At 68.6% G+C, this 54,712-nt stretch carries 58 protein-coding genes, 1 pseudogene and 2 riboswitches (1 of these 61 cut by a window edge); of the genes and pseudogenes, 25 read left to right on the top strand and 34 right to left on the bottom strand.

Translation table 11 applies throughout. The features are described 5' to 3' along the window. Positions 1-123, top strand: partial view of a GntR family transcriptional regulator gene (locus ELI80_RS06275; RefSeq protein WP_136650264.1) — the 3' end only. 552 nt of this gene lie to the left of the window's left edge; 123 of the gene's 675 nt are visible here — the last part of the coding sequence; the start codon falls outside the window, past its left edge; the stop codon is at positions 121-123. A 148-nt stretch (positions 124-271) separates the two neighbouring features. On the opposite strand, the gene ELI80_RS06270 is transcribed toward ELI80_RS06275, so the two are convergent. From ELI80_RS06270 to putA, 7 genes are all read right to left on the bottom strand, one after another. Continuing rightward, complete coding sequence (locus tag ELI80_RS06270) at positions 272-1,540, bottom strand: NAD(P)/FAD-dependent oxidoreductase (RefSeq protein ID WP_136650263.1); 1,269 nt, start codon at positions 1,538-1,540, stop codon at positions 272-274. Further along, on the bottom strand, positions 1,537-2,292 hold the full coding sequence (locus ELI80_RS06265) for an ABC transporter ATP-binding protein (protein WP_136650262.1): 756 nt from the start codon (positions 2,290-2,292) through the stop codon (positions 1,537-1,539). Before ELI80_RS06265 ends, ELI80_RS06270 begins: the two co-directional genes overlap by 4 nt. Continuing rightward, complete coding sequence (locus ELI80_RS06260) at positions 2,289-3,014, bottom strand: ABC transporter permease (protein WP_136650261.1); 726 nt, start codon at positions 3,012-3,014, stop codon at positions 2,289-2,291. Before ELI80_RS06260 ends, ELI80_RS06265 begins: the two co-directional genes overlap by 4 nt. Next, positions 3,014-3,721: an ABC transporter permease gene (locus tag ELI80_RS06255; protein ID WP_136650260.1), complete on the bottom strand. Its 708-nt coding sequence runs from the start codon at positions 3,719-3,721 to the stop codon at positions 3,014-3,016. Before ELI80_RS06255 ends, ELI80_RS06260 begins: the two co-directional genes overlap by 1 nt. Positions 3,722-3,740: 19 nt before the next feature. Further along, a complete protein-coding gene (locus tag ELI80_RS06250) occupies positions 3,741-4,514 on the bottom strand; it encodes a transporter substrate-binding domain-containing protein (protein ID WP_136650259.1) in 774 nt (257 codons plus the stop codon). A gap of 111 nt (positions 4,515-4,625) precedes the next feature. Further along, positions 4,626-4,934 (bottom strand): hypothetical protein, encoded by a 309-nt coding sequence (locus ELI80_RS06245; RefSeq protein ID WP_136650258.1) that lies wholly within the window; start codon positions 4,932-4,934, stop codon positions 4,626-4,628. A gap of 8 nt (positions 4,935-4,942) precedes the next feature. Continuing rightward, a complete protein-coding gene (gene putA / locus ELI80_RS06240; RefSeq protein WP_136650257.1) occupies positions 4,943-8,341 on the bottom strand; it encodes a bifunctional proline dehydrogenase/L-glutamate gamma-semialdehyde dehydrogenase PutA in 3,399 nt (1,132 codons plus the stop codon). A 110-nt stretch (positions 8,342-8,451) separates the two neighbouring features. Here putA and ELI80_RS06235 point away from each other — a divergent pair, with 110 nt between their 5' ends. Then, positions 8,452-8,916 (top strand): Lrp/AsnC family transcriptional regulator, encoded by a 465-nt coding sequence (locus ELI80_RS06235; RefSeq protein WP_136650256.1) that lies wholly within the window; start codon positions 8,452-8,454, stop codon positions 8,914-8,916. 111 nt (positions 8,917-9,027) lie between these two features. Here ELI80_RS06235 and ELI80_RS06230 read toward each other — a convergent pair whose 3' ends face one another. Further along, entirely contained in the window at positions 9,028-9,576 is a 549-nt protein-coding gene (locus tag ELI80_RS06230) for a cupin domain-containing protein (RefSeq protein WP_136650255.1), read from the bottom strand. A 119-nt stretch (positions 9,577-9,695) separates the two neighbouring features. Between ELI80_RS06230 and hisD the strand changes: the two genes are divergently transcribed. From hisD to ELI80_RS06170, 13 genes and pseudogenes are all read left to right on the top strand, one after another. Then, on the top strand, positions 9,696-10,988 hold the full coding sequence (hisD, locus tag ELI80_RS06225; protein ID WP_136650254.1) for a histidinol dehydrogenase: 1,293 nt from the start codon (positions 9,696-9,698) through the stop codon (positions 10,986-10,988). 52 nt (positions 10,989-11,040) lie between these two features. Beyond that, positions 11,041-11,496 (top strand): type 2 periplasmic-binding domain-containing protein, encoded by a 456-nt coding sequence (locus ELI80_RS16190; protein ID WP_201740565.1) that lies wholly within the window; start codon positions 11,041-11,043, stop codon positions 11,494-11,496. A gap of 12 nt (positions 11,497-11,508) precedes the next feature. Then, positions 11,509-12,084 (top strand): annotated as a pseudogene (locus ELI80_RS16185) (extracellular solute-binding protein); the annotation flags it as partial. Positions 12,085-12,168: 84 nt separating this feature from the next. Next, positions 12,169-13,239, top strand: coding sequence for an ABC transporter ATP-binding protein (locus ELI80_RS06215; RefSeq protein ID WP_136650253.1), 1,071 nt, complete (start codon positions 12,169-12,171; stop codon positions 13,237-13,239). After that, on the top strand, positions 13,236-14,408 hold the full coding sequence (locus tag ELI80_RS06210) for an ABC transporter permease (RefSeq protein WP_136650252.1): 1,173 nt from the start codon (positions 13,236-13,238) through the stop codon (positions 14,406-14,408). The genes ELI80_RS06215 and ELI80_RS06210 overlap by 4 nt, the downstream gene beginning before the upstream one ends. Next, on the top strand, positions 14,405-15,184 hold the full coding sequence (locus tag ELI80_RS06205; RefSeq protein ID WP_136650251.1) for an ABC transporter permease: 780 nt from the start codon (positions 14,405-14,407) through the stop codon (positions 15,182-15,184). The genes ELI80_RS06210 and ELI80_RS06205 overlap by 4 nt, the downstream gene beginning before the upstream one ends. Continuing rightward, a complete protein-coding gene (locus ELI80_RS06200) occupies positions 15,181-16,230 on the top strand; it encodes a phosphotransferase (RefSeq protein ID WP_161596430.1) in 1,050 nt (349 codons plus the stop codon). Before ELI80_RS06205 ends, ELI80_RS06200 begins: the two co-directional genes overlap by 4 nt. 14 nt (positions 16,231-16,244) lie before the next feature. Beyond that, positions 16,245-17,525 (top strand): aspartate aminotransferase family protein, encoded by a 1,281-nt coding sequence (locus ELI80_RS06195; RefSeq protein WP_136650317.1) that lies wholly within the window; start codon positions 16,245-16,247, stop codon positions 17,523-17,525. Positions 17,526-18,134: 609 nt separating this feature from the next. Next, on the top strand, positions 18,135-18,293 hold the full coding sequence (locus tag ELI80_RS06190; protein ID WP_161596429.1) for a hypothetical protein: 159 nt from the start codon (positions 18,135-18,137) through the stop codon (positions 18,291-18,293). Positions 18,294-18,465: 172 nt separating this feature from the next. Further along, complete coding sequence (locus tag ELI80_RS06185; RefSeq protein ID WP_136650250.1) at positions 18,466-19,689, top strand: GTP-binding protein; 1,224 nt, start codon at positions 18,466-18,468, stop codon at positions 19,687-19,689. 8 nt (positions 19,690-19,697) lie between these two features. Continuing rightward, positions 19,698-20,060: a DUF6525 family protein gene (locus ELI80_RS16380; RefSeq protein WP_328592235.1), complete on the top strand. Its 363-nt coding sequence runs from the start codon at positions 19,698-19,700 to the stop codon at positions 20,058-20,060. Between the two features lie 9 nt (positions 20,061-20,069). Then, positions 20,070-20,741, top strand: a complete 672-nt coding sequence (locus ELI80_RS06175; RefSeq protein ID WP_136650249.1) for a DUF1007 family protein — start codon at positions 20,070-20,072, stop codon at positions 20,739-20,741. Next, entirely contained in the window at positions 20,726-21,703 is a 978-nt protein-coding gene (locus ELI80_RS06170) for a nickel/cobalt transporter (RefSeq protein ID WP_136650248.1), read from the top strand. The genes ELI80_RS06175 and ELI80_RS06170 overlap by 16 nt, the downstream gene beginning before the upstream one ends. Before the next feature lie 341 nt (positions 21,704-22,044). On the opposite strand, the gene ELI80_RS06165 is transcribed toward ELI80_RS06170, so the two are convergent. The 10 genes from ELI80_RS06165 to ELI80_RS06120 all read right to left on the bottom strand — a co-directional run bounded on the left by ELI80_RS06165 (position 22,045) and on the right by ELI80_RS06120 (position 30,781). Next, positions 22,045-23,430 carry a PepSY-associated TM helix domain-containing protein gene (locus ELI80_RS06165; RefSeq protein WP_136650247.1) on the bottom strand — a complete coding sequence of 462 codons (1,386 nt, stop codon included), beginning with the start codon at positions 23,428-23,430 and terminating at the stop codon, positions 22,045-22,047. A 38-nt stretch (positions 23,431-23,468) separates the two neighbouring features. Then, positions 23,469-23,849 (bottom strand): DUF2946 family protein, encoded by a 381-nt coding sequence (locus ELI80_RS06160; RefSeq protein ID WP_136650246.1) that lies wholly within the window; start codon positions 23,847-23,849, stop codon positions 23,469-23,471. A 102-nt stretch (positions 23,850-23,951) separates the two neighbouring features. Then, complete coding sequence (locus tag ELI80_RS06155) at positions 23,952-24,383, bottom strand: pseudoazurin (RefSeq protein ID WP_136650245.1); 432 nt, start codon at positions 24,381-24,383, stop codon at positions 23,952-23,954. Between the two features lie 12 nt (positions 24,384-24,395). Beyond that, complete coding sequence (locus ELI80_RS06150; protein ID WP_136650244.1) at positions 24,396-25,172, bottom strand: ABC transporter ATP-binding protein; 777 nt, start codon at positions 25,170-25,172, stop codon at positions 24,396-24,398. Continuing rightward, on the bottom strand, positions 25,169-26,203 hold the full coding sequence (locus ELI80_RS06145; protein ID WP_136650243.1) for a FecCD family ABC transporter permease: 1,035 nt from the start codon (positions 26,201-26,203) through the stop codon (positions 25,169-25,171). Before ELI80_RS06145 ends, ELI80_RS06150 begins: the two co-directional genes overlap by 4 nt. Then, on the bottom strand, positions 26,200-27,210 hold the full coding sequence (locus ELI80_RS06140; protein WP_136650242.1) for an ABC transporter substrate-binding protein: 1,011 nt from the start codon (positions 27,208-27,210) through the stop codon (positions 26,200-26,202). The genes ELI80_RS06145 and ELI80_RS06140 overlap by 4 nt, the downstream gene beginning before the upstream one ends. A gap of 98 nt (positions 27,211-27,308) precedes the next feature. Beyond that, positions 27,309-27,507, bottom strand: a riboswitch (cobalamin riboswitch). A 29-nt stretch (positions 27,508-27,536) separates the two neighbouring features. Next, positions 27,537-28,487 (bottom strand): threonine-phosphate decarboxylase CobD, encoded by a 951-nt coding sequence (gene cobD / locus ELI80_RS06135; RefSeq protein WP_136650241.1) that lies wholly within the window; start codon positions 28,485-28,487, stop codon positions 27,537-27,539. Continuing rightward, positions 28,487-29,446 (bottom strand): adenosylcobinamide-phosphate synthase CbiB, encoded by a 960-nt coding sequence (gene cbiB / locus ELI80_RS06130; protein ID WP_201740563.1) that lies wholly within the window; start codon positions 29,444-29,446, stop codon positions 28,487-28,489. The genes cobD and cbiB overlap by 1 nt, the downstream gene beginning before the upstream one ends. After that, complete coding sequence (locus ELI80_RS06125; RefSeq protein WP_136650240.1) at positions 29,436-30,209, bottom strand: propanediol utilization protein; 774 nt, start codon at positions 30,207-30,209, stop codon at positions 29,436-29,438. Before ELI80_RS06125 ends, cbiB begins: the two co-directional genes overlap by 11 nt. After that, positions 30,206-30,781 carry a histidine phosphatase family protein gene (locus ELI80_RS06120; protein ID WP_136650239.1) on the bottom strand — a complete coding sequence of 192 codons (576 nt, stop codon included), beginning with the start codon at positions 30,779-30,781 and terminating at the stop codon, positions 30,206-30,208. The genes ELI80_RS06125 and ELI80_RS06120 overlap by 4 nt, the downstream gene beginning before the upstream one ends. A gap of 70 nt (positions 30,782-30,851) precedes the next feature. Between ELI80_RS06120 and cobU the strand changes: the two genes are divergently transcribed. The 4 genes from cobU (at position 30,852) to cobF (ending at position 34,067) form a co-directional block, all read left to right on the top strand. Further along, a complete protein-coding gene (gene cobU / locus ELI80_RS06115; RefSeq protein WP_136650238.1) occupies positions 30,852-31,355 on the top strand; it encodes a bifunctional adenosylcobinamide kinase/adenosylcobinamide-phosphate guanylyltransferase in 504 nt (167 codons plus the stop codon). Then, on the top strand, positions 31,352-32,359 hold the full coding sequence (gene cobT, locus ELI80_RS06110) for a nicotinate-nucleotide--dimethylbenzimidazole phosphoribosyltransferase (protein WP_136650237.1): 1,008 nt from the start codon (positions 31,352-31,354) through the stop codon (positions 32,357-32,359). The genes cobU and cobT overlap by 4 nt, the downstream gene beginning before the upstream one ends. Continuing rightward, positions 32,356-33,093 (top strand): adenosylcobinamide-GDP ribazoletransferase, encoded by a 738-nt coding sequence (locus ELI80_RS06105; RefSeq protein ID WP_136650236.1) that lies wholly within the window; start codon positions 32,356-32,358, stop codon positions 33,091-33,093. The genes cobT and ELI80_RS06105 overlap by 4 nt, the downstream gene beginning before the upstream one ends. Before the next feature lie 206 nt (positions 33,094-33,299). Further along, positions 33,300-34,067 (top strand): precorrin-6A synthase (deacetylating), encoded by a 768-nt coding sequence (gene cobF, locus ELI80_RS06100; protein ID WP_136650235.1) that lies wholly within the window; start codon positions 33,300-33,302, stop codon positions 34,065-34,067. Here cobF and cobA read toward each other — a convergent pair. Genes cobA through cbiE form a run of 5 tightly spaced genes read right to left on the bottom strand, consistent with a single transcriptional unit; the run spans position 34,025 to position 38,385 of the window. Then, complete coding sequence (gene cobA / locus ELI80_RS06095; RefSeq protein ID WP_136650234.1) at positions 34,025-34,771, bottom strand: uroporphyrinogen-III C-methyltransferase; 747 nt, start codon at positions 34,769-34,771, stop codon at positions 34,025-34,027. The two genes, cobF and cobA, sit on opposite strands and share 43 nt — an antisense overlap. Beyond that, a complete protein-coding gene (locus tag ELI80_RS06090; RefSeq protein ID WP_268939847.1) occupies positions 34,768-36,075 on the bottom strand; it encodes a cobyrinic acid a,c-diamide synthase CobB in 1,308 nt (435 codons plus the stop codon). The genes cobA and ELI80_RS06090 overlap by 4 nt, the downstream gene beginning before the upstream one ends. Continuing rightward, entirely contained in the window at positions 36,072-36,845 is a 774-nt protein-coding gene (gene cobM, locus ELI80_RS06085) for a precorrin-4 C(11)-methyltransferase (RefSeq protein ID WP_136650233.1), read from the bottom strand. The genes ELI80_RS06090 and cobM overlap by 4 nt, the downstream gene beginning before the upstream one ends. Beyond that, a complete protein-coding gene (locus ELI80_RS06080) occupies positions 36,842-37,213 on the bottom strand; it encodes a cobalamin biosynthesis protein (RefSeq protein WP_136650232.1) in 372 nt (123 codons plus the stop codon). Before ELI80_RS06080 ends, cobM begins: the two co-directional genes overlap by 4 nt. Then, positions 37,210-38,385 (bottom strand): precorrin-6y C5,15-methyltransferase (decarboxylating) subunit CbiE, encoded by a 1,176-nt coding sequence (cbiE, locus tag ELI80_RS06075; protein ID WP_136650231.1) that lies wholly within the window; start codon positions 38,383-38,385, stop codon positions 37,210-37,212. Before cbiE ends, ELI80_RS06080 begins: the two co-directional genes overlap by 4 nt. Between cbiE and ELI80_RS06070 the strand changes: the two genes are divergently transcribed. Next, the gene (locus ELI80_RS06070; RefSeq protein WP_236641359.1) at positions 38,357-39,127 is read left to right on the top strand and encodes a cobalt-precorrin-6A reductase; all 771 of its coding nucleotides are present in this window, start codon (positions 38,357-38,359) and stop codon (positions 39,125-39,127) included. The two genes, cbiE and ELI80_RS06070, sit on opposite strands and share 29 nt — an antisense overlap. On the opposite strand, the gene cobJ is transcribed toward ELI80_RS06070, so the two are convergent. From cobJ to ELI80_RS06035, 7 genes are read right to left on the bottom strand one after another with little or no spacing between them, the layout of a single operon-like run. Then, on the bottom strand, positions 39,106-39,840 hold the full coding sequence (gene cobJ, locus ELI80_RS06065) for a precorrin-3B C(17)-methyltransferase (protein ID WP_136650230.1): 735 nt from the start codon (positions 39,838-39,840) through the stop codon (positions 39,106-39,108). The genes ELI80_RS06070 and cobJ overlap by 22 nt on opposite strands. Then, entirely contained in the window at positions 39,837-40,550 is a 714-nt protein-coding gene (gene cobI, locus ELI80_RS06060; protein ID WP_136650229.1) for a precorrin-2 C(20)-methyltransferase, read from the bottom strand. The genes cobJ and cobI overlap by 4 nt, the downstream gene beginning before the upstream one ends. A gap of 2 nt (positions 40,551-40,552) precedes the next feature. Beyond that, positions 40,553-41,182: a precorrin-8X methylmutase gene (locus ELI80_RS06055; RefSeq protein ID WP_136650228.1), complete on the bottom strand. Its 630-nt coding sequence runs from the start codon at positions 41,180-41,182 to the stop codon at positions 40,553-40,555. After that, positions 41,166-42,275, bottom strand: a complete 1,110-nt coding sequence (locus tag ELI80_RS06050; RefSeq protein ID WP_136650227.1) for a ferredoxin-like domain-containing protein — start codon at positions 42,273-42,275, stop codon at positions 41,166-41,168. The genes ELI80_RS06055 and ELI80_RS06050 overlap by 17 nt, the downstream gene beginning before the upstream one ends. Further along, positions 42,272-45,481 carry a cobaltochelatase subunit CobN gene (gene cobN, locus ELI80_RS06045; RefSeq protein WP_136650226.1) on the bottom strand — a complete coding sequence of 1,070 codons (3,210 nt, stop codon included), beginning with the start codon at positions 45,479-45,481 and terminating at the stop codon, positions 42,272-42,274. Before cobN ends, ELI80_RS06050 begins: the two co-directional genes overlap by 4 nt. After that, positions 45,481-46,497, bottom strand: a complete 1,017-nt coding sequence (gene cobW, locus ELI80_RS06040) for a cobalamin biosynthesis protein CobW (RefSeq protein ID WP_136650225.1) — start codon at positions 46,495-46,497, stop codon at positions 45,481-45,483. The genes cobN and cobW overlap by 1 nt, the downstream gene beginning before the upstream one ends. 1 nt (position 46,498) lies before the next feature. Continuing rightward, on the bottom strand, positions 46,499-46,849 hold the full coding sequence (locus ELI80_RS06035; RefSeq protein WP_136650224.1) for a DUF1636 domain-containing protein: 351 nt from the start codon (positions 46,847-46,849) through the stop codon (positions 46,499-46,501). 126 nt (positions 46,850-46,975) lie between these two features. After that, positions 46,976-47,187, bottom strand: a riboswitch (cobalamin riboswitch). Between the two features lie 37 nt (positions 47,188-47,224). On the opposite strand from ELI80_RS06035, the gene cobO reads away from it, so the two are divergent. Together cobO and ELI80_RS06025 are read left to right on the top strand one after the other, a co-directional pair. After that, positions 47,225-47,848, top strand: coding sequence for a cob(I)yrinic acid a,c-diamide adenosyltransferase (cobO, locus tag ELI80_RS06030; RefSeq protein ID WP_136650313.1), 624 nt, complete (start codon positions 47,225-47,227; stop codon positions 47,846-47,848). Positions 47,849-47,859: 11 nt separating this feature from the next. Beyond that, the gene (locus ELI80_RS06025; protein ID WP_136650223.1) at positions 47,860-49,290 is read left to right on the top strand and encodes a cobyric acid synthase; all 1,431 of its coding nucleotides are present in this window, start codon (positions 47,860-47,862) and stop codon (positions 49,288-49,290) included. 105 nt (positions 49,291-49,395) lie between these two features. Here ELI80_RS06025 and ELI80_RS06020 read toward each other — a convergent pair whose 3' ends face one another. The 4 genes from ELI80_RS06020 to ELI80_RS06005 all read right to left on the bottom strand — a co-directional run bounded on the left by ELI80_RS06020 (position 49,396) and on the right by ELI80_RS06005 (position 52,860). Then, a complete protein-coding gene (locus ELI80_RS06020) occupies positions 49,396-50,508 on the bottom strand; it encodes a hypothetical protein (RefSeq protein WP_136650222.1) in 1,113 nt (370 codons plus the stop codon). 692 nt (positions 50,509-51,200) lie between these two features. Further along, on the bottom strand, positions 51,201-51,638 hold the full coding sequence (locus ELI80_RS06015; protein WP_136650221.1) for a hypothetical protein: 438 nt from the start codon (positions 51,636-51,638) through the stop codon (positions 51,201-51,203). A gap of 11 nt (positions 51,639-51,649) precedes the next feature. Then, positions 51,650-51,994 carry a hypothetical protein gene (locus ELI80_RS06010; protein WP_136650220.1) on the bottom strand — a complete coding sequence of 115 codons (345 nt, stop codon included), beginning with the start codon at positions 51,992-51,994 and terminating at the stop codon, positions 51,650-51,652. Beyond that, on the bottom strand, positions 51,991-52,860 hold the full coding sequence (locus ELI80_RS06005) for a hypothetical protein (protein WP_136650219.1): 870 nt from the start codon (positions 52,858-52,860) through the stop codon (positions 51,991-51,993). Before ELI80_RS06005 ends, ELI80_RS06010 begins: the two co-directional genes overlap by 4 nt. 369 nt (positions 52,861-53,229) lie before the next feature. On the opposite strand from ELI80_RS06005, the gene ELI80_RS06000 reads away from it, so the two are divergent. From ELI80_RS06000 to ELI80_RS05990, 3 genes are all read left to right on the top strand, one after another. Next, on the top strand, positions 53,230-53,760 hold the full coding sequence (locus ELI80_RS06000; protein ID WP_136650218.1) for a hypothetical protein: 531 nt from the start codon (positions 53,230-53,232) through the stop codon (positions 53,758-53,760). Next, positions 53,757-54,146 (top strand): hypothetical protein, encoded by a 390-nt coding sequence (locus tag ELI80_RS05995; protein WP_136650217.1) that lies wholly within the window; start codon positions 53,757-53,759, stop codon positions 54,144-54,146. Before ELI80_RS06000 ends, ELI80_RS05995 begins: the two co-directional genes overlap by 4 nt. 61 nt (positions 54,147-54,207) lie before the next feature. Next, entirely contained in the window at positions 54,208-54,675 is a 468-nt protein-coding gene (locus tag ELI80_RS05990; RefSeq protein ID WP_136650216.1) for a type II toxin-antitoxin system PemK/MazF family toxin, read from the top strand. Positions 54,676-54,712: the final 37 nt, after the last annotated feature.

Below are 54,712 nucleotides of genomic sequence, written 5' to 3'. Positions count from 1 at the left end.
GATTTCTGGACCGCGCTGGCCGCGGGCGACGCCGAGCAGGCGCGCCGCATCGTCGAGGCCGACGCCCGGCACTGGACACGCGACCTAGTCCCCTACTTCGAGGAACGCGCACGGCCGGGCTGATCGCCCGGAAGACGGATTACCGCAGGCAGTCTTGCGCGCGCGGAGTGACGGGGCGTGCCGGCAGACAGCCCGTGGGTGCGGCGGGGTGGCTACTGACGGCACCTCGGCATCGTGGACACGTCCGCAGGACGGGTGAGGGGTCGCGCGGTCACCGACCGGCGAAGCGTTCGGCGCGGAACGGCGCCGGGTCTGCAAAGGGCGTGTCGCCCGTCATCATCTCGGCCACCAGCCGTCCGGTGGCCGGCCCAAGGGTGAAGCCGTGATGGGCGTGGCCGAAGGCGAACCACAGGCCCGGATGGCGCGGGGCCGGGCCGATCACCGGGCGCATGTCCGGCAGGCAGGGGCGAAGCCCGACCCAGGGCGCGCGCTCGACCGGGTCGCCAAGCGGCACAAGCTCCGACGCGCGGGCGCGGGCGCGGGCCATCTGGCCCTGCGCGGGCGGGGCGCCGGGCGGGGACAGGTCGATCCCCGTCGCCAGCCGCAAGCCCTGCGCCATGGGCGACAGGACGAAGCCGTTGACCTCGTCGGCGACAGGCCGGTTCAGCCCGCCCCCCGACGGCTGGGCGAAATGCAGGTGGTGGCCCCGCTTCGCTTCCAGCGGCAGCCGGTAGCCCAAGGGGCGATAGACTTCGGCCGAGGCCGCGCCCAGCGCCAGCACGACCTGCGCCGCCCGCAGATCGCCGCCTGCGGTGGCAAGGCCCCAGCCCTCAGGCGCGGGCGCCAGGGTCCGCGCGTCGCCCCGCAGCAGCGCGCCGTCCCGGCTTTCGAACAGCGCGGCATAGCGGTTCACGAGGCCCGCGGGATCGGTCGTCGTCCTGGGATCGCGCCAGTGGATGCCGCCGATCGCGGCCGGCAACAGGCCGGGTTCCAGCGCCGCAAGCGCCGCGCGGTCGAGAACGGCCGCATCCAGCCCGAAGGCCGCCATCCCGGCGGCGTGGTCGGCCGCCCGTCGCAGGGCGGCGTCGTCGCGGCAGACCTCGATCCAGCCGCGATCCATCAGCAGCGCGGATGCCCCGGCCTCGGCCGCCAGCGCCTCGTGCTCGGCCACCGAACGTTCGATCAGCGGCAGGATGTCGGCCCCTGCCCGCCGCAGGCGCGCGGGCGCCGAATGCCACCAGTAGCGGACGAGCCACGGCGCGATGCGCGGCAGGAACATCGGATCGTAGCTGACGGCCGAGCCGCGTCTCGCCGCGTGCCGCAGCAGCTCGCCCAGGCGGCGCGGGAAGGCGTAGGGGATCACCGACGACCGCTCGACCAGGCCCGCGTGGCCGTAGCTGGCGCCGCGGCCGGGGCGGTCGCGGTCGATGACGGCAACGGCAAGCCCGCGCTTCTGCAGGTGCAGCGCGCAGCTCATGCCCACGATGCCGCCGCCCAGAACGGCCGCGTCGAAGCGGCGCAGGACAGGGGCGCCGGTCATCGGAAATTGGCGATGAAGCGCTGGAACTCGGCGCTGCGGGGGGCACGGAACATCTCGTCCGGGCTTCCCTCCTCGGCCACCCGGCCCTGGTGGAGGAACACCACGCGCGAGGACACGTCGCGGGCAAAGGCCATCTCGTGCGTGACCACGATCATCGTCGTGCCTTCCTCGGCCAGCGCGCGCATGACCTTGAGCACCTCGCCCACCAGTTCCGGGTCGAGCGCCGAGGTGGGCTCGTCGAACAGGATCGCGTCGGGTTCCATCGCCAGGGCGCGGGCGATGGCGACCCGCTGCTGCTGGCCGCCCGACAGCTGGGACGGATACATGTCCATGCGGTTGGCCAGGCCCACCCGCGCCAGCAGCGCCTCGGCGCGTTCGCGCGCCTCGCGCCGGGGGACGCGCTTGACCAGCACCGGGCCTTCCATGACGTTCTCGATCACCGTGCGGTGGGTCCACAGGTTGAACTGCTGGAACACCATGCCCAGGTGGCTGCGCACCCGTTCGATCTGCCGCATGCTCTGCGGCCGGCCGTTGCGCAGCACGATCTCTTCGCCATGCACGGTGACGCTGCCGGAGGTCGGCGTTTCCAGCATGTTGAGGCAGCGCAGGAAGGTGCTCTTGCCGGAGCCCGAGGCGCCGAGGATCGAGATGACATCGTGCTTGCGCGCATCCAGCGAGATGCCCTTCAGCACCTCGACGCTGCCGAAGGACTTGTGGATGTCGCGGGCCGAAAGGATCAGGGGCGCCGTCATGTGGTCCTCGGGTTGGCCGCGGGCAAAGGGGCCTGCCGCGCGGCGAGGTGGCGGGACAGGCGGCGCTCGACCAGACGCCAGAGCACCACGAAGACCGCAGTGATGGCGAGATACAGCAGCGCCGCCCAGAGATAGATCGAGAAGTCGAAGCTGCGCGAGAAGATGCGCCGGGTCTGGCCCATCAGGTCGAACACCGTCACGATGCTGGCCAGGGCGCTGGCCTTCATCAGCAGGATGATCTCGTTCCCGATCGCCGGCCAGGCGATGCGGTAGGCGTGGGGCAGCACCACCCGACGCAGCGCGGTGACCCGGCTCATGCCGATCGCGCGCGCGGCCTCGATCTCGCCGGGAGGAACGCCCTGGATGCCGCCGCGCAGGATCTCGGTCTGGTAGGCGGTCGAGTTGAAGACGAAGGCCAGCAGCGCGCAGTTGGACGGATCGCGGAAGAACGACCACAGGCCCCATTCCGTCAGCAGCGGCCGGAACTGGCCCGAGCCGTAGAAGATCAGGAACAGCTGCGCCAGGATCGGCGTGCCGCGGGCAAACGAGATGTAGAGCCGCAGCGGCGCCTGCGCGGCAGCCGGGGCATGGACGCGGACCAGCGCCAGCGGCACGGCCAGCGCCGCCGCCAGCACCGACGAAAAGACGGTCAGCTGCAGCGTGATCCACAGGCCGTCCATGAGCGCGGGCCATGCGGCCTGCAGGGTGTCGATCGGATGCATCAGACCCTCCGGACGCCGCGGTTGGCCCGCGCTTCGAGCCGCGCCAGCACCAGCTCGGACAGGACGCAGAGCGCCCAGTAGATCAGGCAGGCGGCGAGATAGAAGGTGAAGGGCTGCTTGGTCACCCCGACCGCGACCTTGGTCATCCGCATCAGGTCGTCCAGCGCGATGACCGAGACGAGCGAGGTGTCCTTGAGCAGGTTGATCCACAGGTTGCCCAGGCCCGGCAGCGCGAAGCGCCAGACCTGCGGCACCTGGATGCGGCGGAAGATCATGCCGCGGGTCATCCCGACGCTCTGCCCCGCCTCGACCTGGCCGCGGTCGAGCGCGGCGAAGGCGCCGCGCAGGACTTCGGCCGCAAAGGCGCCGAACACCAGCGACAGGGCGACGACGCCCGCCACGAAGGGGCTGAAGGCCGGCGGGGCCGCGGCCGGGTCGTACCAGAGCGCGATCCTGCCCAGCAGAAGCCCGACACCGTTGTAGACCACGAACAGCGTCAGGATCTCGGGCAGCCCCCGCATCAGGGTCGTGTAGCCGACCCCGAGCATCCGCAGCAGGGGCGACCGCGCCATCGACAACCCGGCGACGACAAAGCCGATCGCAAGGCCGACCGGCAGCGCCGTCAGCGCAAGCCGGATGGTGACGGCCAGCCCGTAGAGAAGCTCGTCGCCCCAGCCGGCATCGCCGAAGGAAAGCGCCTCGAACATGCCTTCCAGCCCCTTGCGTTCACTTCAGGGTATAGACGTCGATCGGGAAGTACTTGTCGTTCAGGGCCTTGTAGGCGCCGTCGGCGCGCATCTCGGCCAGCGCGGCATTGATCCGGCCGCGCAGGTCGTCCTGGCCCTTGCGCATCGCGATGCCGACGCCCTCGCCCACGAAGGCGGGGTCGGTGATCGGCTCGCCGACCAGCTCGCAGCAGGCGCCGTCCTCGCTGTTCATGGTCCAGTCCACCATCGGCAGCATGTCGCCCACCTGCAGGTCGATGCGCCCGCCGGCAAGGTCGAGGTTGACCTCGTCCTGCGCCGGGTAGAGCCGGACGTCGGACTGGGTGTAGGTGGCGGTCGCATAGTCGCCCTGCGTCGCCCCGGCCTGCGCGCCGATCACCTTGTCCGCCAGCCCCTCGGGGCTGAGATCGGTCAGGCCCGCGTCCTTGGGCGCCACCAGCGTCATCGCCGCGCGGTAGTAGGGTTCGCTGAAATCGACCTGCTGCTTGCGCTCGTCGGTGATGAACATCGAGGCGACGATCAGGTCGTACTTGTTCGCCAGCAGGCCGGGGATGATGCCGTCCCAGTCCTGCGCGACGATCTCGCACTCGGCCTTGAGCCGGGTGCAAAGCTCGCGTGCGATGTCCACGTCGAAGCCGGCCAGCTGCCCGTTCGGCTCGGTATAGTTGAACGGAGGATAGGCGCCCTCGGTGGCGATGCGCAGGGTTTCGGCGCTCGCGGCCTGGGCAAACAGCGCAAGCGCGGCGGCGGCGGCCGCAAGGGACAGGTTGGTCATGGCGTTTCCTCCCACTGGATGGTCGTTCATTCTGCACGGCCGCCGGCAAGGCCGGCGGGCCGCTGGTGGCATGGCGAAGCGCGACGGGCGCGCCCCGGTTCGCTCGGCCCGTCAGATCCCGACGGCATGGCCGAGTTCTTCGATGGCGATGACACGGGCGGCCGTGCGCAGGTCAGGATAGCTGCCTTCGGGACGGTTCCACAACGCGCTCTCGCGCCGGCAGGCGCCCGGGCGCGCCCAGGTCCGCAAGCGCCTTCCGCCCTTGTCGATGCGTTCAGGCGTGCGGAGGACGCCCGGGCGCGCGAGCACGGTCGCGACCCGCAGGGCATCTGCCCGCGACGGCAACCTCGCCGCCCGACAGCCGGGATCGGCGGCGCCTGCACGGCGCGGGCCGCCCGTCTTGCACCAGAGGCCCGGCACGGACCTCATCACCCCGCCAGCAGCGCGGCGTTGCCGCCGGCTGCGGTGGTGTCCACGCACAGATGGCGTTCATGCGCGACATGGGCAAGGTCCGGCAGGCCGGTCACGAGCTGCACGATCTCGCCATCGCGCGCGGCCAGCGCCTCGGCATAGGCGCGGCCCTGCGCGTCGTCGCCCCACCACAGGACGGCGGCCATGGCGGGCAGGCGCGACAGCGCCTCGGGCGCCAGGGGGCCGTCGGCACCCACCGCATCCCCGCCAAGGGCCGACACCGCCGCGATCTGGGCGGCCACGGTCTGCGCGCCCGGACCCAGGCACAGGACCGGCGGGCGGGTATGGGCGGTCAGGCGGTTCAGCTCGCCCGTCGGGCCGGGCATCAGGCGCTCGTCGATCTTCCTCGACACATGGGCGGCAAGCTCGCGCCCGATGCGCGCCTCGTCCGCCCTGCCCTGCCAGCCGTCCCCCGTCACCGCCGGGGTTTCCGGTGCGAAGAACCGGGGCACGTAGCGCGGGCCGCCCGCCTTGGGTCCGGTGCCCGACAGCCCCTCGCCGCCGAAGGGTTGCGACCCCACGATCGCGCCGATCTGGTTGCGGTTGACGTAGATGTTGCCGACGTGGATCGCCTCGCTGACCTCCTGCACGCGGCTGTCGATGCGGGTGTGCAGCCCGAAGGTCAGGCCGAAGCCGCGGGCGTTGATGTCGGCCACGACGCGGTCCAGTTCGTCGCCCCGGAAGGTCGCGACATGCAGCACCGGGCCGAATATCTCGCGTTCCAGGTCCGCGATGCCGCCGACGCGCAGCATGGTCGGCGGGATGAAGGTGCCGCGGGCGGGAACGTCAAGCTTGTGGATCACGCGGTTGCCGTTGGCCGCGATATAGTCCGCGATGTCGCCCTGCGCGCCCGCGTCGATCACCGGCCCGACATCGGTCGCGAGATCCCAGGGATCGCCCACCACCAGCTCGTCCATCGCGCCCTGGATCATCGGGATCATGTGCGAGGCGATGTCTTCCTGCACATACAGGCAGCGCAGCGCGGAACAGCGCTGCCCGGCCGACCGGAACGCCCCGTTCACGATGTCGCGCACCGCCTGTTCCGGCAGCGCGGTCGAGTCCACGATCATCGCGTTCAGCCCGCCCGTTTCCGCGATCAGCGGCGTGCCGGGCGTCAGGTTCGCGGCCATGCTGCGGGCGATGGTCTGGGCCGTGTCGGTCGATCCGGTGAAGACCACGCCCTTGACGCGGCTGTCCGAGGTCATGGCCGTCCCCACGACGCTGCCGCGTCCGGGCAGCAGTTGCAGGGCCGTGACCGGCACCCCCGCCTCATGCAGCAGCCTGACCCCTTCGGCCGCGATGATCGGCGTGAATTCGGCCGGCTTCGCGATCACCGCGTTGCCTGCCATCAGCGCCGCCGCGATCTGGCCGGTGAAGATCGCCAGCGGGAAGTTCCAGGGGCTGATCGCGCCGACGATGCCGCGCGGGCCTTGCGGGCTGTGTTCCCCTTCCGCGGCGTAGTAGCGCAGGAAATCGACCGCCTCGCGCAGTTCGGCCACGGCATCGCCAAGCGACTTGCCCGCTTCCCGGCCAAGGATGCCGAAGATCGGGCCGAAGTTCTCCTCGTAAAGGTCGGCGGCGCGGCGCAGCACGGCGGCGCGTTCGGATGCGGGCGCATCCCAGACGCGGGCATCGTCGATCGCGCGCGAGGCGGTCGCGGCATCGGCCATCATCACGGTCGCGATCTTCTCGCCGGTGGCGGGGTTCAGCACGTCCTGCACCTTGCCCGAGGGTTCGGACACCGTCAGCGGCACGACGTCGGGCATCGCCACGTCGCGCGCGGCGTTGATCCGGGCCAGGGTCTGTTCGTCCGACAGGTCGAACCCGGCCGAATTCCGGCGCGAGGCGCCGTAAAGATCCGCAGGGGTCCGCAGGGCCGTGGGCGGCCGGGCCGTGGCGAGCGCGTCGAAGGGATCGCGGGCGACCTCCTCGGGGCTGACGGCTTCGTCGACGATCTGGTTGACGAAACTGCTGTTGGCGCCGTTTTCCAGCAGGCGGCGCACGAGATAAGCCAGCAGGTCGCGATGCGCGCCGACCGGGGCATAGATGCGGCAGCGGCCCTTGGTTTCGCGCAGGACGATGTCATGCAGCCGCTCGCCCATGCCGTGCAGGCGCTGGAACTCGAAGCGGATGTCGCCCGCCATTTCCAGGATCGCGGCGACGGTGTGGGCGTTGTGGGTGGCGAACTGCGGATAGATGCGGTCGGCATACGCGATCAGCTTGCGGGCATTGGCGATATAGCTGACGTCCGTTCCGACCTTGCTGGTGAAAAGCGGGAATCCGGGATGGCCCTCGACCTGGGCGCGCTTCATCTCGGTGTCCCAGTAGGCGCCCTTGACCAGCCGCACCATGATGCGGCGGTCCAGCCGCGTGGCGGTGTCGTAGAGCCAGTCGATGGTCTGGTCCGCGCGCTTGCCATAGGCCTGCACCACCACGCCGAAGCCGTCCCAGCCGGCCAGCGAGGGATCGGACAACACCGCCTCGATCACCTTCAGCGACAGGACCAGCCGGTCCTGTTCCTCGGCGTCGATGTTCATGCCCATGTTCGCGGCCTTCGCGGCCTGCGCCAGCCGCAGCACCACGGGCACCAGTTCGCGCATCACGCGCGCTTCCTGCGCGACCTCGTAGCGCGGGTGCAGGGCCGACAGCTTGATCGAGATGCCGGGATTCTGTTCGACCGAGCCCTTGTTGCAGGCCCGGGCAATCGCCGCGATGGCATCGCCATAGGCGCGGTCGTACCGGGCGGCATCGGCGGATGTCATCGCCGCCTCGCCCAGCATGTCGTAGCTGTAGGTGAAACCCTGCTTTTCGCGGGTCCTTGCCCGGTCCAGGGCGTTGCCGATGGTCTGGCCCAGCACGAACTGGCGGCCCATTTCCTTCATCGCCCGGCCCACGGCGGTGCGGATCACCGGCTCGCCCAGGCGGCGGACCATGCGGCGCAGCGTCCCCGCCTGGTCGTCGTCCAGCACCTTGCCCGTCAGCATCAAAGCCCAGGTCGAGGCGTTGACCAGCGACGAGCTGGCCTCGCCCAGGTGCCTGCCCCAGTCCGAGGGCGCGATCTTGTCCTCGATCAGCGCATCGATGGTGGTGCGGTCGGGGACGCGCAGCATCGCCTCGGCCAGGCACATCAGGGCGACGCCCTCGCGCGTGGACAGACCGTATTCGGACAGAAAATGCTCCATCAGGCTGGGCCGCGCCTCGGCCCGGATGCGGCGGACCAGATCGGCGGCGCGGGTGCCGATGGCGGCCCGCTGCGCGGGCGACAGCGCGGCCTGCGCGGCCAGGCGTTCCAAAAGGCCGGCTTCGTCCGCGAACTTGGCCTGGGTGGAAAAGAGGCGGGGGCTGACCGAGGACATGCCGATCTCCTTGCAGTGACCGAAAAGATTTATCACGGTGCGCGTAGTCGGTGCGCCTGAATGCGGGCCGCCGAATGGGTCAACGGAACATATTCGGGGCAGTTTTCAGGATGGACGTCAAGCTGGACACCCTGGACCGCAAGATCCTGGCCGAACTGACCCAGAACGCTCGGCTCCCCACGGCCGAACTGGCCCGCAAGGTCGGTTTGTCCAAGACCCCCGTGGCCCTGCGGATCCGGCATCTCGAGGAGAGCGGCCTGATCTCGGGCTATCGCGCCATCCTGTCGCCCCTGCAGCTGGGCCTGACCCATGTGACCTACGTCGAAATCAGCATGAGCGATACGCGCGAGGCCGCGCTGCAGCAGTTCAACACCGCCGTCCGCGCGATCCCCGAGGTCGAGGAATGCTACATGATCGCGGGCGGCTTCGACTACCTGGTCAAGGTCCGGTCGCGCGACATGGCCGACTTCCGGCGCATCATGGCCGAGAAGATCTCGGGCCTGCCCCATGTCAGCAACACGTCGAGCAACGTCGCGATGGAGGCGGTGGTGGAACAGAACTTCCGGCTCGGTTGAGGGTGCACGGGAGTGCGGGCGCGATGGACGGGACAGCAATGCGGCGCAGTAGAGCTCAGTTCAAACGGCAGTCATGTCTGTTTCTAAACCATTCGGTCTTGCGCATTAAGCTCAATAAGTCGGCGGTGTAATCGCTGACACGATGCGGCTTTCGCCGTCATGGACGTTCGTGAAAGCATGTGGAAGCCGGCTGTCGAAATAATATCCGTCTCCTTCTTCAAGAACGCGGGACTGGCCATCGACGGTGACCTGGATTGCGCCTTTCACGACCACACCACCTTCCTGGGCAACATGGGTGATAGGCTCGCCGGTTGCTGCCCCGGCAGGATAGGTTTCGCTGAGAATCAGCATCTGCCGATGGGGATGATCGAAACCGACCACCCTATAGGAAACATGGTCGTTCCGGCCGATTTCAACCAGGTTGGCGCAGGGATAGAAAGGGCTGACAGCGCCTTGCCCGGAAACGTCGGTGAAGAAACCGACCACCGTCGATCCCAGCGCGTCGACGATCGCAGCCAGCGTATCCACCGACGGGCTGATCTGGTCCCGCTCGATCAGCGAGATCGTGGAATGGGAAACACCTGACCGGACCGCCAACTCACGGATGCTCAGCCGACGTCGTCGGCGCAGTTCCGTCAGCCTGTGACCGATCCGCGGCATGGCGCTCCTCCTGCGACCCGTGGTGAGGATATCGACCACCCCGAATCTTGTCCATTGCCAGCCGGGAGGCGGGCTCTCCAATCTGGCTGAAAGAATCTGACAGGCAGGAGAGGCAGCGGATGAGCAATCACGAACTGGCGGGCGTCACGCTGCTGAAGGCACCCGCGCGCGACGCGGCGACCGACACGCGCGAGATCGAGGGGATCGTCAAGTCGCTGATCTCCGATGTCGCGGCGCGGGGCGACGCGGCCGTACGCGACTATGCGCTGAAGTTCGACAACTCCGACCGGGCCGTCTTCGAGGTGACGCCGGCCGAGCGCGACGAGGCACTGGCCGCCCTGGACCCGCAGACGCGGAAAGATACCGAATTCGCGATCCGGAACGTGCGCCGCTTTGCCGAAGCGCAATTGGCCACCATGCTGCCGCTCGAGATCGAGGCGCTGCCGGGCGTCCACCTCGGCCATCGCGTGATCCCGCTGGACATCGTCGGCTGCTATGTTCCCGGCGGCCGTTATCCGCTGCTGTCGGCGCCCGTGATGTCGATCGTCCCCGCCAAGGTGGCTGGCGTCGGGGAGGTCATTGCCTGCCTGCCGCCCAACGCGCATCCGGCGATGATCGCCGGCTGCCACCTGTCGGGGGCGGACCGAATCTTCCGCATCGGCGGCGCCCAGGCCATCGCCGCGATGGCCTACGGGACCGCGACCGTGCCGCAGGTGGACAAGATCGTCGGACCCGGCAACGCCTATGTCAACGAAGCCAAGCGGCAGGTGTTCGGCCGCGTCGGGATCGACCAGCTGGCGGGGCCCAGCGAAATCTTCATCCTCGCCGATTCGACCGGCGACGCGGAGATGATCGCGACCGATCTGCTGGCGCAGGCCGAGCATGACGTGCGGACGCGGGTCGGCCTCATCACCACTGATCCGTCGCTGGCCGAGGCCGTTCTGGCCGAGGTCGAGCGGCAGCTTCAGACGCTGGAGACGGCCGATGTCGCGGCGCCCGCCTGGCGGAACTATGGGGAGATCGCCGTGTGCGACAGCGAGGATGCGATGATCGCCTATTCCGACCGCATCGCGGCCGAGCATCTGCAGGTCCACACCGTCGATGCCCACGGCCTCGCGGCGCGACTGCGCAGCTATGGCTCTCTGTTCATCGGCACCAACGCCTCGGTCGTCTATTCGGACAAGTGTGTCGGCACAAACCATACCCTGCCGACGATGGCCGCGGGCCGCTATACTGGTGGACTTTGGGTCGGGTCCTACGTCAAGACCTGCACCCATCAATGGTTGACGGACGAGGGCGTGGTGCAGGTGGCTCCGCCCGCCGTCCGGCAAAGCGCCGCCGAGGGCCTGCAAGGACACCGGCGCGCGGCCGCTCTGCGGCTCGAACGGATGCAGCATCAAGGCTATACTTGATCCGCGATGTCACCTCGGCCGTGACATGAAACAACAACAGGGAGAAACAACCATGACGATCAGGACACTCGCTTTTGTCGCCGCTGCACTGTCGGTGGCCTCGGGGGCGGCAAGCGCACGCGATCTCACCGTCGTCTCGTGGGGTGGCACGTTCCAGGACGCGCAGCGCGAAATCTATTTCAAGCCCTTCGCCGAACAGTCGGGCCAGCCGGTGCTGGATGAAAGCTGGGAAGGCGGTTATGGCGTGCTGCAATCCAAGGTGCAGGCGGGCAACCCCAACTGGGACGTGGTCGAGGTCGAGTCCGAGGAACTCGCGCTCGGTTGCGCCGACGGCATCTATGAAAAGATCGATTGGGACAAGCTGGGAGGCCGCGACAAGTTCATCGACAGCGCCGTGTCGGATTGCGGCGTGGGGGGGATCGTCTGGTCCGTCGCCCTGACCTATGATGGCAACAAGCTGACCGGCGACAATGTCCCCAAATCCTGGGCGGACTTCTGGGACGTCTAGAAGTTCCCGGGCAAGCGCGGGCTGCGAAAGGGTGCGAAATACGCGCTCGAGGTGGCGCTGCTGGCCGATGGCGTGGCACCCGACGAGCTTTACGACGTCCTGGGCACCCCGGAGGGCGTGGATCGCGCCTTTGCCAAGCTGGACGAACTGCGACCCAACCTGATCTGGTGGGAAGCAGGCGCGCAGCCGCTGAGCCTGCTGCAGACCGGCGAGGTGGTGATGACCACCGCATATAACGGCCGGATCACCGGGCTGAACAGGACCGAAGGCACCAACATGCAGATCGTCTGGCCGCAGAGCATCTATGCGGTTGACAGCTGGTCCATCCTCAAGGGTGCCGAGAACAAGGACGCGGGCATGGACTTCATCGCGTTCGCCAGCAAGCCCGAGAACCAGGTCAAGTTGCCGCAATACATCGCCTATGGCTTGCCGAACAAGGAAGCGGCCGCGGCGGTGCCCCCGGAACTGGCCAAGGACCTGCCCACCTCGCCCGAGAACATGGCCAATTCCATTGCGCTGGACGTCGATTTCTGGATCGATAACTCGGAAGAACTGACCGAGCGCTTCAACGCCTGGGTCGCGCAATGACCTGAACCGTTCCGGCCGCGGTCAGGCATCGCGGCCGGGGCACCTGCCCAATCCAATCCGGCCCTACAGAGGGAGACCGACGGGGTGAGCCATTCCGGTATCAGGTTCGACAATGTCAGCAAGGCCTACGGCAACCTGAGGGTCGTCGAGGGCCTGGATCTGGACATTGCCGGAGGCGAATTCGTCAGCCTGCTCGGTCCCTCCGGATCTGGAAAGACGACCCTGCTCATGATGCTGGCCGGGTTCGAGGACGTGACCTCGGGCCGGATCCTCGTCGATGGCGCCTTGGTCAACGACATCCCGACCTATCGCCGGGACATGGGGGTCGTGTTCCAGAACTACGCGCTGTTTCCACATCTCGACATAGCCCGGAACGTGGCTTTTCCACTGGAAATGCGGGGCATGGGGCGGGCCGATATCCGGCAGCGCGTGGACCGTGCGCTGGAGATGGTCCAGCTGCTGCACCTGCGCGACCGCCGCCCCTCGCAGTTGTCGGGGGGGCAGCAGCAACGCGTGGCGCTGGCCCGCGCGCTGGTGTTCGAGCCAAGGGTGGTTCTGATGGACGAGCCGCTGGGAGCCCTGGACAAGCAGCTCCGCGAGCAGATGCAGCTGGATATCCGCGCCATCCACCGCCGGCTGGGGGTGACGATCGTGTTCGTGACCCATGACCAGCAAGAGGCGCTGACCATGTCGGACCGCATCGCGGTATTCGACAAGGGCAGGATCCAGCAGATCGGCACGCCGCGGGAAGTCTATGACCGGCCGGCCAACCGCTTCGTGGCCGAGTTCATCGGCGAAACCAACCTGTTGGCCGGCACGGTCGAGACGGCGGAAAACGGCGGCACGGCGGTGTCGCTGAGCGACGGCACGCGCATCGAGGGCCGCAGTCCAGCCGGTCTGGCAAGAGGAAGCGCAGCCTTGGCTTCGATCCGACCAGAGCGCGCGCGTCTTCATGCCGCGCGCCCTGCCGAGGGCAACGCCCTGCCGGCGCAGGTCACCGATATCCTCTATCAGGGCAGCCATATCCGCGTCGATCTGAAGGGCGCGGATGGGCAGCTGACGGTGCATCTGGACCGCTCTGCGGGCGAACCCGCAGTCGGCGCTCCCGTCTGGCTGGGGTTTGCGCCGGACGACTGCTGGATCATCTCGCCATGACCGGGCGGCGCAACCGCAGGCGCGCCGCGCTGCTGATCGCGCCGCTGGCGCTGTTTCTGGGCGTGTTCTTCTTCTGGCCGCTTGCGACGATGCTGGCGCAGTCGGTGTCGGACCCGGCCGTCGGCCGGGTCCTGCCGCTGACCTCCGCTGCGATCGCGGACTGGGACGGCCAGGGCGTTCCGCCCCCTGAAATCCAGCGGGCCTTCGCAACGGACCTGCACGAGGCGACGGACGATCTTGCCGTGGGCGACATGGTGCGGCGGCTCAACTCAGCCCAGTCCGGCTTCCGGTCTCTGATGAACAAGACCCTTCCCGCAGTGCGCGAGGACGTGGACGTCGATCTGGCGAGCCTCGACAGGAAATGGTCGAACCCCGCCTATTGGCAGGCCATCCGGGGGGCGGTTTCGCCCCTCACCGACCGCAACCTGCTGGCGACCATGGATCTGGAACGAAACGCCGGGGGCGAGATCAACCGGATGCCCGCGGGCAGTTCGGCAAATGGCGCAATCATCCTGCGCACGCTGGTCGTCTCGGCCATCGTGACGCTGTGCTGCCTGCTGATCGGCCTGCCTTACGCGATGATCGCGGCCTCGGTCACCGGCTGGCGCCGGGCTGTCCTGCTGGGCGCGGTCCTGTTGCCGCTGTGGACCTCGCTGCTGGTGCGGACGGCGGCCTGGTTCATCCTGCTTCAGGACAGCGGTCTCATCAACGGGATGCTGACCGGGCTCGGCATCGTCGATCAGCCGGTGCAGTTGATCTTCAACCGCCTGGGCGTCGTGATCGCGATGACCCATGTGCTGCTGCCCTTCATGGTGCTGCCGATCTATTCGGTTCTGGCCACGATCCCTGCCAACCTGATGCCGGCCGCGGCATCTCTGGGGGCGCGGCCCCTGCGGGCCTTCTGGCGGGTGCTGCTGCCCTTGGCCCTGCGTGGCATCCTGTCGGGCGTGCTGCTCGTCTTCATGACCGCCATCGGCTATTACATCACCCCGGCGCTGGTCGGAGGCGCAAACGACCAGATGATTTCGGCGGTCATCACCCAGTATGCGACGGGATCGGCCAACTGGGGAATGGCCGCGGCGCTCGGCGTCGTGCTGCTGGCCCTGACGCTGGTCCTTTATGCCTGCTATGGCTGGCTGTCGCGCGAAGATGCGGTGAGGCTGTCATGAGGTGGCTCAAGGGGGCCTACGCCAGCCTGGCCGTCATCTTCCTGATGGCGCCGCTCCTTGTGATCCTGCCGCTGGCGTTCACCTCCAGCGCGTTCCTTACCTATCCGATACCGTCGTTCTCGACGCGATGGTTCATCGAGCTCGTCGATAACGCGGTATGGCAGCGGTCGATCGTCAACAGCCTGATCATAGCGCCCTCCACCACCGCCCTCGCCACGGTGCTTGGGACGCTGGCCGCGCTGGGGCTGCGCGGCCGAGTGCCCTTCGCCGCCACGCTGCGGACCGTGTTCCTGCTGCCGATGGTCGTCCCGGCGGTCGTGATGGGCGTCGGGATGCAGGTGCTGTTCGTGCGCCTCGGCCTCGTCAACAGCTACCTGGGCGTGATCCTTGCCCATACCGTGCTGGCGATCCCCTTCGTGCTGATCAGCGTCTCTGGATCGCTCGCCGGGATCGACCGCCGGGTCGAGCGGGCCGCGGAAAGCCTGGGCGCCTCGCCGGTCCGCACCTTTACCCGGGTCACGCTGCCCCTGATGATGCCCGGCGTGCTGTCGGGCGCCGCGCTGGCATTCGCACTGTCGCTGGACGAGGTGGTGCTCACGCTGTTCGTTGCCGGACCGAACCAGCGGACGCTGGCGCGGCAGATGTTCTCGACCTTGCGCGAGAACATCAGCCCCGCCATCGCTTCGGCGGCTTTCATCATCATCGTGGGCACCGTTGTAGTCACGGCGCTCTTGTTCCTTGCAGGGCGCGGCTGGCAGAGGCAGCGCCGGTCGTGACCGGCCACGCCACGCCTCCCGAGCCTCTGCTAGAGGCCGATCCGCCGCCCGTGGGACCGGAAGATGCTGCGGCCATCGCGGCGCGGTTCTGGGGAATCGGGGGAGACTGCCACCCCCTTTCCAGCGAGCGAGACCGGAACTATCGCCTGACGACCCCTCGCGGTGAGCGGTTCCTGCTGAAGTTCTCAAATCCGGCCGAGGACCCTGCCGTCACCAACCTGCAGACCGGGGCGCTGCAGCACATCGCAGTCCGCGATCCCGGCCTGCTGGTGCCCAGGATCTGGCCCGACCTCGAGGGACAACCAGAGCGCCTGACGCCGCTGACAGACGGAACGCAGTCTGTCACCCGGATGCTGAGCTGGATCGACGGGGTGCCGCTTGGCAGTATCCCATCGACCAGGGCGCTGCGTGTGGGGGCGGGGCAAGCCCTGGGGCGCATTGCGACGGCCCTGTCGGATTTCGACCACCAGGCCGCCGACCACGACCTGCTGTGGGACATACGCAATGCCGGCCGCTTGGGGCAGTGGCTTCCCGCTGTCGCCGATCCCGGCTTGCAGGCGATCATCGCGGGCTGGCTCGGCCGGTTCGACCGGGACATCTCGCCGCGCGTCGACCGGTTGCGCCGCCAGCCGGTCCACAACGACCTCAACCCCCACAACGTCATGGTGAACGGCGCGCCGCCCGTGCTGGGCGTGATCGACTTCGGCGACATGGTGCGGACGGCCGTCGCGGCGGATGCGGCGATCGGGGCCTCGTACTTCGTGGCCGACTACGGGATCGAGGGGGCTTGCGAGTTCCTGGCCGGTTTCAATGCGGGTTGCCCTCTGGACGACGCCGAGTTGGACATCATGCCCGACCTGATCGCCATGCGGATGGTGACAACCCTCGTGATCTCGTCCTGGCGCGCGGCGCGCCACCCTGGCAACGCGGCCTACATCCTCAGGAACTTTCCAGCCCAGCGCGCCGGACTTGCGCTGCTCGCGGAAGATGGCGCGAGTATGCTGGCACAGGCGCTGAAACAGCAATGTCGCGGAGAAGCAGCTTGAAACAGCAGAACGGAATGCTGAATGCCTTCGATCCCGGATCGGCAAAGCTGGATCAGCGAACCGCTGCGCTCGTTGACCGCCGCGCGGCGGCACTGGGACCGGCCTATCGCCTGTTCTACGAGACACCGCTGCACATTGTCCGCGGCAAGGGCGCGCGGCTGTTCGATGCGGACGGCCGCAGCTATCTCGACGCCTACAACAACGTCGCCGGCGTTGGCCACTGCCATCCCCATGTGGTCGAGGCGATGGCGCGGCAGGCGGCCATCCTGGCCACGCATACGCGCTATCTGCACGAGGCCCCGCTGGCGTATGCCGAGAGGTTGCTGGCCACCCTGCCGCCGGAACTGGACCATTTCATGTTCACCTGCACCGGGTCCGAGGCGAACGACTTGGCGGTCCGCATCGCGCGAGCCGCAACCGGGCGGCAAGGCGTGATCGTGACCGAGAACGCTTATCACGGCGTCACGCTGGCGACCTCGGGCTTTTCGCCGGCATTGGGGCTGGGTGCGGAGCTGGCACCCTGGGTCCGGCGGGTTCCGGCGCCGGTGCCCGGCGATGGCGGCGGGGCGTTTCTCGACGCGGTCGAAGCCGCCACCCAGGACCTCGACAAGGCGGGCTGCGGGGTGTCCATGATGATCGTCGATTCTATCTTCAGCACCGATGGCGTCCTTCCCGATCCCGGCGGCGGCCTGCTGCGCCAGGCGGCCGACATCGTGAGAAATGCCGGCGGGATGTTTGTGGCCGATGAGGTTCAGTCCGGCTTCTGCCGGACAGGCGATGCCTTCTGGGGGTTCCAGCGGCACGGCGTCGTGCCGGACATGGTGTCGATGGGCAAAGGGATGGGCAACGGCTACCCGGTCGCGGGCTTGGCCGTGTCGCGCGACCCGGCTGCGGCCTTCGGCAACAAGGTTCGGTATTTCAATACCTTTGGAGGCAATCCGGTCGCAGCGTCGGTGGCGGGCGCCGTGCTTGAAGTTCTGGAGCAGGAAAGCCTGCAGGACAACGCTAGAACGGTAGGACGCGCGTTTCGCGATGCCCTTTCCGCGCTGTCCCGAAGGCATGACGCGGTCGGGGAAGTCCGCAGCGCCGGCCTGTTCCTGGGGGTCGACATCGCAGTCGGGCCGGCTCAATCCAAGACGGCGCACTGGATCGTCAATTCCATGCGGGACCGCGGCGTGCTGCTGTCAACGGCAGGCGCCGACGGCGCGACATTGAAAATCCGGCCGCCTCTCGTGTTTAGCATGGCCGATGTTGCCGATTTCGTCGCAGCCCTGGAGCAAACGCTGCTAAGCTGAGAAGCCCGTCGTCCAGCACCGACCCCGGATCACTCGTCAGCGTTACAAAGCCCCGGCGGCTGATCTCCCGCGGCGGCAGACTGAATGGGCATAACATGACACGGGGGCATTGTTTCCCGCGAAGAATACGAACGCGTCCGCGCAGGGCCAAAGATCTGGGCGGCCCTCGAGACCCTTGACCTTTCAAGCCTGCCGTGCCGCGAGTGAAGACGCACCAATTCTGCAGACTTCATGATCCGCCAGATGAACTGGGAGATCCCCTTGCGTCTGCCTTCCTGCTGTCGTCGAAAGTCTTTGCCGGCCCATTTTCGTGGGCTCATTACATCACCGCGAGCCGTTGCGGTGATAACGGTAATGCCGTGAGGATTTAGGATCCCGCCGCCATCAGATGTATGTTGCGTTCTAGGGCACGCGCAGCATCTTCCGGAAATGCTCAGGCACTGCCTCCGGGAGGTCCCACTCTATGGTGATCGGCTTCTCACCGCGCCAGCCTGCGAAGCGTGGCTCTCCGAGGTAGAGGAAGGGTGCCGCCCTCTCCCCACGCAGCTTCTCGCTGCGCACGAACAGGTGCACCCGATGGCCGGGCGTCTGACCCGACAGGATCTGGCAATGTTCGATTTGTTGGGCGGCGAAGGCAAAGCCTCGGGCATCTACCGGCTCTACCGCAAGGAAGGGTTGACCGTTGGCAAACGCGGCGCGTGCCCCGCAAGGCGATCCACAAATGGCCCGCGCTGCATGTCCGCATCGTCAGGCCGTCTGCGGTCGTGACCACGGCTACGGGGCTTTGCCGGTACGGTATTGAAGTGCGAAGCGCTGCGGTGGCCCAACAGGCCTGAGCCTCCGGGCAGGCGCTGCCGGGTCGGTTCACGCCCTTCGGGCTTGATCCGCCGCTGCGCGGCAGCTAATCACGCTATGTAATAACATAACTAGCAAGGAAGTCATGCCCGTGACCCGTCCCGCCCGCGATCCGCGCCTGCCCGTCACCGTCCTGTCGGGCTTCCTGGGCGCCGGCAAGACAACGCTGCTGAACCATGTCCTGAACAATCGCGACGGCCGCCGGGTGGCGGTGATCGTGAACGACATGTCCGAGGTGAACATCGACGCCGATCTGGTGCGCGAAGGCACGACGCTGTCCCGGTCCGAGGAAAAGCTGGTCGAGATGACCAACGGCTGCATCTGCTGCACCCTGCGCGACGACCTGCTGCAAGGGGTGCGCGCGCTCGCGGCCGAGGGCCGCTTCGACTACCTGCTGATCGAAAGCACCGGCATCGCCGAGCCATTGCCGGTCGCCGCGACCTTCGACTTCCGCGACCAGGACGGGCGCAGCCTGTCCGATGTCGCGCGGCTCGACACGATGGTGACGGTGGTCGATGCGGTGAACCTGACGCGCGATTTCTCGAGCCACGACTTCATCGCCGAGCGTGGCGAGAGCCTTGGCGAAGAGGATGAGCGGAGGCTGGTCGACCTGCTGACCGACCAGATCGAGTTCGCCGACGTCGTCGTGCTGAACAAGGTCAGCGAGGCGGGGCCGCTGCGCCTCGACCAGGCGCGCAAGATCGTGCGGGCCCTGAACCCCGACGCGAAGCTGATCGAGACCGATTTCAGCCGCGTGGACCCGGACGCGATCTTCGACACCGGGCTTTTCGACTTCGACCGCGCGCATCTGCATCCGATGTGGGCCAAGGAGTTGTACGGCTTCGAGCATCATGGGCCCGAGACCGAGGAATACGGCATCTCGTCCTTCGTCTATCGCGCGCGCCGACCGTTCGATCCGCAGCGGATCCATGACGTCCTGAACGCCGATTTGCCGGGCGTGATCCGGGCGAAAGGGCATTTCTGGATCGCCTCGCGGCCGAACTGGGCGGTCGAGTTCTCGCTGGCAGGCGCCATGTCCTCGGTCCGGCCGCTGGGTGGCTGGTGGGCGTCGGTGCCCGACGAGCGCTGGCCGACCGATCGCGACAGCCTCGCGGAGGTTGCGAAGAAGTGGCAGGAACCCTGGGGCGACCGGCGGCAGGAACTGGTGTTCATCGGTGCGGGAATGGACCGCGCGGCCATTACCGCGCGCCTGGATGCGGCCCTGGTCGACGCCGATGCCTTCACGCCCGAGGCATGGTCGGACCTGCCCGACCCGTTCCCGGCCTGGGGCGCGCGGCAGGTCGCCTGAGAAGGTGCATGATGGCCCGCCGGAATCTTGCCACCAGCCTGCGCCGCCGCAGATGCCCGCATCCGATGATGTATTACGACCGGCTTCCGGCAGAGCTGCGCCTGTGGCTGGCCGGCGCTGCCCTGCCGTGGAGCCCGCGTTCGGCCCTCAAGCTCTGGCAGCGGTTCGAGCGGGAATGCCGGGGCGACGCAGTCGCGATGCGCCGTCGTCTCGATCAGGCCGAGGCGCGGATGCTGGCGCGCGATGCGCCCCGGATCTGGGGCATGGGCTACCCGCCGGCGGAGGTGACCGCTGGGCGAGGCGCATCTGTCACGGCTGTTCCTCGCCGAAACCTGCGCGGTGGACTGGCCGCAGACACCGCGCCTCTGTAGAAAGCGCGCATGCGCCTTGTCCCACTTCTTCTTGCCGCGCTCGCGGCCCTGCCGGTCGCCGTGCCGCGGCCGGCTGCGGCGCATCCGCATGTGTTCATCGATGCTGACGCGGCGCTCGTCTTCGGCAAGTCCGGCCGATTGGAGGCGGTTCGCGTCACCTGGACCTATGACGAGTTCTACAGCCTGATGATGATCGAGGATGCGGGGCTGGACGCCGACGGCGACGGCACGCCGGACCCCGCGCTGCTGCGCGCTTTTGCCGGGAAGGACGTGGACTGGGAGGCCGGTTTTCCCGGACATATCGTCCTCGACCAGCAGGATCGGCCGATTTCCCTGGGCCCGCCGCGCGATCACGACGCCCGCTATGCCGACGGCCGCATCGTCACCTCGCATCTGCGGCCGCTGCGCGATCCCGTCGCGGTGACGGCGGCCCGCCCCCTGCGGCTGCGGATCTATGATCCGGAATACTTCGTGGCCTACGACACGCCGCGTGAGCCCACGATCGAAGGGCGCCGCGATTGCCGTGTCTCGCGCCACGCGCCGGATACCACGGGGCAAGAGGAGCTTCTGGCGGCGCTGCAGGCGCTCGACATGGAGGCCGACTCTCTTCAGGTCATGCGCATGGCCGACGTGGGCGTGTCCTTTGCCGAACGGTTCGAGATCGCATGCGGCGCGCGCTGATTGCGGTTGCGGGGGTCGTCGCATTGCTGCTGGTGGTGTTGCTTCATCAGCATCACGCCGAGATCGTGCGCTGGGCATCCGGCATGCAGCGCGACTTCCAGAACGGCCTTGAGCACAGCCTGCGTGCCCTCAAGGCCGGGGACGGGGGCGCATGGGCCGGGCTGATGGGCCTGTGCCTGGGCTACGGCTTCGTCCATGCCGTCGGGCCGGGGCATGGCAAGTTCCTGATCGGAGCCTACGGGGCCGCGCGCCCCACGGGACTTGGACGTCTGGCCGCCGCGACGGTCGCCGCGTCCCTCGGGCAAGCGGTCACGGCGGTGCTGCTTGTCCTTGGCGGCGTCGGCCTTTTCTCGGTCACGCGGCAGCAGCTGACGAACCTCGCGGAAACGACGCTCACGCAACTCAGCTTCGTGTCGATCCTGCTGATCGGGCTGTGGCTGATCCTGCGCGGCGGGCGCCGCGCAGGACGGCTGATTGCAACGGCGCCCGTGCCCCAGCCTGCGGGCCACATGGGCGGGAACGCGCATCATCTGCATGGCCACGGCTCGTCGATCGGCGAAGGGCATGGACATCGGCATGACATCGACCACCTCCACCGCTGCGGGGATTGCGGCCACGCCCATGCACCCTCGCCGCAGGCCATCGCCGCGGCGACCAGCCGGCGAGAGCTTGCGTCGGTCATCCTGGCCATCGCGATCCGCCCGTGCAGCGGCGCGATCCTGCTCCTCGTGCTGACCTGGCAGATGGGCATCCTGGCCGCGGGCATTGCCGGAGCCTTCGCCATGGCTCTGGGCACGGCCTGCCTGACCCTGCTGGCGGCGTTCATCGGCACGGGTCTTCGTCGCGGAGCGATTGCGGGTCTGGGCGGTTCCGTCGCGCTGCGCGGCGTTGCCGCCGGTTTCGAGCTGGTGGCGGGGTTGATCGTCGTCCTTCTGGCGGCCGAGGCGCTCGGCCTCATCTGACGCAGAGACCTGCATCCGACGCTGTGGCGCGCGGCGTCGGCGCGAACGCCACAGCGTCGAGGACAGGCGCCTCTACCCCGCGCCACCGCTCGCGGTCCAAAAGCTTCACGGTAAGGGCAAGACCCGGCACGGACGCGCCCGCGCGGTGCGACGCGGGCTCCACAACAAGCGCATCCGGCAGGCGTCCGACCAGCCCTGTCGCGGCGACGGCGCCGCGCCGCAGCTTCCCCGCAGCGGACGATCACTGCAGGGAAGCAGATTTGTGCCGGCGCTACCTGCGGTGCAGGACGACGCGGTCTTCGCACCGCGCCGCCAGAATGTGGCCTGCCCCGATCAGGCCGTCAGACAGCCGGTGCCGGACGGCGCCTGTTCGTTGCCCGCTGCCAGATCAGGTCCAGCGCGATCATCACCAGAAGCGACAGCCCCGTCAGCGGGAACAGCGCGCCCCCGATGCCGAGGAGGACCAGCAGGCCGATGAACACCCTGCGGTCCGACGGCAGCGGCGGCACGCCGAGGCTGCCCGACGGGCGCCGCTTCCACCACATCACCGCGGCCGAGACCGCCAGCAGGACGATGCCGATACAGGCCAGCAGCAGCACGATCTGGTTCGCCACGCCGTAGGTCTGGCCCATGTGGGTGTTGATGCCCCATTCCAGCGCACGGCCCAGCGGACCGTATTCGGCATAGGTCATGTCCACCAGCGGCTCGCCCGTGTACTGGTCCAGATGGACGACGCGCTGCCGGCTCAGGTCGTCGGGATAGACCGAGCCGGAAAAGACCCCGGTCGGCGTCGTCGGCAGGGCGACCGCATAGCCGCGATGCAGGCCGAGTTCGTCGAAGATCCCGACTGCTGCGTCGATGCCGATCGACTCCATCCCGGCCATGGGCGGCGCGGTCTCGGGGATGCGCGCCTGTTCCAGCGACCACGAGGTGGGCGCGATGTGGTCCAGATGCTCCTCGGACATGGGGACGCCGATGCGAAGTCCGGCGGGATAGCCGAAGTTGCTGCCGTTGGCCCATTCGTTGACCTTGGCGCCCCAGACCGAGGACCACGGCAGGCCGGTGATGGCCAGGAACAGGATGAACCCGCCGACGAACAGCCCTGTGACGGCGTGCAGGTCGCGCCAGAAGACCCGCCGCGCCGGCGTCCCCCGCACCGACACCACGCCGCCCCGCTGGCCACGCGGCCACCACAGGTAGATGCCGGTCAGCACCAGCAGGATGGCCCAGCCCGCCACGATCTCGATCACCATGCGCGGGGTCGCGCCGAAGAAGCGCAGCGAGTGCAGGTAGCGCACCGTCCAGGCGAAGGTGCTGCGGTCCGGGCGCACCTCCAGCACCTCGCCGCTGTATTGGTTGACATAGACGGCCATCGAGCCGCCGGTCTCGGGCTTGACGGTGATCTCGGTCGAAAGGTTGTCGGCCGCAGGGTCGGTGTATTTCAACGCCGTTCCGGGCTGGGCCGCCAAGGCCGCCGCGATGATCTGGGAGGGCGCGAGCCGCTGCTCCTCGGCCGGGGCGACCTGCATGAAGTCGGCGTGGACCCATGTGTCCACCTCGTCGCGGAACAGGTAGATGGCCCCGGTGATCGCCAGGGTGATCAGGAAGGGCAGGATCAGCAGCCCGGCATAGAAATGCCAGCGCCAGACCGCCCGGTAGAGGTCGGAGGCGCCGCCGTCCCGCGCGGCGGCTTTCGGGACTGTGCTCCCGTTGGTTGCTTCGGTCATGTTGGTCATCCAGTCTGATGGTTTCGGTGAGGAAAGCGTCAGACAGAGGGGGGAGGCCCGGTGGATGGCGGCAGGCCGGTCGCGCGCGACACGGCCACGACCGTTTCGGCGGCCGGCCACGCAAGGTGCCTGGCGAACAGCGAAGGCCGGGCAACCACTGTCGGAGGCACGAAGTCGACCACGGACTGGCTAGCTGCCCAGGGGCAGTAACCCGGGCGGGTCTTGTCCTTCCCGCCGTCTTCCCGATCGGAAACCGGCTCCATGGTGACCGGATCGAAGGCCATCCGGGTAACGCCATCGCCGCTGCAGATGACAAGCACCACCGCGCCGTTCCCGGCCCGCGCCGGCATGGTGCCCGGCGCGATCAGCGATGACAGCAGGATAAGCAGAAGTCCTGCCCAGAGGGCCGCAACGCGCATGTGTCGTCCAGGTACCCGGGTCATGGTCCAGCGATACGGCAAACCCGGGCCTGGAACAACGGCGGTCCTGAACTCACGACGCCCCTGTTTCCATACCAAAGATCAATGACCCGGCCCGCGACGGGCGATGATGTCCAGCATGCGCTCCCGTGCGGCGGGCGGCAGGTCGTCGGGCAGGTCGGCCTTCGTTGCAGGCGTGTCGCCGACCTGGATCAGCATCACCATGCCCATGGTGTAATGGGGCGAGCACCTGATCCCCCAGATGCCCTCTTGGGTCAGCGTGACCTCGATCTCCTCGTTGATCCTGCCGACGAACCTTTCGCCGTCGCCGGGGATCATGCCGTCGATGGTGGCGGCGTTGTGGCCGGGGCTCGCGGCGATGAACTTCACGCTGTCGCCGGGCCGGACGACCAGGTAGTCCGGCTCGAACGGCATCGGGCCCTTGTCGTTGCGGTTGAGCATCCTGACCTCGTGCGTATCGGCAAGGGCCGCAAACGGCAGGAGGCAGGAAAGAAGCGCGGCGCGGATCAGCAAGGCAATGTCCTTTCAGGCGAGGCGTTGGAAGGCGAAAAGCGGCAAGCCGTCGGCCGGATGCGCGATCAGTCGGGCATCGACGGCGAAGATCCTGCGGATCAGGGCCGGGGTCAGGATGTCGAGCGGCGCGCCCAGCGCCACGCAGCGGCCGGACTGCATCACCATGACGCGGTCGCAGCGCAGCGCGTGATGCATGTCGTGCAGCGCGATCACGGTCGTGACCGGAAGCTGAGAGACCAGGTCGAGGATCGCAAACTGGTGGTGGATGTCCAGGTGGTTCGTAGGCTCGTCCAGCAGCAGGATCTGCGGCGCCTGGGCATGGGCCCGCGCGATGTGGACGCGCTGGCGTTCGCCCCCCGACAGCGTGGACCAGTCCCGCGCCGCCATCCGGTCCATGCCGACGGCCAGCAAGGCAGCCTCGACGGCTTCGTCGTCCCTGGCGCTCCAGGGCCGAAGGGGCCCGAGCCAGGGCGTGCGGCCCAGTTCCACCGCGTCGCGGACCGAGATCCGATCGCCCGTATCCGCCGACTGGGACACCATGGCGAGCCGCCGGGCGATCTGCTGGCGCCGCAATCGCGCCATCGGCTGGCCCGCAAGGCGGATCTCGCCCCGGCTCGGCGGCAGCAGTCCCGCCATCATGCTGAGCAGCGTGGACTTGCCCGAACCGTTCGGGCCGATGATGCCCAGCATCTCGCCTTCGTGCAGGCACAGGTTCACGTCCGAGACGAGATCCCGCCCCTGCACGGTCCGGGTGGCGCCGACGAGTTCGAGAAGGGGCGTATCGCTCATCGCCGCCTGCCCCGGACCATGACGACCGCGAAGGCCGGTGCGCCCACCAGCGCGGTGATGACGCCGATGGGCAGCACCTGTCCGGGGATGACGATGCGCGACACCACGTCGGACAGGACAAGGAAGACCGCGCCCGCGAGCGCCGTCGCCGGGACCAGCCGGGCATGGCGCACGCCCACGAGGAAGCGCATCGCGTGCGGCACGACCAGCCCGACGAAGCCGATGGCCCCGGCGATCGAGACCACGACGGCCGTCGCCAAAGCGGCGGTCCCGATCAGCACCACCCGCGCCCGGCGCACGTCGATCCCCAGCGCCGCGGCGCTGTCGGCGCCGAAGGTGAAGGCGTCGAGCGTCCGCACGTGCCACAGCGCGACGCCCAGGCCCAGCAGCGCCACGGGCAGCGCCAGCCGGATGTCCGGCCAGCGCACGCCCGAAAGATTGCCCAGAAGCCAGAACATGATCCCGCGCGCCTGCTCGGCGCTGGCCGACTGCGCGATGATCAGCGCGGTCGTGGCGTTGAACATCTGCGAGCCGGCGATGCCCGCCAGGATGATGATGCCGGTGGTCTGGACGCCCGTCCCCCGCGCCGCGCGGGCGAGGATCGCGACCAGACCAAAGGCGACCAGCGCGCCCGCGAAGGCCCCGGCCGACATGCTGATCACCCCCGCGCCGAAGCCCGCCACGGCCACCGCGACGGCCCCGGTCGAGGCCCCGGCCGAGATCCCCAGCAGATAGGGCTCGGCCAGGGCGTTGCGCAGCAGCGCCTGAAGGACCAGCCCCGACAGCGCCAGGCTGGCGCCGCCACAGGCCGCCACCGTGGCGCGCGACAGCCGGTAATGCCAGATCACGCTGGCATCCACGGAATCGGGGACGGCGGCCGTCAGGCCGGTCTTGCTGGCCAGCACCGCCACCACGGTGGAAAGGGGTATCCGCGTCTCGCCCACGGCGGTGCCGAACAGCAGCGCCGCGGCCAGCAGGGCGGGCGCAAGCCACAGCCAGCCCGCGCCGCGGACCGCAGCGCCGCGCCTCATCGGCTCAGGCCAAGACCGGCGAGCGCATCCGACAAGGATTCCAGCCCGTAGATCGCGCGGATGGAAGGGTCCATCGCATGGGCTTCCAGCGTCAGGATGCGGTCGTTCTTCACCGCCTCCATCTGGCTGGTCACGGGATCGCTGCTCAGGAACCCGCGCTTGACGGCGATGTCGTCGGCGGGAAAGCGGCGGCGGTTCATCTCGGCCGCGACGATGAAGGTGGGATTGGCGCGGGCGATGGTTTCCCAGCCGACGGTCGGCCATTCCTCGTCGGAGGTGACGACGTTTCTCACGCCCAGCTTGGACAGCATCCAGCCCGGCACGGCGTTGACGCCCGCGACGTAGGGATCGATCTGGGTGTCGGCCGAGGAATACCAGAACACCCCCGACAGATCGTCGGGCAGGTTCAGCGCCTGCGCCTGCGCGATTGCCGCGGCCTCGCGCGCCTTCAGGTCGGCGATCAGGGCCTCGCCCCGCTCGGCGACGTCGAAGATCCGCGCCAGCTCGCCGATGCCCTGGTAAAGAAGGGCGGTGTCGAACAGCACCGTGCGCGCGCCGTCCATGCCCTGGCTGTTGTTCTTGCCGACGCAATCGGTCGGCATGACCCAGCTGGGGATACCGGCATCGTCGAACATCTCGCGCGTGCCGACCACGCCCTCGGGGCCGATCATCCATTCATAGGCGGCCACGGCCAAGCCGGGCCGTTTCGCCAGCACGCTTTCGAAGCTGGGGGCATTGTCCGCCAGGCGCTGGACCTTCGCATCCACCCCGGCGAACTCGGGCAGGACCGGGTTGATCCACAGCGCCGTGCCCGCCACCTTGTCGGCCAGGCCCAGCATGTACAGGATCTCGGTCGTGCTCTGGCCGATGCTGACGACACTTTCGGGCGCCTTGTCGAAGGTGACCTCGTGGCCGCAGCTGGTGAGTGTCAGGGGATAGTCCGTGCCCGCGAACGCCATCGGCGCCGCAACCAGGACGGCAAGGGCCGCCGCTGTCATCCTCAGCATGATATGTCCTTCCGCTACATCATGGACGGGCCGGACGAGCGGACGGACTCCGGGCGGCAGCGCACGGAACGCGTTCCCTCCCGAGCCGACCCGCTCGGATTGGTCAAACTGCGTCGGCAGGTCTCCTGACTGACGGGTCATCGCCGGCCCGACCTTCCCAGACCCCGAAGGGTCCAGTGGCATATCCGGGCGCGGCTCACCGCCTACAGTTGCGGGGGCAGTTCCGTTTCGGGACGCGAGGCCCCGGCGGATTCCCTTTCCGACACGGCTTCCCTAGCCGCGGGAATCAGTGGTGGCAAGCTTGGTGAACAGGGACGCTTTCGGCATCAGGCGCCGAGCGCCGCCCCGAGCCGCTGCCATTCGCCTTCGTTTCCCGGCAGGCCAAGGCGGAGCCATCTGTCGGAATAGGGGAACCGGCGCGTCCAGATGTGGCGCCGCGCCAGCGTGGCCTGCGCCTGGCGCGCATCCGGTGTCTCGTAGAGGCGGAAAAGATGCGTGCCCCCCGCGCGGGTCCAGCCGGCGCCTGCCGCCAGATCGTCCAGCCGGGCCGCCTCGGCGGACAGGCGGCGGATGGTTTCGCGGCGCCAGTCCTGATCGCCAAGCGCGATCCGCCCGATTTCGAGGGCAGGCCCGGAAACGGGCCAGGGACCGGCGAGCGCGGACATCCGGCGGATCACATCCCCGCCGCCGTAGACGAAGCCCAGGCGCAGGCCCGCCAGCCCCCAGAACTTGCCGAAAGAACGCAGGACAAGCAGGCTTTCGCCGGCCTCAGCCAGGAGGCTGTCACCCGGTGCGGGATCGGCGAAGCTTTCGTCGACGACCAGCCGTCCGACCGGCAGGTTGCGCAAAGCCTTCCTGCAATGACGGCGCCCGTCCGGGTTGTTGGGGTTCACGACGACAGCGAGGTCCGCGCCGGACAGGGCTTCCAGTCGTCCCACTTCCTCGACGCGCCATCCTGCCTGCCGCAGGCAGGCCGCGTGTTCGTTGTAGGTCGGGGCGAGAACCCTCGCCACCCCGGGTCTTCCCAGCAGGGGGATCATCTGGATCGCCGCCTGCGCGCCCGCAAGCGCAAGCCCCGGCGCGGCGGTGCCGAAGGCGCGCGCGGCGGCGTCCATCAGCGCGGCCCTGGCGCTTGCGGTGGGAAGGTTCGTCCATGCCTCGGGCGGAAGCCGGGGCACGGGATAGGGGCGGCGGTTGATGCCGGTGGACAGGTCGATCCAGTCCCCCTGCCCCCACCGGGCGCGGGCCTCGTCAAGGTTGCCGCCGTGGTCGCGCATCAGGATGCCCCGGTGATGACGGGCAGCAGCGCCCAGAGGATCAGGGCGGCCGCCAGCATCAGCATGGCCCGCCGGTAGAGCCGGAGTCCCTGTGTCACGGATGCCGGCGACGGATCGGGTGCGCCCTCGTTCAGCCACGGCTCGGGCGCGACATGGCCGTCGTAGATCCTCGGCCCTGACAGGCGAACGCCCAGCGTCCCCGCCATGGCCCCCTCGGGCCAGCCTGCATTGGGCGAGCGGTGCCGGCGCGCATCTCGCAGCATGACCCCGCCCGCACGCAGCGGCTTGCCGGAAGCCAGCGCGAACAGCCCTCCGGTCGCCCGCGCCGGGATCAGGTTCACCAGGTCGTCCAGACGGGCCGACGCCCAGCCGAACTGCAGATGCCGCGGGTTGCGGTGGCCGATCATGGAATCCAGCGTGTTGATCATCTTGTAGGCGGCGATCCCCGGCAGACCCGCGACCGCCCCCCAGAAGACCGGGGCCACGATCCCGTCCGAGGTGTTCTCGGCCAGGCTCTCCAGCGCGGCCCGGGCGACGCCCGCCTCGTCAAGGGCGTCGGGATTGCGCCCGACGATCTTCGAGACGGCACGGCGCGCACCCGGCAGATCGCCCGCGATCAGGGGTTTCTCGACGGCCGCGACATGGTCGTGCATGGACCGCACCGCGACCAGCGGCCAGGCGAGAAGGCCGCCTGCAAGAACGCCCAGCGCATTGCCCGGCAACAGCAGCTGCATGGCTATGGACGGCAGGAGCACGGCGGTCAGGCACAGGCCAAGGGTCACCGCCCCTGTCAGCCTGCGCGGGAAACGCGCTTGGTTCAGCCGTGCTTCCAGGCTGGAAATGAGGCGCCCGCCCCAGGTGACCGGGTGTCCGATGCGGGCATAAACCCAGTTCGGCCAGCCGATCAGCCGGTCAACGGCGATCGCGACCACCATCATCGCGGGAAAGTCAGCAATCATCGCTTCCAAACCGCAGGATGCCAGTAAATCCGGCCGTCTTCAGCGCGGACGCCGCCTCGGGCGGAACCTCGCCCTTCGGGAAGATCAGCCCTCTCGCCGAGCCGGTATGCGCGATCACGAACCCCACGGCCCCGAGGCTTCGGGCAAGGTGTTCGGTGGGATCATCCGCCGGTCCGCGCCGCCGCAGGCAGCGCCGGGCGCTTTCGCAGGCGAGTTCACCGAAGACGCGCAGGCTGCGCGCGCCTTCCCAGTCCTGGGCGAGGTCGGACACGTCCGGAAAGTCCAGATCCTCGGGATCCGTGGGGCGCGACGCTCCGAAATAGCCGCCGACGATGTCATGCGGAGGAAGCGCCGGCATCTTCTTCAGGACGCGGCCCTCGCGCGAGGCCCAGAGCAGGCGCGCGGGATGCGGAAAGGCCAGCGGGTCCGACGCCCCCTCATGCGCCACGCAGGCCGCCATGAGCCGCTCGGGCGGCCCGTCCCAGCCATGAAGCCGCGCGGCCGCGATCAGCGTTGCGGTCGAGATACCCGTGCCTGCACCCGGGGGCGAAAGCGGCGAAACCATGATCATTCCGCCGCCCGCAAGGTCCAGGGCGCCGAGGAAACCGCAGAGCGGGTCGGCCTGCGGCATCTCCCCGCGCTCCAGCCGCGCCTCGAGGCCCGTGGCCGGACAGGGAACCGTGATGAGGCCAAGAAGACCCTCCGGTCCCAGCCTGCCCTGCAGGTATTCCCCGAAATGCCCCTGAACCCTGACGGTCTTCATGGCTGCCAGTTGACCTTGGCGACGGACCACTGGCCCTGGGGGCCGACGTGAAAGCGGGTCAGCGACAGCGGCGACACGTGGAATGACAGCGCGCCGGGAATGGAACCCGTCGCATGGGCCAGCGCCGCGCGGACGGTGCCCGCATGGGCGGTCACGACATGGACCCCCGGCTCGGCGGCGAGGTCCGAGAGGACGGGGATGGTGCGGGCGCAAAGCTCCCGGAAGCTTTCGCCGTTGGGCGGGCGGTGGTCGGCCAGCGCCTCCGGGGTCAGGGGGCCGAGGTCGGGAAGGGCTGCGTGGTCCAAACCCTCCCAGTCACCGAAGCCTTGTTCCCACAGCCTCTCGTCAGACGTCACGGACAGGCCGGGCAACAGCGCTTCTGCCGTCATGAGGCAGCGCCGGGCCGGAGAACTGGTCAGCCGCGCCCCGCGGGGCAGGCGCGCGGCGACGGCCGCGATCCTCACCCGGTCCGACAGGTCGGCCGGCAGGTCGAGCCGGCCGGCCAGGCGCCCTCCTCCGGCGACCGGCGCGTGGCGGATCAGGATGATTTCCGCGCCCTGCCCTTCAGGCATCGCGCAGCGGCCCTTCAGTCATCGGTCGCACTGTGATTAAGCATCGGCCAGGCAAAGACACGGACTATCCATGGGTTCGATCATCCTTGTGACGGGCGGGGCCCGGTCGGGGAAAAGCGCGATCGCAGAGCGCCGCACGCTCTCGCTCGGCAGCCCTGCCGTCTATATCGCCACGGCGCAAGCCTTCGACGCCGAGATGGAGGAGCGGATCGCGCTTCACCGGGCGCGACGGGGCGAAGAGTGGCAGACCCATGCCGAGCCGATCGACCTGTGCGGGGCGCTTGCGCGGACCCAAGGGACGCCGCGGCTGGTGGATTGCCTGACGCTGTGGCTGACGAACCTGATCCTGGCCGAACGGGACTGGCAGGCCGAGGCCGCGCGGCTCGTCGAGACGCTTGGCGCGCAGGCCTCGCCCGTGGTGCTGGTGACCAACGAGATCGGCGCCGGGATCGTGCCCGAGAACCCGATGGCCCGGACCTTCCGCGATGCGGCCGGCCTGCTGAACCAGCAGGTCGCGCAGGTCGCGGACGAGGTCATCCTGGCCGTCTGCGGCCTTCCAGTGAAAGTGAAATGATGCGCTTCGAGAACCTGTCCGACGTCGCCGCCCTGGCCGACACCCTGCCCACCGCCGACGACGCCGCCCGGGCTGCTGCCGCCCGCCGGCAGGACAGCCTGACGAAGCCGCCGGGTTCGCTGGGCCGGCTGGAGGAGATCGCCCTTTTCATCGCCGCATGGCAGGGGACCGAGCGGCCCACGGCCGACAGGGCGCAGGCACTGGTCTTTGCCGGCAACCACGGGATCTGCGCCCAGGGGGTGAACCCCTTCCCGCAGGAGGTCACCGCGCAGATGGTGGCGAACTTCCGCGCGGGGGGCGCCGCGATCAACCAGCTTTGCCGCGTGAACGGCGCCGACCTGTCGGTGGTCGCGCTGGACCTCGACCACCCCACCGCCGACTTCACGACGGGACCCGCCATGACCGGGGCCGAGACGCTGGAGGCCATGAACCGTGGCGCCGCGGCCGTCGATCCGCAGGCCAACATCCTGACGCTGGGCGAGATGGGCATCGGCAACTCGACCATCTCGGCCGCCCTGTGCGCCGCGTTGTTCGGGGGCGAGGTCGCGGACTGGGTCGGCCGGGGCACCGGCTCGGATGACGCAGGCGTCCGGCGCAAGGTCGATGCGATCGCGCGGGGGCTTGGGCGGCATCGGGGCTGCTCGGCCCTGGAAACCCTCGCCGCCCTCGGCGGGCGCGAGCAGGCCGCGATCTGCGGCGCGGTCCTTGCAGCGCGCGCGGCGCGCATCCCGGTGATCCTCGACGGCTTCATCTGCACCGCCGCCGTGGCGCCCCTGTTCGCGGCGGACCCGCGCCTTCTCGACCACTGCCTTGTCGGCCATCTCTCGCTCGAGCCGGGTCACCGGAAGCTTCTTTCGGCCATGGGCAAGACTGCCATCCTCGACTTCGACATGCGGCTAGGGGAAGGCACGGGGGCGGCGCTGGCGCTGGGGATCGTGCGCTCGGCGCTGGCCTGCCACAACGGCATGGCGACCTTCGCCGACGCGGGGATCAGCGGCGCATGAGGCAGCGCCTTGCCCAGGCGCAACTGGCGATCGTCCTTCTGACGCGCGTGCCCTTCGGACGGCTGCGCGACCCCGTTCCGCCGCTGGCCGCGGCAGCATGGGCCTTTCCGCTGGCCGGGCTGATCGTCGGCCTGATCGCGGGCGGAGTCATGTGGGCCGCGCTGGCGCTGGGGCTGTCGCCCCTGGTCGCAGGCGGGCTGGCCCTTGGCGCGCAGGCCATGGCGACGGGGGCCCTGCATGAGGACGGGCTTGCCGACATCTGCGACGGCTTCTGGGGCGGCGCCACGCGCGAACGCCGGCTTCAGATCATGCGCGACAGCCGGATCGGCAGCTATGGCACGGTCGGGCTGGTCGTGACGCTCGGCCTGCGCTGGCTGGGGCTGGCGGAACTGGCCGAGATGCAGGCCGTTGCCGCCGTGATCGCCGTGGCCATGGCAAGCCGCGTGGCCCCGGTCGCACTGATGGCATGGCTGCCCGCCGCCCGAGCGGACGGGCTCGGGGCGCAGGGACGGGCTGTCGGCACGGCGAGCGTTCTGGTGGCGATGCTGCTCGGGGGATTGCCCCTGCTGCTTCTGGCGCAAGGCGGGGCCGCTCTGGCCGTCGCAGCGCTGGCCGTGGCGGTCCTGGCGCTGACCGCCCGCAGCAAGATCGGCGGGCAGACGGGCGACGTGCTGGGCGCGGGCCAGCAGACAGCCGAGATCGCGCTGCTGCTGACGCTTGGCGCAGACTGGTAAGTCACGCATCGGACCGTTCGCCGGGTGAACGGCGCACCCTTGGTCCAGCACGCGCTCTGCGCCGGCAGGCTCGGAAAGCTGCCTTGTGGCGAAGCCGGCAAGACCGAGGTGATCCAGCAGCCCGCGCCGGCTCTGCTGGGCCCCTGCCCTTGCGAGCGGAACGGGTTACCCTCTAGGCGGTGCCGCAGGCTTTCGGAGACGCTGCCATGGAACTAACGCTCGTCGGGATCGGGACCGGCAACCCCGACCACCTGACCTTGCAGGCGATCGAGGCGATCAGGGCAGCGGACATCCTGCTGATTCCCGAGAAGGGCGAGGACAGGCAGGAGCTTGCCGACCTTCGCCGCCGGATCGCCGCCAGTTGCGTCGAGGGCGAAGCACCCCGGCTCTTGTCCTTTCCCATGCCCGAGCGCGACCCCGCCGTGCCCGACTACAAGACGCGGGTGAACCTCTGGCACGATGCCATCGCGCAAGCCTGGCTCGATGCGCTGGCCCCCTACCCCGAAGCGCGGAAGGTCGCGCTGCTCGTCTGGGGCGACCCGGCGCTGTTCGACAGCACGCTGCGGATCGCCGGGCGGATCGGAAAGGTCCGCCCACTGGACCTGAAGGTCGTGCCTGGCCTGATGTCGCTGCAGGTGCTCACCGCGTCCCATGCCATTCCGCTCAACAGCCTGGCCGAGCCGTTCCTCGTCACCACCGGGCGGCACCTGCGCGAGCATGGCTGGCCGCGGGGCGTCGACACGCTGGTGGTGATGCTCGACGGCGAATGTTCGTTCACCACGCTCGACCCGGCAGGGATCTCGATCTGGTGGGGCGCCTATGTGGGGATGGAGGGCGAGATCCTCGACCACGGCCCCCTGTCCGACGCAGGGCCGCGCATCGTCAGGACCCGCGCCGAGGCACGGGCGCGCCGGGGCTGGATCATGGACATCTACCTGCTGCGGCGCGGGGCGTCCCCGGCAAGCGCGCCGTAAAGGATCAGGGTCGGAGCGGTCGAGCGAGAGTTGGCGCGGCACGATTCGGCAATCTCGCCGATGGTGCCCCTGAAAAGCGTCTCGGCTGGCGTGGAGACGCCGACCGCGAGGATTGCGGGGGCAGCCGGGGAAAGCCCATGGGAAATAAGCCTGCCGGCAAAGTCGGGAAAGGTCGCCCGCGCCATGTAGACGGCCGTCACCGCATGGGGGTCCGCCAGCGCGGCCCAGTTCAGGTCGCCCGGCAGCGTCCCGGTGATCTCGTGGCCGGTCACGAACTGGACCCGCCGGGCCGTCAGCCGCCGCGTCAGCGGGATGCCTGCCGCGGCAGCAGCAGCCACCGGAGCGGTGACACCCGGAATGACCTCGTAGCCGATCCCGGCCGCATCGAGGGCGGCGATTTCCTCTTCCAGGCGGCCGAACATGCCTGCATCGCCGGATTTCAGCCGCACCACTCTGGCGCCGGTCCTCGCGTGGTTCACCAGCAGGCGGTTGATGTCGTCCTGTCGCGCCGAGGCGCGTCCCGCGCGCTTGCCGACGGAAATCAGATCTGCACTATCCGGGGAAAGGTCGAGGATCGGGCCCGAGGAAAGGTCATCGTAAAGCACGACCTCTGCCGCCTGAAGGCGCTTCACGGCCCGGACCGTCAGCAGTTCCGGGTCGCCGGGGCCGGAGGACACGAAGCTGACGCAGCCCGCCTCTCTCATGGCGCCTCTGCGATCAGGTGGAAGAAAGTGCCGGTGACATTCCCGCGCCGCGAGCCGGTTTCCGGGACAGGGTTGCCATCGGCATCGAAGACCTTGGCCAAAGGCGCGTCGGGTTGCGAGACGATCGTGGAATAATGGAACTCGTGGCCCAGCAGGTCCTGGCCGCGATCGTGCCCCGGCAGGGGGGAACGCAGCCGCGCGCGCCGGTATCCCAGATGCATCCGGCGGGTCGCATAGCTGGTTTCCAGCCCCAGCAGGCCGGCCATCCGGTGAACCTGCCCGTCTGCGTCGGTCAGGCTTTGCCCCAGCACCATGTAGCCGCCGCATTCGCCATGAACCGGCCTGTTCCCGGCAAACCGTCTCAGGCCCGCAAGAAAGTCCTGCGCCGCGGCCAGTCGTCCTGCATGGAGTTCCGGGTAGCCGCCGGGAAGCCAGCAGCAGTCGGCATCCGGTGGGGGCTCGTCTGCCAGAGGGGAAAAGGGGAGGATCTCCGCCCCGGCTGCCCGCCACGCGGCGAGCAGATGCGGATAGGTGAAGGAAAATGCCGCGTCCTGCGCCAGGGCGATCCGCTGCGCCGGGGGGCGGATGCGACTGGAGGGCTGCAGAGGCCTGCCGCCCGCCGCCAGTGCGCGCAGCGCCGCAAGATCGACATGGGCGCGCAGGAACGCGGCATAGGAGGCGATGGCCGACTGCAGGTCGGGATGCTCGACTGCCTGGACAAGGCCCAGGTGCCGCTCGGGCAATGTCAGGTCGCCGCGCCTCGGCAAGGCGCCGAACACCGGGATGCCCGCATCATCCAGCGCAAGCCGGCACAGCCTTTCGTGCCGGGGCGAGGCCACGCGGTTCAGGATCACCCCCGCGACGCGCACATCCGGGCGGAACTCCCGCAGCCCTGCAGCCAGCGCCGCCACGGTCTGCGCGTGGCCCGAGACATCCATCACCACAACGACCGGCCAGCCCGTGATCGCCGCGATGTCGGCCGTCGAGCCGTTCCCCGAGGCTCCGGCGCGGGCGACGCCGTCGAACAGCCCCATCGAGCCCTCGGCCAGCGCCATCTCGCCCGACAGGCCAAGCTGGTCGGCCAGCACCCCCGGCCCCATCGCCCAGCTGTCGAGGTTGCGGGACGCCTCGCCGCAGGCGGCGCGGTGAAAGGCCGGGTCGATGTAGTCGGGACCGCATTTGTAGGGGCGGACCTTCACCCCGTCCTCGGCAAGGCAGCGCAGCAGCCCCAGCATCACCGTGGTCTTCCCCGCCCCCGAGCGGGGGGCCGAGACGATCAGCCCGGGGATGGTGGCGCGGCTCACGCCTTCACCGCGTCGGCGCGCCCGGCCCGGAAGCGGCGGTCGTAATCGGGCGCATAAAGGCGGCTGTCGTCGAAATCTTCCGCGGCCAGCGCCCGCCCGACGAGGATCAGGGCCGTCCGCTCCATCGTCTCGGCCACGTCGGAGGCGATGGTGGCCAGCGTTCCCCGCACGATGCGCTGGTCGGGCCAGCTTGCCCGCCAGACCACGGCCACCGGGCAGTCCGTGCCGTAATGCGCGCCCAGCTCGGCGGCGACTTCACCCAGCCGGTGGATGGACAGATGGATCGCCAGCGTCGCCCCGGTCGCGGCGAAGGCGGCCAGCGTTTCGCCCCCGGGCATGGGCGAGGCGCGGCCCGGGGTGCGGGTCAGGACGACGCTTTGCGCGACGCCGGGAAGGGTCAGTTCCGCCCCGAGCGCCGCGGCGCCCGCGGCAAAGGACGGCACGCCGGGCGTGATGTCGTAGGGAATGTCCAGCGCCCGCAGGCGGCGCAGCTGCTCGCCCATGGCCGACCAGACCGACAGGTCGCCGGAATGAAGCCGCGCCACGTCCAGCCCCTGCGCGTGAGCGTTCGCGATCTCGGCGATGATATCGTCAAGGCTGAGGGGCGCGGTGTTGATCATCCGCGCGCCCTCGGGGCAGTGGCGCAGCAGTTCCTGCGGGATCAGGGAACCGGCGTAAAGGCAGACGGGCGAGGCCGCGATCAGGTCGCGTCCCCGCAAGGTCAGCAGGTCGGGCGCGCCGGGGCCGGCGCCGATGAAGTGAACGGTCATGGACAGGGGCTTTCGTCGGATTGGGCCAGGGCGGCGGTGGCGCGGCCATCGGTCGAGACCACGCGCGGCACGATGATCCGGGCGCCCGGTCCTGCCGCGACAATCGCGCAGGCCTCGGCGATGCTGCCGGTGCCGTGACGGGCGAGGATGCGTGGGCTGCGGGTCGGCGTGCTTGTGCCGCTCAGCGCGGCTTCGGGCAGCGGGATGATCCTGCGGCCCCGCCGCTGCAGGTCCAGAACGGCGGGGTGGCTTCCGCGGAAGGCGGGCACGGCGAGCGGCAGGTCGGGCGCGATCTGCAGGCGCTCGATCAGTTCCTCCAGGCTCGCCGGGGTGGCCGCCGAGCGAAGGCCGAGACCGACGACCCTCATCGCATGACGCTCCATTGCACGACGGGGTGGCTGGCCTTCCAGCCGCGCTTGCCGCCCAGCGGCGCCGCCTGCGACAGCTCGATCCGCAGCAGCGTTCCGCCCAGCCTCGCTTGCGCGCCGGCCAGCAGGCTCTCGGTTTCCAGCGTGACGCCATGCGCGACGATGCGGGTTCCGGCGGGCAGGCCGGCCCACACCGCGTCGAGCAGCGCCCCGTCCAGCCCGCCTCCGATGAAGACGGCATCCGGCGTGGGCAGGCCGGGCAGCAGTTCGAGCGCGGCCCCCTCTCGTATGTCGAAATGAGCCACGCCGAAGGAAAGGGCATTGGCCCGCGCACGCGCGGCGCGGGCGGGGTCGCGCTCGACGCCCACGGCGCGGTTGCGGGGGTGCGACAGCAGCCACTCGATCCCGACCGAGCCGCTGCCTGCGCCCAGATCCCACAGCAACTCGCCCGCGCGCGGCGCAAGGGCCGAAAGGGCCAGCGCGCGGATCGGGCGCTTCGTGATCTGGCCGTCATGGTCGAACAGGTCGTCGGCAAGGCCGGGAACCTGCGGCAAGCCCTTGCCGCCCCGGACCTCGATGGCGCAGGCGACGAGGTTCTCGAAGTCAGGCAGACCGTCATGTGCGGCATGGCGGCGGATGCGTTCCCTGGGGCCGCCCAGATGCTCCATCACGTGCAGCACCGAAGACCCGAAGCCCAGCGCGGTCAGGTAGCCCGCAAGCGCCGAAGGCGCCGCCCCGTCGCGCAGGGTCACGATAAGCCTTGCGCCGTCGGTCAGGTGCCGGCGCAGCCGCTCCAGCGGCGCGGCATGAAGGCCGAGGCAGGTCACCTCCTCCAGCCGCCAGCCAAGCCGCGCGGCAACGAGGGATGGCACCGGGACACCGGGATAGGCGCGCCACTCGCCGGAGGGCAGTTCCTGCGCCAGACTGCCGCCCGCGCCGTGCCAGAAGGGATCGCCCGACACCAGCGCGGCGACCGGCCTGCCGCGCAGCGCCAGCAGGGACGCCAGCGAGAACGGCACCGGCCACGGCCGCTTGCCGGGGTGGTCCACCAGGGCAAGATGGCGCGGGCTACCGAAGACGACCTCGGCGCGGTCCAGCGCCTCCCGGCTTGCCCCGGCCAGGTCCTTCAGGCCATTTTCCCCGATGCCGATGATCGACAGCCATTCAGACATCCCGACCACCCTCATCCTTGGCGGCACCACCGAGGCGAGCAGGCTCGCGCAAGCCATGGCCGAGGCGGGCTGGCCGGCGCTTCTGTCCTATGCGGGACGCGTGGCCACCCCCCGCGCGCAGCCGGTTCCCGTGCGCGTTGGCGGGTTCGGCGGGGCCGAGGGGCTTGCGACCTTCCTGCGCGACAAGCGGATCGGGCAGGTCATCGACGCGACCCATCCCTTTGCCGCGCAGATCAGCCGCAATGCCGTTCGGGCCTGCACCATGGCCGACGTGCCGCTTTGCGCCTCCGAGCGGGCTGCGTGGACGGCAGGTCCGCAGGACGACTGGACCCATGTTCCCGACATCACGAGTGCCGCGGCGGCCTTGGACGGTCCCGGCAAGCGGGTGTTCCTGGCGATCGGCCGCCAACATCTCGCCGACTTCGCCCATCTCGCGCAGCACCGCTTCCTGGTCCGGCTGGTGGATGCGCCTGCCCCGGACTTCCCGTTGCGGAATGCCGAGGTCATCGTCGCCCGCGGGCCCTTCCGGCTGGAGGACGATCTGGACCTGATGCGCGCGCATGGGACGGAACTGCTGGTCACCAAGAATGCGGGCGGCACCGGGGCCGAGGCGAAGATCCTCGCCGCCCGGACGCTCGGCATCCCCGTTGTCATGATCGACCGCCCCGACCTGCCGGACCGGCCCCTGTGCGGCACGCTTGCCGAGGTCATGGACTGGCTTCATGCCCGCCTCGGCGTGTAGACGAAGCGCCCGACCTGCCGCGTCGCCGACGAACCGACGATGACGAGGGTGCGCATGTCGGCCATTTCCGGCAGCGCCTCGCGCAGTCGCACCACGCGGATGTCCTGATCGGGGGTCGAGACGGCGCGGGCGAAGATGACCAGGCGCTCGGGCCCGGCATGGGCTTGCAGCAGGTCCAGCACCGAGGCGAACTGGTGCGGGCGCGACTGCGAGCGCGGGTTGTAGAAGGCCATGGCAAAGTCCGCTTCCAGCGCAAGCCGCACCCGCTTCAGCACAAGGTCGAAGGGCTTGAGATTGTCCGACAGGTTGATCGCGCAGAAATCGTGGCCCAGCGGGGCACCCGCCGCGGCAGCCGCCGCCAGCATGGCGGTTATGCCGGGCAGGACGCGGATGTCCAGGTCGCGCCAATGGGACGGCCCCTGCTCCACGGCCTCGAACACGGCCGAGGCCATGGCGAAGACGCCCGGATCGCCCGAGGACACGACGACCACGCGCCTGCCTGAGGCGGCAAGCTCCAGCGCATGGACCGCGCGGTCCAACTCGACGCGGTTGTCCGAGGGATGCAGCCGCAGGCCTTCGCGCGGAGGGACACGGCTGACATAGGGGATGTAGCCGATAACATCGCTCGCCCGGTCCAGCGCCAAAGCGACCTCGGGCGTGACCATGGCCTCGGCGCCGGGACCAAGCCCGGCGATGACGAGCGATCCGGTCATGGCCTGCGCCCCTGCCCGTGCACCAGCACGATCGAGAAATAGGGCACCGGCCCCTCGACCTCGGACAGCATCCGCACCCGCTCCTCGGCCATGGTGCCGTGCTCGATCAGCCATGCCTGGTCGGCCCTGCCCGCGCTTTCCAGCGCAGCGCGCAGGCGCGGCAGGTTGCGGCCGATCTTCATGACGACCAGCGCATCGGTGTCGCGGATGCGCCGCGCCAGTTCCTGTTCGGGCAGCGTGGCCGGCAGCACCGTCAGGATGTCGTCGCCCCAGGTGATCGGCAGGCCCGTCGCCGTCCAGCAGCCGGCCATGCCGGGGATCCCCGGCACCACCTCGACCCGTTCGTGCGGCAGCCGGGCATGAAGATGCATGAACGAGCCGTAGAAGAAGGGATCGCCCTCGCAGAGAACGACGACGTCCTCCTCGTCTGACTGCCGCAGAAGCTCGGCCGCCCAATGCTCGTAGAAGCCCGCAAGCGCCGGGTTGTAGCGCGTGTCCGACACCGCGATCTCGGTCGTGACCGGGTATTCCATCGGGATCTCGGTGGCATCGGGGCGCAGGAGCCCCTCGACGAGCCTGCGCGCCACGCCGCGTGCGCCCGCCTTGCGGAAGAAGGCCACGCGCGGCGCATTGGTCAGATGCCGATGGGCTCTGACGCTCATCAGTTCGGGGTCGCCCGGGCCGAGGCCGATGCAGATGATCTTGCCCATGGCTATTCCCGTTCCGAGGCGAGCGCGTTCACCGCCGCCACCGTGATGGCCGAGCCGCCAAGCCGGCCCTCGACCACGCACCAGGGCGCCGGGTCGTCCTGCATCAGCGCGGCCTTGGATTCCGCCGCGCCGATGAAGCCGACGGGGCAGCCGATGATGGCGGCCGGGCGGGGGAAATCGGGTTCGGCCAGCCGGTTGAGCAGGTGGAACAGCGCCGTCGGCGCATTGCCGATGGCCACCACCGCGCCGTCCAGGTGCGGCCGCCACAACTCGATCGCCGCCGCCGAGCGGGTGTTGCCCATCTCTGCCGCAAGGGCGGGCACGCGCGGGTCGTGCAGGGTGCAGATGACCTCGTTGCCGGCGGGCAGGCGGACGCGGGTGATCCCCTCGGACACCATGCGGGCGTCGCAGAGGACCGGCGCGCCGTCCTGCAGGGCCTTGCGGGCAACGGTCGCGAAGCCGGGCGAGAAACGGATGAATGCGGCCAGGTCCACCATGCCCGCGGCATGGATCATGCGGACCGCGACCACCTCCTCCTCGGGCGAGAAGCGGGCAAGGTCGGCCTCGGCCCGGATGGTGGCGAAGGATGCGCGGTAGATGGCCGCGCCATCGGTTTCATAGCTGTGAGCCAAGATGGCCTCTCATCACGTCGGGAAGACTTGCGGCGGGCAGACGGCGGAGCGCAGGCTCGCCCCCTGCCGGACCGTCGGGGATCAGGTCGAAGAACCCGTCGCGCCCGGTCAGCGTGACGGACGCCGGGGCGGGATGGGCGCAGCCCTTGGCGCAGCCCGAGACATGCAGATGCCGCCCCATCGGCACATGGCGGGCGAGTTCGCGCGCGAGTTCGCGGGTCACGACGCTGGCCGATGCGCATCCCGGCGCGCCGGTGCAGGCGCTGACGCGCAGCAGCGGATCGTCGGGGTCGGTCAGCCACAGGTCGCCCTGCACATCGCGCTCGGGCAGGACCGCCCGCCACGGCGTCAGGCGCAGGGCGTGCCCGGCGAGTTCGGACAGCGCCGCCGAGGTAGCCGCCCCGAAGGGCGCAAACAGGAACGGGGCAGATCGGAGGATCGCTTCCAGCGGCGCCTGCCTGTCGGGCGCCGCATCGGCATGCAGGGGCGGCTGGATCCCCGCCGCGACGGCCTGCGCCATACGGCGGTGCCCTGTTCCCGCGAACCATTCCAGCACGTCGAGAACGCGAGGGGTCACCGTCCCGCGGCTCACCCGTTCGCCCCGGGCCATCCCGTAAGCCCGCAGCAGCAGGTCGCCCCCGGCACGTTCGATCCGGATATCCGCCGAGGCGTCCTGCAGCGCGGGGCGTTCCCCGGTGTCGATCGCAAAGCCGAACTTCGGCGGCAGGTCCGGCGCGTCCCGCAAAGCTGCCTCCAGCTCTCGCCCGAGTGCTTGCGTGCCGCAGCCGTCGCGCCAGAACGGCGTCACCATGATGTTGCGGCGGGCCTCAAGGCGCGGATCGCCGTCCAGCAGGCCCAGTGTTTCAAGCCGGCGATGCACTTGGGGCAGCGTCTCCTCGCGGATGCCACGCAACTGCAGCGTCGCGCGCGAGCCGAGATCGACCTGACCGTTCCCGAAGATTCCGGAAATCTCCGCCAGAACGGCCACCTGCCCCGCGTCAAGGCGCGAGCCGCGCGGCCGGATGCGCAGCAGCAGCCCGTCGCCCGCGGGCATGGGGCGCAGGGCGCCGGGGCACCAGCCCTTCGGGGTCATGCCGGAAGCTCCGCAGGGGAGTTGCGGAGAGGTCGGGGCACGATCCCGAACTCGGCGAAGATCGCCTCCATCGCGGCCAGCGCGTCCGGGTTGGCCTCGGCAAGGAACTCCCGCACCTCGGGCGAGCCGAGGGTCGCGTCATGATACAGCGCGAAGAGATGCGCGGGCGCCGCCTGCGCCAGGCGGGCGAAGGCGGCCATGTGTTCAAGGGTCGCGGCGATCTCGGCGGCGCCCCGGAAGCCATGGCGCGTCATCCCCCGCAGCCAGCCGGGATTGGCGGCGCGGGCCCGGACCACGCGGGCAATCTCTTCGGACAGCAGCCGGGCGCGGGGGCTGTCGGGCCGGGTCGCGTCCAGATGGTAAAGCGCGGCGGGCTCCAGCCCCAGGGCGCTGCGGGCGGCGGCGAAACCCGCCTCGTGTGCGGCATAGTCCATAGCCAGCAGCAGGTCGGTTTCGGCCAGGTCCTGCGACAGGACGAAGCCGTCCGCCGCCCTGATCCGCGCCTCGAGCCCCGCGCGGTCCGGCCTGCCGTCGGGACCGAAGGCCGAGTTCTGCAGCCATGCGCGTCCCGCGATCCCGGCCGCCATGTCCTCGGTGATGCCGGTGCCGTAGCGGCCCGCCGCCGGGGCGAAGACGTGAGAGCCGGGAACGGATGCGACATAGGGGTTCATGTCGGCCGACTCGTCGCGGGCGGCAAGCGCGTCGCAGCCCTGCTGGAACAGCGTCACGAGCTCCGGGAAGGTGTCGCGGAAAAGCCCCGAAACACGCAGGGTCACCCCGGTCCTCGGCCGGTCCATCAGCGCAAGCGGCGTGATCTCGAAGCCGGTGACGCGCTCGGAGGCGGGATCCCACAGCGGCTCGAGCCCCGCGAGATGCAGCGCCATGGCGAAATCCTCGCCCGCCGTGCGCATGGTGGCGGAGCCCCACAGGTTGACCACCAGGCTACGGGGATAGTCGCCGTGATCCTGCAGATGGCGGCGGACGAGTTCCTCGGCCAGACGGACGCCCTGCGCCCACGCGGCGCGCGATGGCACCGCGCGCGGATCGACGCCGTAGAGGTTGCGCCCCGTCGGCAGCACGTCGAGCCGCCCCCGGTAGGGCGAGCCGGAAGGACCGGCCGCGACACGCTGCCCGGCGAGCGCCGCATCGATCGCCGCGCGCTCGGATGCAAGCGAGGTCGGGTCGCCCTGCCCCCTGCCCGGATCATCCGGGGTGCCTTCGCCCCAGACATGCAGCCCGTCCCCGAACTGGCTTTCCTTGAGATCGCAGACGAAGCGGTCGATGGCGGTGATCGCCTCGGCGGCCGAGGCGTCGGGCGCAAGGCCGAGGTCAGTTTCCAGGCCCTGATCCCGCGCCTCGGCCCGGATCAGCGAGATCAGGCGCAGGCGGCGCGCCGGATCGAGACCGTCGGCGGTCGAATATTCATCGAGCAGGCTTTCCAGCCGCAGCAGGTTCCCCGGCGTCCCGGATGCGACCAGCGGTGGCGGCAGGTGGCCCAGCGTCAGCGCCCCGAGCCTGCGCCGGGCCTGCGCGGCCTCGCCCGGATCGTTGACGATGAAGGGATAAAGCACCGGCAGCCCGCCGGTCAGCGCGTCGGGCCAGCAGTCCCGCGACAGGGCCGCGGCCTTGCCCGGCAGCCATTCCAGCGTGCCATGCGCGCCGACATGGATGATGGCGTCGACCTTGGCGCCATGCCTGAGCCACAGATAGAAGGCCGCGTAGTCGGGGCCCGGCACATGGGACAAGTCATGGTAATCGGCCTCGCGCGATGTGGGCCTTCCCCGCTCGGGTTGCAGGGCAATGAGGATGTTGCCCGCCCAGAAGGCCCGGAACTCCGGTTCGGCTGTCGCCTTGCCATGACCTGCTTCCAGATCGCGGCGCAGGTTGTCGGGCAAGCGTGACAGCGCCCTTTCACACTCCGGCAACGACCAGCGAAGCCGCGTAGACTTGAGGTCGCGCAGCACGGTCTCGGGAGTCAGGTCCTGTCCAAGCTGCCGGGCGATGGCGGCGGCCGAGGCCAGGGCATCAAGCCCGACCGCATGGGCAAGCCGCCATTCCTTGCCCGGATAGGTGGACAGGACCAGCGCCACCCGGCGGGTGGATGGCGCCAGATGCTGCAAGCGGCACCAGTTCAGGACCCGCGCCACGACGGCCCCGATCCGCTCGGCATCCGGGCTGTGGCGCTGAAGCCGGACCTGCAGCGCGGGATCGGTCTCTACCGCCTCCTTAAAAGAGATGACGCCCGCGTTGATGCGCCCGTCCAGTTCGGGCAGCGCCACGTGCATGGCCAGGTCGGCGGCCGACAGGCCGCGCTCCGCGCCCTTCCATGCGGCCCGATCCGAGGTCGCGTGGATCACCTGGAACACCGGCACCCCCGGCGCATCGAGCGGCGAGGCGTCCCCGGCCCGGCCCGAGAAGGCGGTCGCGTTGACGATGGCGGCGGGGGCGAGCCCGGGCAGCGTGGACCGCAGCCACTCGGCCGCGGCCGTATCCTTGAGGCTGGGCAGGAACATCCCGACGGCCTGCACATCCTCGGCCTCGAACGCGCGGATCAGTGCGGCGACCGACGCGGTGTCGGACGCCGCCGCCCAGGCGCGGTAGAAGGGGATGAGGATCAGCGGGCGACCATCCCGCCTGAAAGCCGTCGTCACCCCCGGATCGGGGTGCCAGAAGCCGTGGTTGGGCAGCACCGTGGCACCTTGGGGCGGACCTGCATCCAGCCCTGCCGCCGAGGACAGCAGGACCAGCGCATCCTGCGCCGCAAGCTCTCCCCCGGACTCGCACAGGTCCGACAACCGCCGCAGGGTGGAAACGGGCAGGGTCGAGGCCCCGTCCAGAACGGGATCGGGCTGGCCGTCCGCCGGAAGGAAGGCAAGCGCGATCCCCTTCCGGCGTGCGATCCGGGACAACTCGTCCACCCCGTAGGACCAGTAGCTCCTGCCGCCGATCAGGCGGACGAGGACGCCCCTGGCTGCCGAGAGGGTCTGATCGACATACGTATCGACGGACAGGGGATGGCGCAGGCGCGAAAGATTGGCCAGCCGCAGCGACGGCAGCCTGTCCCGGCCCCGCTGCCAGCCTGCCGCGAAAGCGCCAAGGTCGCTGTCCGAGAAGGACAGGACCACCAGATCCGCGGGCGACTGCCCCAGATCCTCGGGCCGGGCCGTTTCCTCCAGCCCGTGGCTTTCGCGGAAAAGGACGTGCATCAGGCCAGCGCGGCCCGGATGGCGTCCGCGTCGATGTCGCCCTTTTCCGCGATCACCACCAGGCGGCCCCGCCGGGGCCGGTCGCCCCAGGGCCGGTCGAACTGGTGGCGCACCCGCGCGCCGACAGCCTGAACCAGAAGCCGCAGCGGCTTTCCTTCGATGGCGACATGACCCTTGATCCGCAGGATCTTCTGCGCCTCGGCCAGCCTGGCGACCTTCGCGGCCAGCGTCTCGGGGGTGCCCTGCTCGGGCAGGTCGATCACCACCGTGTCGAAGTCGTCATGGTCATGCTCCTCCTCGCCGTCGTGATGCGAGGGGCGGGCGGCCAGGTCGTCCTCGGCCGCCGCGTTGATCCCCAGGACCACGCACGGGTCGATCACGCCTTCGGTCAGCGCCACCATCGGCAAAGGGCGCGGGGCCTCGGCGGAGATGACCTCGCGAGCCGCGGCGACCCCCTCCTCTCCGGCCAAGTCGGCCTTGGACAGCAGCACGATGTCGGCGCAGGCGATCTGGTCCTCGAAGACTTCGGACAGCGGCGTCTCGTGATCCACCTCGCTGGCGTCGCCGGGACGCGCCGGGTCAGGGGCGAAGCGCCCGGCAGCGACGGCCTCGGCATCGGCCACGGCGACCACGCCGTCGATGGTGATGCGCGAGCGCAGGTCGGGCCAGTCGAAGGCCTTGAGCAGCGGCTTCGGCAGCGCCAGCCCCGAGGTCTCGATCACGATGTGGTCGGGCCGGGGATCGAGGGCCAGCAGCCGCTCGATCGAGGGGATGAACTCGTCGGCGACGGTGCAGCAGATGCAGCCGTTGGTCAGCTCGACGATGTTCGCCTCGGGGCAGTTCGCGTCGGCGCAGGCGCGGATCAGGTCGCCATCCACGCCGACGTCGCCGAATTCGTTGACCAGGACCGCCAGACGCCGCCCCTGCGGGTTCTGCAGCAGGTGGCGGATCAGCGTGGTCTTGCCCGCGCCAAGGAATCCGGTGACGACGGTGACAGGGGTTTTTTCCAGTGACATTTCAGACCTCGATCGGGGGAATGCGGGCGATGGTGTGCTTGCGGATCACGTCGGGACGGGACCGCCACGGCACGATGCCGTCCGGCGTTGCGGCATAGGCGCGAGCCATCTCTGCCACGTCGTCGGAATGCAGGTCGGGATCGAGGCTGCCCTGCACATAGGTCCAGCGGCCGGGCCCGCGGAACACGACGACGCAGGAGCGCTCGCAGGCCGAAAAGCATTCCTGCCGGTCATGGGGCACGCCGCGCGCAGCCAGGGCATCGGACAGCCGCGCCCCGTCCCGCGGTGCCTGCGGATCGGTGCCGGCGCGCCTGCAGGTGATGCAGACCGTCAACGCATTCTTCCTGGCCATCTGCCCTCCCGGCAAGCCAACGGACGCGGGAGGCTTGAGATCTGCGCGCAGGACATGCGGGGGCCGGTGGCCGCCTTCATGGCTTGCACACGGTTCACCCCGACCGCAACACAACGCGGATGCGAGATCTCGCACCGCACGCTGGCAGGTCTCCCGGCTTGCGGATGACGGGGATTTCTCCCCGGCGGGCACCCGACCTTCCCAGACCTTCAGGCCCAGTGGCATCTCGGGCGACCTCTCCGGTCACGGTCGCGGGGGCGGCTGCGCTTCGCTGGAGACCAGCTGTCGCATTCCCTCTTAGCTCGCTTTGTGCGAGAACCAACGATGCGCGAGGGAAGCCACGAGACGGCCTCGCTTGTCAAGGGAGAGGTGACAATGGCGGCAGAAGCGACCCCCGACGAGGCGGCGCGCCATGCCGAGAAGAAGGCACGGATCAAGGCCGCCCGCGACCGGATGATGGCGGAAAAGACAGGCGAAAAAGGTTTGGTCCTGGTCCTGACCGGCCCCGGCAAGGGCAAGTCCTCGTCGGCCTTCGGCATGGTGATGCGGGCGATCTCGCACGGGATGCGCGTGGGCGTGGTCCAGTTCATCAAGGGCGCCATGGCGACCGGAGAGCGGGACTTCCTGCTGACCCACTTTCCCGACCTCTGCGAGTTCCACACCATGGGCGAAGGCTTCACCTGGGAAACGCAGGACCTGGCGCGCGACCGCGCCGCCGCCGCCCGCGCCTGGGCGAAGGCCAGGGACCTGATCCGGGACGAGCGCAACCGGCTGGTCCTGCTGGACGAGATCAACATCGCCTTGCGCTATGACTATCTCGACGTGGCCGAGGTCGTGGAGTTCCTCGGGACCGAGAAGCCGCCGATGACCCATGTCCTTCTGACGGGCCGCAATGCCAGGCCCGAGCTGATCGAGGTGGCCGACCTGGTGACGGAAATGACCGTGGTGAAGCACCCCTTCCGGCAGGGGATCAAGGCGCAGGCGGGGATCGAGTTCTGACACGCGCGCTGATGCTGCAGGGGACCGGCTCGAACGTCGGCAAGTCGCTGCTGGTGGCCGGGCTCTGCCGGGCGGCGGTCCGGCGCGGGCTGACCGTGCGCCCCTTCAAGCCGCAGAACATGTCGAACAACGCCGCCGTGACAGTGGACGGCGGCGAGATCGGCCGCGCGCAGGCCTTGCAGGCGCTGGCCTGCGGGGTCGAGCCGCACACCGACATGAACCCGGTCCTGCTGAAGCCCGAATCCGACATCGGCGCGCAGGTCATCGTGCAGGGCAAGCGGCGCGCGACGCTGAAGGCCCGCGACTATGCCCGGCTGAAGCCCGAGCTGATGAGGCCGGTGCTGGAAAGCTTCGCGCGGCTCAAGGCGCAGGCCGATCTGGTCATCGTCGAAGGCGCGGGCAGCCCGGCCGAGGTCAACCTGCGCCGCGGCGACATCGCCAACATGGGCTTCGCGGCCGCCGCCGACGTTCCGGTGGTGCTGATCGGAGATATCGACCGCGGCGGCGTGATCGCGCAGCTTGTCGGCACGAAGGCCGTCCTCGACCCGGAGGACGCCGCCCGTATCAAGGGCTTCATCGTCAACCGCTTCCGCGGCGACCCCTCGCTTTTCGACGACGGCTACCAGATGATCGCCGAGCGGACCGGATGGCAGGGCTTCGGGGTGCTTCCGTGGTTCGCCAGGGCCGCGCTGCTGCCGGCCGAGGACGCGCTCGACCTGCAGCCCTTCGGTGACGGCGAGTCCAGGATCGCCTGCCTCGCCCTGTCGCGGATCGCCAATTTCGACGACCTCGACCCGTTGAAGATGCACCCGGGCGTCCGGCTTGACATGGTGCGCCCGGGCCAGCCGATCCCCGGCGACGCCGCGGTGGTGATCGTCCCGGGCTCGAAGTCCACCCGCGCCGACCTCGCGTTCCTGCGGGCGCAGGGCTGGGACATCGATCTCAGGGCCCATCACCGGCGCGGCGGCCGCCTCCTCGGGATCTGCGGCGGGTTCCAGATGCTCGGCCGCAGCATCGCCGATCCGCACGGCGTCGAGGGAGAGGCGGGGGCGACGGAGGGCCTCGGCTACCTTGATGTCGAGACCGTGCTGACATCGGACAAGCGGCTGACGCGGGTCGATGCCATCCACGTTCCCTCCGGCCTGCAGGTCGCCGGCTACGAGATTCACCTGGGGCTGACGGACGGACCCGATTGCCTCCGCCCCTTCGCCCGGATCGGCGATGTTCCCGAAGGCGCACGGTCAGGCGATGGCCGGGTAGAGGGAACCTATCTGCACGGCCTGTTCACATCGGATGCCTTCCGCGCGGCCTGGCTCCACGCGCTCGGAGTATCCGCCGACGATTTCCGCTACGGGAACGAGGTTGACGCGGTTCTTGATGAGCTTGCGATCCAGATCAACAGGCATCTCGACGTGACCGAACTGCTGAAGCTGTCGCGCTAGGCTGATGACATTTCACAGCCAGGGGGACAGTGGCTGCGAGGGCGACGGCGGAGAAGAAGGTCTCCGGGCATGGGTGGGATCCGGTGGCAACGCGGTTTCCGTGCTTCAGCCGACTGACATGAACTCGGTGTAGTTGCGCCTGTATCGCCAGATGTAGTCTAGTATATAGACTTCTTGGGGCTCTCCGGTTGAAATGCACATTTTCATCCGTTGTCTCTTGGCGCTTTTCGCAACCAGTCCTGCATCGTAGCCCCCTGTCGCCACAAGGCAGTCGGCACTCGGCAGGCGGCCCAGAAGCTGCTCGACCGCCGTGGCGCTGCGCAGTTTCTGCGTGGCGCAGAGGACATAGGCCGAGGGGCAGTCCCATCCCTCGCGCAGCGCCTGCACGGTGATGACGTGGCGCGTGGGTTCCGAGGGGTCGCGCAGGTTCACGCCGTCCAGCTCGCGCCGGTCGCCCGTCGCCACCTTGATCCATGACGGGGGCACCAGCCGTTCTACCAGATAGTCGCGGATCTGATCGACCGTCGGCTCGCGGCCCTTCGCCTGCGCGTTCGTTCGTGCCGTCTCAGCGCCAACATTTTCTTCGAATGAGGCAAGAAAATCGTAGTACCAGATCAGAAAGTTCATGTCGTTTTCATCACCAATCATGCCCAATCCTAAGACGGCGTTGGGCCACAACTGAACACGCTCAGGATTGAGAAGAACCTTTTGCAGATCAAGTGGGCTATCGGTTAACCGCCGAAGATCTTCGACAGGTATGCCTTCGTTCCATGCGCCGCTCAACAGAACCTCTAAGGGACTGAGATTTTCAGTCGCAAGTTGCACCTGAGTGATCGTTTCGGCAATTCCTCCTACTAGAGAACGGAACACAGCATTTGTTGACATGAGGTGATTGCACTGACTGGCCGTCAGTCGCATGTTTGCCGCCGTGACTGTGGCATTCATGAGATTCCTGTCGTCATAGTGATGACTTAAGGTCTGAGAGTGACCAAATTTGTGAAACCACAGAACAGCATTGGTTTGTAGTGCGAGAGCGGTATCGAGTCCATACTGATTGTCCACTACGATGAGCAAATCATCGTCGGAGCAACCTGAGTAACCCGGGTTGTATCCACCACAGTAGTTCAGAAATCTCACTATGATCACGTTAGCGTCGCTTCGGCTGAAGAGCGCATTCAAATCTTGAGCGATCAATGCTATCAGGAACTTGGATGACACGATTACTTGCTACAGAGAAGTCCAGAGTACAATTAACTCCTGTGTATCTAACTTCATCGACTATGGCGTTCCACATCGAAACGACGGGCTGCGCGGAACTCTCAGGAAACTGTGATCCTGGGCTTCTTCCCACTTTAAGCATGAAGCTTTCGGCCGCAACTATAGATGTCGAACCAAAAATAAATAAAGCCGCTGCTCCAATGCGGAACATCCCATCCCTCCGCAAGAAGGCAAATCGACAAGGACTACAAAAGGAGCTTACCATTCACCGACCGATTTCACAAAATCTTTTTAAAGGCAAAATCGGAGGACGAATGTTCCTACGCTGGTGGCCATCAATGCATGCCCGCTCCCGTATCATGCCCGCTCCCGTATGTGGAGCGTCGCAGACCCACCCCAGCACAGCGGCGCTCTAAGGGAGGGCGAAAACGAGCGCCTTCAGCGCCTCGAGATTGTCGCCCTGCACCAGCAGCCCGTCCTCGCTGCCGGACCCGTTCGCGCCGTGGGAACAGCGAGGGCTCCTCGGTCAGCAGCCGGAACGGCACCTGCGCGGCCGTCCGCGGATCCGCGTCCGCGTCAGTCAGTGCAATATCGGCATCCCGTCCCCTCGTTCGTTTTGAGGGCGGATGTAACCGAGCCGTCAGAAAAGGGAAGCCGGCCCACGTACCTGGTGGCGCAAGGGGCCGCCGGGATCAGTCGTCGCGTTGAGCGGGGTTGGGGCGAGCGGGCTCGCGATCCTTCGTGAACCGCCACTGCGCCAGCACACGCGCCACCTGCTCGCGCGCGGATTGCACCGTGGCGTCTTTGGGCAGCAGACGCCGCGTCATTTCCGCCAGCGTCTGCCACACATTGTCGATCTCGGCACGGTGGTTCGCGACCTGCGCTTTCTCGCCCGCGAGTTTTGCCTCGGCCGCCTGCCGCATCGGCTTCCATCCTGGCGCCAAGGCCGCGGCGAATCTGCGCCAGCCCGAGGGCGATTCGTTGATGCGAGTGATGATCTGCGCGGCCGCCGGATCATCGGGGTTCGCGGGGGCCAGCGTGATTTCATCCTGCGCGGGGTCGATCAACCCGGCGCCAAGCGCCTCGGCGCCAGCCAGCACAGCGTCTTGCTCGGCCGCCTGCTCGGCCAACCGGGCACGCTCTACCTTGAGAGCGGCCTCGGCTTCAGTTGCAGCGAGCTGCTGCTGGCTTTCGCAGCCTCAACGGCAGCGCGTTCGCGGGCCAGCGCGGCCTTATGTTCCGCCGCCTGTTCAGCCAGACGGGCACGCTCGGCCTCCAAAGCGGCCTCGGCTTCGGCCGCCTTGCGCTGCTGCTCGGCTTGTGCGGCCTGCAATGCGTTGCGTTCAGCTATCAGGCGCAGGTCCTCCTTCTCGCGCCACTCCCGGGTGCGGACATGGCGGCGACGCGGCGGCGGAGCCTCGCCGCGTGCATAAGCCTCGCGCGTTGCCTGGGCGCGCTGTTTGAGGGTAACGAGAGAATTTCTCAAAAAGGATCTCTACGAAGCTGGGGATCCTTCAGACTCTCAATAGCGCTGGGGTTGAAAGTAGGATCGCCTGCCATTAGGCGATGATCGATCCCTGTTAGAACCGACAAGCGCTTAAGCTGGGCATCATTATAGTAGTTGACCGGCCACTTACCGGCCTTCTCGCCATTGCACTCGCGGCAGAGAAGCGTGGCATTTTCAGTCGTGAGCGGCCAGAGATAGTAAACAGGCAGTGAATGGTCAAGATTCCCTTCTTTTTTGGCAACGCCTGCTGTGAGATCGTCTGAGAGGTCGATGCCGCATTTGAAGCAGCAGTTTTCAAAGCGCTTATAAATTTCAGCAATGTCGATCTTTCCGGTGCTTTTGAAATGAGTGTACAGCCTCCGCTTTTGGCTAGCCTCCCGGTGCTGTTCCGCCAAGCGCGTTCCGTTTTTGATTGCATTATAAGTTTGCTTGCAGACGCGGCATTCTCCCTGACGACCGGTCCGACGAGCACTATGGAAGTCAAAGAGTTCAAAGGGCTTCAATGCACCGCAGACAATGCAGTATTTATACTCACCGGATTCATTCACATAATCGTCGTGCAATATTTCAAAAGGACCTTCTTCAATCAGCGAATCATCGCGGGTGTCGCAAAGCTTGTATGTGTATATAGTCGTGCTTTCGCCGGCTTTATGGACAAACCCGCAAGACGGGCAAGGATACTCAAAGTCGGGATCAATGGTTTCGGTCCGGATGAATAGAAAGTCGGTACAGTCCTTGTTCAGGCATTGGAATCCGCGGAAAGTCTTGTCCCCCATACCGGTAACGTGAATGGGGTTTAAAAAGCTACCTCGTTCGACCTTCGTATACGCTGCTCGTCTTGCCATTTCGATCTCCTTTGCGGCTCAACGAGAGCATACCGGAGCGATAGTAACAACAATTTTCCGCTTATGCGTGCCCAGCATGGATGCGACCCTCCCTTTGGTCGCATGGCAGGGGACATCTGGTGGTTGAGTAGCACTGTTCTCGCACCCTAAGCTCGGGTTGCGGTCCATCCCCTTGGCACATGCCCTCTACGCCACTCGCTCTGCGCGGATTCAGTGAAGGATACTTACCGCCAATAGCCGTATTTGCGTCTCTTTCGTCCCCGCGTTGTCGGCGTGTGTCTGGCGATACGCCGCCAGCGCAGGGCCGACCGGGTGAGGTTGGGATGTGAGCGTTGGCGGGTGTCGTTTTCCTGAACACGAGAGGACGACATGTTCCAGCAGACTCCCCAGACGACCTGCGCGCTTCCGGTGCCGCAGAACCAGAGCAGCACGCTCGCCATCGGCAGCATCATCCGCTGGCCGCTCCCCAACAATCCCGATGCGCTCGCGCTCATCGTCGATATTGAGAGCATCGCCGGCTGGCAGGTGCTGGCCATCGCCCCCGGCACCGATGATCACGCCCAGCCGGTGCGCCCGGGCACGCTGCGCCTCAGCCATCTCGACGAGGTGCGCCAGTCCGGCCTCCTCCGCCCCGTGCGCTTCGACCTCAACCGGCGGTTCTCCATCGCCCCCTCGCATCCGGCACTTGCGGCGACGCAGGAGTTCCCGATCGTCGGCCATCTCTGCGAGAGCGCGGTGGAGCGGTTGCACGCGCAGCGCGCCCGCATCCACGCCCTGCGCGACATCGCCGCGGCGCGCCGGGAAGAGCGACGGGCCGAGCGACGCGGCGATCGCCGCACCGGCTGGCGGGCAATGCCCCGACCAGCCCGGCCGCAGGGCGCGCAGGAGGGCCGGCAATGATCGCCCCTTCGCGTCATCAGCTCGTCCTCGAGCAGAAGGCCGGCACCGACTTCGAGCGGCTGGAGGACATCGGCGCCTCGGCCATTGCGGCGGCGCGCCACGCGGTCGCCCGCTCGCAGGCACTCGACGGCGAGACGGCCTACGCGCTGCGCCGCGAACTCGCCGAGTTGCGGAAGATCGCCGAGGAGCGCTCCGCGCTCGCCAAGAACGCGCGTGAGAACCTGCACGATCTCGCCCGGCTCCTGAAGGATCGGGCAGATACCGAGACCTCGCCCGCTATCGGTCCTCTGCTGGAAGCGGTGATCGAGTGCCTCGCCGCCTCCGAGCGGGTGGCCGACCTGTTGGCGGCCGAGCGGCACATTGGCTTCTGCCGCGGCATCGCCTGAGCTTCCCATGCCGGCGCGCAGGACGCGCCGGCACTCCACCGACATCGAAGAGAGACAATCCATGACCACCGATCTCCTCGGCGGGGCCGCTGCCCTGCGCCTGGCACCATCGTTTCGTTCCGCTTTCCGCTCGGCGAGGGGCGAAGGCCGGGTGAAGACCCGCCCCTGCCTCGTCATCGCGGCGACGCCCGGGAAGGAGGGCGCGCCCCTGGTCACGATCGCCTACGGCACCAGCGCCGGCAGCCACTCGAACCGCGGCCTCGACCTCGAACTGCCAGAGCCCGACGACTACAAGGCCGCGGGCCTGCAGCGCCCCACCCGCTTCGTGCTGATGCGTCGGGTGACGGTGCCTGCGTCCGATCTCGGGCTCAACGGCCGCAAGGCGGGATCCCCGGTGATCGGGAGCCTACCGCCCTCGGCGATGATCACGCTCCGGAGGTTGACCCGGTCGCTCGGCAAGACCCTCACCGAGGATCGCCGTCGCGGGTCCGTCGGAGCCGGAGAACGAGGACGGCGGGACAGATGTTGATTTCCACTTGGAACTGACCCGGGACGGCGCCTGATTT

The organism is Paracoccus aeridis, from assembly GCF_004923205.2.
Taxonomy (GTDB): domain Bacteria; phylum Pseudomonadota; class Alphaproteobacteria; order Rhodobacterales; family Rhodobacteraceae; genus Paracoccus; species Paracoccus aeridis.
Note: the sequence above shows the minus strand (reverse complement) of the source record. Positions and strands in the feature narration are given on the sequence as shown.

Bases quoted from the DNA above. Each gene is read 5' to 3' on its own strand.
- ELI80_RS06050 (WP_136650227.1), bottom strand. From the start codon at position 42,275: ATGACCCCGAAGGGCTGGTGCCCCGGCGCCCTGCGCCCCATGCCCGCG.
- cobD (WP_136650241.1), bottom strand. From the start codon at position 28,487: ATGCGCGACCACGGCGGCAACCTTGACGAGGCCCGCGCCCGGTGGGGG.
- cobJ (WP_136650230.1), bottom strand. From the start codon at position 39,840: ATGACCGGATCGCTCGTCATCGCCGGGCTTGGTCCCGGCGCCGAGGCC.
- ELI80_RS06205 (WP_136650251.1), top strand. From the start codon at position 14,405: ATGAGGTGGCTCAAGGGGGCCTACGCCAGCCTGGCCGTCATCTTCCTG.
- cobT (WP_136650237.1), top strand. From the start codon at position 31,352: ATGATGCGCTTCGAGAACCTGTCCGACGTCGCCGCCCTGGCCGACACC.
- ELI80_RS06120 (WP_136650239.1), bottom strand. From the start codon at position 30,781: ATGCCTGAAGGGCAGGGCGCGGAAATCATCCTGATCCGCCACGCGCCG.
- ELI80_RS06235 (WP_136650256.1), top strand. From the start codon at position 8,452: ATGGACGTCAAGCTGGACACCCTGGACCGCAAGATCCTGGCCGAACTG.
- ELI80_RS06000 (WP_136650218.1), top strand. From the start codon at position 53,230: ATGTTCCAGCAGACTCCCCAGACGACCTGCGCGCTTCCGGTGCCGCAG.
- ELI80_RS06035 (WP_136650224.1), bottom strand. From the start codon at position 46,849: ATGGCCAGGAAGAATGCGTTGACGGTCTGCATCACCTGCAGGCGCGCC.
- ELI80_RS06255 (WP_136650260.1), bottom strand. From the start codon at position 3,721: ATGTTCGAGGCGCTTTCCTTCGGCGATGCCGGCTGGGGCGACGAGCTT.
- ELI80_RS06070 (WP_236641359.1), top strand. From the start codon at position 38,357: ATGCCGATGATCGACAGCCATTCAGACATCCCGACCACCCTCATCCTT.
- ELI80_RS06270 (WP_136650263.1), bottom strand. From the start codon at position 1,540: ATGACCGGCGCCCCTGTCCTGCGCCGCTTCGACGCGGCCGTTCTGGGC.
- cobU (WP_136650238.1), top strand. From the start codon at position 30,852: ATGGGTTCGATCATCCTTGTGACGGGCGGGGCCCGGTCGGGGAAAAGC.
- ELI80_RS06190 (WP_161596429.1), top strand. From the start codon at position 18,135: ATGTTCGATTTGTTGGGCGGCGAAGGCAAAGCCTCGGGCATCTACCGG.
- ELI80_RS05990 (WP_136650216.1), top strand. From the start codon at position 54,208: ATGACCACCGATCTCCTCGGCGGGGCCGCTGCCCTGCGCCTGGCACCA.
- ELI80_RS06230 (WP_136650255.1), bottom strand. From the start codon at position 9,576: ATGCCGCGGATCGGTCACAGGCTGACGGAACTGCGCCGACGACGTCGG.
- cobF (WP_136650235.1), top strand. From the start codon at position 33,300: ATGGAACTAACGCTCGTCGGGATCGGGACCGGCAACCCCGACCACCTG.
- ELI80_RS06080 (WP_136650232.1), bottom strand. From the start codon at position 37,213: ATGAGGGTCGTCGGTCTCGGCCTTCGCTCGGCGGCCACCCCGGCGAGC.
- ELI80_RS06165 (WP_136650247.1), bottom strand. From the start codon at position 23,430: ATGACCGAAGCAACCAACGGGAGCACAGTCCCGAAAGCCGCCGCGCGG.
- cbiB (WP_201740563.1), bottom strand. From the start codon at position 29,446: ATGATTGCTGACTTTCCCGCGATGATGGTGGTCGCGATCGCCGTTGAC.
- ELI80_RS06150 (WP_136650244.1), bottom strand. From the start codon at position 25,172: ATGAGCGATACGCCCCTTCTCGAACTCGTCGGCGCCACCCGGACCGTG.
- cobW (WP_136650225.1), bottom strand. From the start codon at position 46,497: ATGTCACTGGAAAAAACCCCTGTCACCGTCGTCACCGGATTCCTTGGC.
- ELI80_RS06195 (WP_136650317.1), top strand. From the start codon at position 16,245: ATGCTGAATGCCTTCGATCCCGGATCGGCAAAGCTGGATCAGCGAACC.
- ELI80_RS06160 (WP_136650246.1), bottom strand. From the start codon at position 23,849: ATGCGCGTTGCGGCCCTCTGGGCAGGACTTCTGCTTATCCTGCTGTCA.
- ELI80_RS06105 (WP_136650236.1), top strand. From the start codon at position 32,356: ATGAGGCAGCGCCTTGCCCAGGCGCAACTGGCGATCGTCCTTCTGACG.
- ELI80_RS06170 (WP_136650248.1), top strand. From the start codon at position 20,726: ATGCGGCGCGCGCTGATTGCGGTTGCGGGGGTCGTCGCATTGCTGCTG.
- putA (WP_136650257.1), bottom strand. From the start codon at position 8,341: ATGTCCTCGGTCAGCCCCCGCCTCTTTTCCACCCAGGCCAAGTTCGCG.
- hisD (WP_136650254.1), top strand. From the start codon at position 9,696: ATGAGCAATCACGAACTGGCGGGCGTCACGCTGCTGAAGGCACCCGCG.
- ELI80_RS06025 (WP_136650223.1), top strand. From the start codon at position 47,860: ATGCTGCAGGGGACCGGCTCGAACGTCGGCAAGTCGCTGCTGGTGGCC.
- ELI80_RS06125 (WP_136650240.1), bottom strand. From the start codon at position 30,209: ATGAAGACCGTCAGGGTTCAGGGGCATTTCGGGGAATACCTGCAGGGC.
- ELI80_RS16190 (WP_201740565.1), top strand. From the start codon at position 11,041: ATGACGATCAGGACACTCGCTTTTGTCGCCGCTGCACTGTCGGTGGCC.
- cobI (WP_136650229.1), bottom strand. From the start codon at position 40,550: ATGGGCAAGATCATCTGCATCGGCCTCGGCCCGGGCGACCCCGAACTG.
- ELI80_RS06175 (WP_136650249.1), top strand. From the start codon at position 20,070: ATGCGCCTTGTCCCACTTCTTCTTGCCGCGCTCGCGGCCCTGCCGGTC.
- ELI80_RS06185 (WP_136650250.1), top strand. From the start codon at position 18,466: ATGCCCGTGACCCGTCCCGCCCGCGATCCGCGCCTGCCCGTCACCGTC.
- cobM (WP_136650233.1), bottom strand. From the start codon at position 36,845: ATGACCGTTCACTTCATCGGCGCCGGCCCCGGCGCGCCCGACCTGCTG.
- ELI80_RS06140 (WP_136650242.1), bottom strand. From the start codon at position 27,210: ATGCTGAGGATGACAGCGGCGGCCCTTGCCGTCCTGGTTGCGGCGCCG.
- ELI80_RS06210 (WP_136650252.1), top strand. From the start codon at position 13,236: ATGACCGGGCGGCGCAACCGCAGGCGCGCCGCGCTGCTGATCGCGCCG.
- cbiE (WP_136650231.1), bottom strand. From the start codon at position 38,385: ATGTCTGAATGGCTGTCGATCATCGGCATCGGGGAAAATGGCCTGAAG.
- ELI80_RS06250 (WP_136650259.1), bottom strand. From the start codon at position 4,514: ATGACCAACCTGTCCCTTGCGGCCGCCGCCGCCGCGCTTGCGCTGTTT.
- ELI80_RS06265 (WP_136650262.1), bottom strand. From the start codon at position 2,292: ATGACGGCGCCCCTGATCCTTTCGGCCCGCGACATCCACAAGTCCTTC.
- ELI80_RS06260 (WP_136650261.1), bottom strand. From the start codon at position 3,014: ATGCATCCGATCGACACCCTGCAGGCCGCATGGCCCGCGCTCATGGAC.
- cobN (WP_136650226.1), bottom strand. From the start codon at position 45,481: ATGCACGTCCTTTTCCGCGAAAGCCACGGGCTGGAGGAAACGGCCCGG.
- ELI80_RS06005 (WP_136650219.1), bottom strand. From the start codon at position 52,860: ATGGCAAGACGAGCAGCGTATACGAAGGTCGAACGAGGTAGCTTTTTA.
- ELI80_RS06145 (WP_136650243.1), bottom strand. From the start codon at position 26,203: ATGAGGCGCGGCGCTGCGGTCCGCGGCGCGGGCTGGCTGTGGCTTGCG.
- cobO (WP_136650313.1), top strand. From the start codon at position 47,225: ATGGCGGCAGAAGCGACCCCCGACGAGGCGGCGCGCCATGCCGAGAAG.
- ELI80_RS16380 (WP_328592235.1), top strand. From the start codon at position 19,698: ATGATGGCCCGCCGGAATCTTGCCACCAGCCTGCGCCGCCGCAGATGC.
- ELI80_RS05995 (WP_136650217.1), top strand. From the start codon at position 53,757: ATGATCGCCCCTTCGCGTCATCAGCTCGTCCTCGAGCAGAAGGCCGGC.
- cobA (WP_136650234.1), bottom strand. From the start codon at position 34,771: ATGAGAGAGGCGGGCTGCGTCAGCTTCGTGTCCTCCGGCCCCGGCGAC.